A 48,758-nucleotide genomic window follows, 5' to 3' on the forward strand; every position below is an offset into this window, starting at 1 on the left:
CCATGAAGGCCCGGGGCGGCATGCCTTCCAGCGCGTCCTTCACGAGGGTGTAGTTCGTGCCCCAGACGACCACGACGGCGATCATCGCCAGGTCGGACGCGGACAGGAGGCGGGCAGGCGCAGCGACGGCGGGCGACGAGGTGCTCACGGCCGCGGGGCATAGGGCGTCACTGTTCCGGACGCAACGGCGACGTTTCCCCACGCCCGTGCTTGTCCGGCCGGCCCGCCCGTGTCGTAAATGCCCGCCCATGGACTTCCGCTATTCGGACGAGGTGCGACGCGCGAAGGACTCCGGGCAGCCGCTGGTGGCGCTGGAGACGAGCGTCGTCGCGCAGGGCCTGCCGTACCCCGACAACCTTGCCGCCGCTCGCGCGTGCGAAGAGGCCGTGCGCCGCGCCGGCGCCGTGCCCGCGCCCATCGCCGTGGTGGACGGCGAGGTGTGGGTCGGCCTGGAGGACGCCGCGATGCGACGGCTGGCCGAGGGCAAGGAGAAGCTGCTCAAGCTGGGCTCGCGCGACCTGGCCGTGGCGGTGGCCACCCGCGCCAGCGGTGGCACCACCGTGAGCGCCACCTGCGAGCTGGCCGCGGCGGCCGGCATCCGCGTCTTCTCCACCGGCGGCATCGGCGGCGTGCACCGGGGCGCGGCCGAGCACTGGGACATCTCCCAGGACATCGCCGCGCTGTCGCGCTACCCGGTCGCCGTGGTGTGCGCGGGCGCCAAGTCCGTGTTGGACCTGCCCAAGACGATGGAGCTGCTGGAGACGGCGGGCGTGCCCGTCATCGGCGTGGGCACGAACGAGCTGCCGTCGTTCTACAGCCGCGAGTCCGGCCTCACGCTGGAGCACCGCGCGGACGACCCGGAGGCCGCCGCGCGCATCGCCCATGCCCGCTTCGAGCTGCTGGGCCAGGGCGGCGTGCTCTACACCGTGCCGCCGCCGGAGGAGGCCGCGCTGGCGCGCAACGACGTGGAGCTGCACATCGCGTCGGCGCTCGCGGACGCGGACCGTCAGGGCGTGCGTGGCAAGGCCGTGACGCCGTTCCTCCTGGGGGAGATGGCGAAGCGCACCGGTGGCAAGAGCCTCAAGACGAACCTGGCGCTGCTCGTGAACAACGCGCGCTTCGCGGGGGCGCTGGCCGTGGCCTACGCACGCCTCGCGAAGCGCTGAGCTTCCCGCGACGGGTGCTTCTCAGGACTCGCGGTGCTGGAACCAGGACACCAGGTCCTCCAGCGCCGCGCGGTCCACGTCGTCGAAGGTGTTCTTGTGCTCGGAGTCGATGTCGAGCACGGCGAGCAGCTCGCGGTTGCGGCCGAACACCGGCACGACGATCTCCGACGCGGAGCGCCCGTCGCAGGTGATGTGGCCCGGGAAGGCGTGCACGTCCGGCACCACCACCGTCTCACCCTTGGCCGCGGACGTGCCGCACACGCCCTTGCCGAAGGTGATCTCCAGGCACCCGAGCGTCCCCTGGTAGGGGCCCACGCGCAGCAGCTTCCCGGGCGTCACCACCCGGTAGAAGCCCGTCCACAGGTGGCCGAAGGCGTGGTGCAGCAGGCAGCTCATCGTCGCCATGGCGCAGATGTCGTCGTCCACGCCTTCGAGGATGGCGACGGCGTGGGTCTTCAGCTCGGCATAGGCCTCGGTCTTCGGCTGACCGCGCAGGTCCAGGGTGACTTCCGCCATGATGGGGGTCCTCGGGAGGGATTTGCCGCCCTCTTCTAACAACCCTCGTGCCCGCAGGCACAGGAGGCCGTGTGGAACCGCTCGTCCTGGATTCGCGAACCCGTCTGCTCGTGCTCACCGGTGCCGGAGTCTCCGCGGAGAGCGGGGTGCCCACCTTCCGAGGCATGAACGGCCTGTGGGAGAACCACCCCGTGGAGGCAGTGGCCTCCCCCGAGGGCTTCGACGCCGACCCCGCGCTCGTGTGGCGCTTCTATTCGCAGCGCCGGGGGGGCGCGGCCGACGTGAAGCCCAACCCGGGCCATGACGCGCTGGTGCGGTGGGAGCAGCACCTGGGCGACCGCTTCCTCCTGGCCACCCAGAACGTGGACGGCCTGCACGAGCGCGCGGGCAGCCAGCGCGTGGTGGCCATGCACGGCCACCTCTTCCGGACGAAGTGCGCGGACTGCCGGCGCAAGCCCTTCGACGACGCCAGCGTGCACCCGTCGGGCACGGTGCCCCGGTGCGACGAGTGCAACGGCCGGCTGCGGCCCGACATCGTCTGGTTCGGCGAGTCGCTCGCCTCCGACGACCTGGAGCGCATCGGCGACTTCATTTCGCGCAAGGACGGTACCCGGCTTGTCTTCCTGGCCGCGGGCACGTCCGGCGCGGTGTGGCCGGCGGCGGGCCTGGTGGATCAGGTGCGCGCCGTGCGCGGCGACACGTGGCTCGTCAACTTCGAGTCCGCCGCCAACACGGAGCGCTTCCACCACTTCGTCCAGGGGCGCAGCGGCGAGGTGCTGCCCTCGCTCGCGACGCTCGGCTGAGCCTGCCTCACCGCGGACGGCCCGGCTGCCCGATGAGGTAGGTGATGATCATCCCCTGCGCGCGATGCACTCCGCTGATCCAGCTGTACCCGTTGGCGTCGAGCCCCGTGGTCAGCCTCTCCAGGTCCGCCGGAGCGTAGGTCCGCAGCGAGGACACCAGGCCATCCCAGAGGATGAGCAGGGGAAGGATGGGCACCAGGTAGGTCAAGACCAGGCGCCACCAGCGCACCGGGCGGATGAGGGGCGTGAAGCCCCACACGAGGGGCACGACGAGCAGGAGCTGGATGAGGAGGTACGGCAGCGAGCGCTGGGTGAGCTCGAAGGCGGCGAAGGGGACCGCGCGCTGGGAGGCGTCCGCGAGGAGGGCACGGGCCTGCTCCGGCGGGAAGTGGTGCAGCGCCTCGAAGAGGGTCCGCACCCCCGTCAGCTCCTCGGGGAGGCGCGTGGCGTCGACCGGGGTGTCGCGGTACTGCGCGCCGGCAGGCAGCTCCAGCCCCGGGGTGGGATGGAGGTCGGTGAGCACCACTTCCGCGCCGCTGTGCACCGCCCGCAGCGCCGGGAGCAGGGTGCGCCACGGGCCCCCCGAACCGGAGCAGAGGTCGACGACCCGGTCCGTGCCCGCCGTGCGGAGCAGCTCCGCCAGCAGCCGCGCCACGCTGTCGTAGGGCCGCACCCGGTCGAGCACGACGCGCAGGTAGTCGACCTCGCCACGGCGCAACGGCTCGGGCAGCCACGACTGGTCGAGGAATTCGAAGAGCTGGAGGCGGGGGAGCAGGGGCATCGCGAAGACAGTAAAGCCCCGCGCGGCCCCGCGAAACAAAGCACGGGCGCCCCTGGCTCTTTCATCCAGGGGCGCCGCGGAGGGTGGGCCTACGGTCCCCGGAGGGTGGTCAGCCCCTGGTCGGTGAGGACGAACAGCATGCGGGGCGTCACGGTGGGCTCGTAGACGAGCTGCAGGACGCGCTGCCCGGCCACCTGCCGCACGGGGGCCAGCGTCGTGCCGTCCGGCTCCAGCCGCCAGAGGCCCGCGCCATTCGTGCCGATGTAGAGCGCGCCATCGTCCGTCGCCTTGAGCGAGAGGATGCGATTGGTTGGCAGCCCCGCGAGCTTCTGCCAGTTCCCCGCCGAGCGTGACTTGGGCGTCATCGCCCAGACGCCGTACTCCGCGCTTCCCAGGTAGTAGCGACCCGAGGTGACCTGCTCGAAGGCGCGCCAGTAGTCATCCGTGGCCTGCCCGTTGATCAGCTCGTTGAAGCTCTTGAACTTCCAGGGCGTGGGCCCTTCCCAGGTGAACTCGCGGTCCCAGTCCTCCAGCTTGTTGCTGGGCGCGAGCACCCCGAGCATCTGCTCATTCGCGACGAGGACGTCTCCGTTCGGCGCGATGCCAAGCCCATACATATACGGGCATTGCAGCGATCCCCACTCCGAGCCGTCCTCATAGAGATACCAGCCCGGGTGACGGTGGCTGTTGTAGGTGAGCCCCTGGATGCGCGTCACGCCGTGGTTGGTCGTGATGTAGAGGTCGCCGCGATCCCGGCCGCGCGTCACGCGGGCACAGTTCAGGACGGAGCGGTCCTCCTCGTAGTGGAAGTCATTGGTGTTGTGGATGCCAATCTGCCTGCCGTCGTTCGACGCCTTGACGGTGCGCCAGATGTGCTCTTCCAGCGCGACCTTTCCGTCGGGCTGGAGGCGGACCGCATCGAGGTCCCCCTTCTGGTACTCGGCGTAGCGCTCGGGCGTGTAGCCCGCTTCGCCGGGGCCGGGGATGTACGAGCGTTGCTCGATCCCCGGTGCTCGCTTCATCTCGTTGGCGCGGTAGCCCACGTACGCGCGTCCGGCCTCACCGCCGCAGATGACCGTCGAGTCGGTCGCGAGCGAGTCCGGGCCGAACGGCTGACGCGCCTGCCCGACGCCGGAGGTCCACGTGGGCGCCTTGTCGCCGGGGCGCAGCACGCCGATGCGGTAGCCATCCAGGAGCCAGACGTTCAACCCTTCATCGATGCCAACGCTCTGCGGTCTGCCAACGCCAAACGCGCGCGTGTAGTCGAGCATCGCATCCACCGGCCACGGCCCCGCATTGGAAGGCTGGCCGGCGTCGGGCGTCGTCCCCGCGTCGGGCGTTCCGCCTGCGTCGGGCGTCGTCCCACCGTCTTTGTCAGGTGGGACGACGCCGGCATCGGGAGAGGAATCCGGAGGGGGGAGGGTGGGAACTTCATTTCCCTCGCCCCCCGCCGGCATCGGCTCCTCGCCCGGGTCGACTGTCGTGGGCTCGTCGTTGCAACCCCCTGACAGCAAAGCAATGACCGTGAGTCCCGCCCCCACCACACCTGCGCGTATGCCCATCCATGCCCCCATTCACGGAGGCTCCTTCGCAAGTCCCGGGCCGACGGCTCGGCGGTCCACGCTGCCGGTCAGGATCGACGCACGGGTTGGTTGACGCCCAGGCTGCGACGGGCTTCCCACTTCGGAGACACCGCGAGTTTGACAACCAGGTCCGCCACGCTCTTGCGCGACACCACCGAGCCCCTGAAGGGCTCGCCCTTGGGCGTGGTCTCGTAGTCAATCTCGTCCTTGTCGTTGAGCCAGGCGGGCCTCAAGATCACGTAATCGAGATCCGAGGCTTCGATGAGCTCCGCCGACTTCCGATAGGGATCCAGGATGCTGCCGTACTTCTCTCCCGGGACCTCGTCATGGATGCCCATGGAGCTGATCCAGATCAGACGCTTCAAGCCTGTCGCGTCCATGGCCTTCACGATGTTCCGGGCCTGCTTCTCCAGACTGCCAGCCAGGTTGGCGTAGACGACCTCCTGTCCCACCATGGCCTCCGTCAGTCTTTCGGCGTCCAGGACATCGCCCTCGACCACCCGGGCGCGAGCCGGGTCCACCTTCCCCAGCCTGCGAGCGTTGCGCAGGTAGAGCGTCAGCCGGGCATCGGTTCTCTGCAGGAACAGGTCAATCGCAACACGGGCAATCTGCCCGCCTGCTCCAAGAATCAAGACGTTGCTCATGTTCAGGACTCCTCTTCGCTAGGGGGCTTGGGGAAGGCCGAGCAGGCGCCGCAGCTCCGGCGCCGTCGTGTTTGCCCGGAAGCCCGGGCCCTCCCGCTGGAAGGTGCGGGCCGCTGCCAGGTCTCCCACCAGCACCGGATCGCAGCCGGCATCGCGCACCAATCGCACCGCGACCTGGCGGCCCAGCCCGCTGCTCGCCCCGTTCGCCTAGAAATAGGGCCCTGCTCCGCGCATGACTATGCGGAGCAAGGCCCATGGGCTTTTAAGCGGTGCTTTACAATCGACAGGGCGCGGAAGCTCACCCGTTCCCGGTGGACCGCTCCGAGGGACGGGCCAGCACGGGCATCGCGTCGGGACGGTCCCACAGGACGAAGTGGCTGCACCCGTCCAGCTCCACGACATCAAGCGTGGGCCGGGCGCGCCAGGCGCTCTCCCGCATGGACGAAGAGTCCAGGACCCGATCCTTTCCCGGGACGAGCACCGTGCCGCGCCGCACGTTGCGGAACAGGGACGCGTCGTGCTTCTGGCTCCAGGCGGTGATGTCCAGCAGGTTGGCCAGCATCGTCGACACCCGCCTGGGATTGGACGGGAAGGCCATGATGAGCTCGCGCTTGCGCGCATCCTCCAGCGGTCCCCAGGCGCCCCGGTTGTGCCGGGCGATGGGCGCGAGGCGCCACAAGGGAATGAAGAACGGCAGCCACCACAGCTGCGCACGCGTCAGGCTCTTGTAGGCGCGGGCCTGCGGAAGCACGGGCGCCTCCAGCACGACCTCCACGTTCTCGAACAGGTCCGGCCGCTGCCTCGCGGCCTCCAGGACCACGGCGCCTCCGCGCGAGTGTCCATGGACTCGCACGAGGTCCGTCTTCGGCAGGTGCTCCAGCGCCTGCACCAGCACGGCGGCATCATGGGAGATGGTGCCCTCCGGCTCGGCCGGCACCCGGGCCCAGGGCGCCGGCTGCTCCCGCGGGCCGGTGATGGGCAGGTGGTAGTCGCAGCTCGTCAGCAGGATGAGCTGGAGGTCGGGGGCACGGTAGTGATGCGTGAAGTAGCGCATGTCGGCCACGAAGCCGTGCATGCCAATGACCGTGGCGCGAGGCTGCTCGCAGCGCCGCTCGGCGATGACCGTCTTGCCGATCCGGTAGATGTGGCCGTCGAAGGGCTCGCTCGGGCAGGGCGTGCCCACGCGGCTCATCAACCACGCACGCAGGGCGAGCACGACGACGGCGACACCCGCAAGGACTCCAAGAGCCACGGACATACGGCGCATCATATGCCCGCGTCCCGCCTCCTGCTGACAGAACAGGAGGCGGGGCTGCGGCCAGGGCGCGGGTCCCGCGTGCGGTCAGCTGACGAACGCCTGCCCCGCACGACGGCGCCCGGGCCATGGTACAGCGAGGTGGACTGCGTCACCCTCCGCTTCCACGGAAGGACACACCGCATGAAAGTCATTCTCTTTGGCGCGACCGGGATGGTGGGGCAGGGCGTCCTGCGCGAGTGTCTGCTGGACCCGGAGGTGGAGCGCGTCCTCGCTGTCGGCCGCAAGGCGACGGGGCAGCAACACGCGAAGCTCCGCGAGCTGGTGCACAAGGACTTCACGGACTTCTCCTCCGTGGAGGAGGAGCTCACCGGCTACGACGCGTGCTTCTTCTGTCTGGGCGTCTCCTCGGCGGGCATGAAGGAGGAGGACTATCACCGCGTGACGTATGACTTCACGCTCGCGGCGGCGAAGACGCTGGTGAAGCGCAACCCGGGCATGACGTTCATCTACGTGTCGGGAACGGGCACCGACAGCACGGAGCAGGGCCGCAGCATGTGGGCGCGCGTGAAGGGGAAGACGGAGAACGCGCTGATGAAGCTGCCCTTCAAGGCCAGCTTCATGTTCCGCCCGGGCATCATCCAGCCCATGGATGGAATCAAGTCCCAGACGAAGGCGTACCGGGTGGGCTATGCGGTGATGGCGCCGCTCACCCCCGTGCTGAAAGCGCTCTTTCCGAAGCTGCTGACGAACACGCGGCAGGTCGGACGCGCGATGCTCCAGGCCGCGCGCCACGGTGCCCCGAAGCGCCTGCTCGAAAACCCGGACATCAACAGCCTCGCCGGTGGGACTTCCTGACCCCGGGCCCCTCGCAATCGAATGGGCTGAGCGGATCCTAGGAGTTCGGCTCCTGTGGCGCTTCGGTGCCTTGCTGTTGCTGTCCCTCGCGCTTCGGGGACGTGGCGTCCTCCTCTCCGCTCAGGTCGCTCTTGCGGAGCGTGCCGTCCAGAACGTCCCCGTGGCGCTTGCGAGGCGGGGGAGAGGGCTTGGGCTTGGTGTCCATGGCGGCCTCCTGAGGTGCGGTGGTGGTGCTGCTTTCCGCCAAGGTGGGGCTGGCTCCCGTCCCGCGCTTGGCCATGAAGGCTTGTCGCCATTCCAGCGCCTGCCCGCCTGTCTGCCCGACTGTCAGGAGCCCTCTCGGGGGGAAGCCGCTGAGGGCCTGCGTGCGTTGCTTCCCTCATGCCTTCGACTCGACCGTTGCGCCTCGCCCTGCTGTCCCTGTCCGTGGCCCTTCCGGCCTTCGCGGCAGCTCCCACCGTCTGGGGCGAAGGCGTGATGGTGAAGGTGCGGCCGGAGACCTCGGCCCGGAGCGCCACCGAGGTGCGCCTCACCGCGGCGCGCAATGAGTTCGTCTCCTTCCAGGTGGCGCTGCACGGAGGGGACGCGGGCCTCCAGGGCGTGCGCGCCCGACTGCCCGCATTGGAAGGCCCCGCGACGCTGACGGGGACGGACGTGACGCTGTACCGCGAGGCGCTCGTCACCACGACGAAGGCCTCGGTGGCGGGAGAGCCGGTGGGCCGTTGGCCGGACGGCCTGGTGCCGGACACGGACGAGGTCGCCGGGGAGCAGCGAAGTGCCTTCCCCTTCGACGTGCCCGCGGGCGAGGCGCGCGCTCTCTGGGTGGACGTGCATGTGCCCAAGGACGCGCCGCCGGGCGACTACAAGGGCACGGTGACGGTGGAGGCGGCCGGTGGCTTCCAGCGGCAGGTGACCGCGAGGCTGACGGTGGTGGACGCGGCGCTGCCGAGCACCTCCTCGCTGCCGACGGCGTTCCTGCTGTGGCCGCCGCACGTGTGCCGCGCGCACACGGGCAAGGAGGATTGCTCGCCGCAGGAGCTGCAGCCGCTGCTCGCGCGCTACCAGCAGATGGCGCTGGAGCACCGCTTCACGCTCTCCAGCCTCTTCCCGCGCAAGCCATGGCCGCCCGCGTGGAGCGACTTCGACGCGACGTGGGGCCCGTACCTGGACGGCACCGCGCCCACGCGGCTGCCCGGCGCGCGGATGACGAGCCTGGAGTACGTGGGCCCGCTCGACGCGGCGAACCTGACGGACTTCACCGCGCACATGAAGGCGAAGGGCTGGCTGGACCGGGCCTACGTGCAGCTGGGGGACGAGCCGCCCTACGGGACGAGCTTCGCGCAGGTGCACGCGAATGGGGACCTGGTGCGCCAGGCCGCGCCCGGGCTGCGCACGCTCCTGACGACGAACTCGCATGAGATGGGCAACAACGGCCTCGAAGGCCTGCTGGACACGGTGGTGCCGCTGGTGAACCACCTGGACGGCACGGACGCGACCTTCCAGGGCGACCAGCGGGATACGTACACGGGCTTCCTGAAGCGTCCCGGTACCGCGTTGTGGATGTATCAGAGCTGCATGAGCCACGGCTGTGCGTATGGGACCAACGCGACGGAGAACAAGCCGGGGGCGGGCTGGCCGTCGTACATGCTGGACCGCTCGGCGGCGAAGGCGCGCGCGATGGAGTGGGTGACGTTCCTGGAGGGCGCGACGGGGGAGCTGTACTACCAGTCGGTGGGCATGCTCTCCACGGCGTGGACGGACCAGTACCGCTTCAATGGCAATGGGGACGGGACGCTCTTCTACCCGGGCACTCCGGCTGCGATTGGCGGGACGACCGACGTGCCGGTGGCGTCCCTGCGACTGAAGCTCATCCGTCAGGGCCTGCAGGACTACGAGTGGCTCAAGGCGGTGAGTGACGCGGGCGACCCCGGCTTCGCGCGCAAGGTGGCGCGGGAGCTGATTCCGACCGCGTCACGCGTGCCGGACGATGGCGCCGCGTTCGATGCGGCGCGGCTGCGGCTCATCCACCGCTACCAGGAACTGACCGCCGGTGAGGCGCCGGCCCCCGATGCGGGCACACCGCAGGACGCGGGGCGCCCGATGGAGCTCCCGGACGCAGGCACACCGCCGGACGAGGGCACGGGGGGACCGCCCCAGCAGGCGCCCGCGCTCAATCCAGGCGTGGATCCAGAGACGGTGGGCAGGAGCGGTCCGACAGGCGGCTGCACCACGGGCGGAGGTGGCTCCGCGGCGGTGGCGGGGAGCCTGCTCTTCGCGGCCTGGATGCTCAGAAGCGCGCGGCGCAAGCAGTACGCCCGCGCCGGGTGAGCCCGCTATTCGTCGTCAGGGACCTGGCGCGACTCGGGACCGTGTGGTTGCGCCACGACGGTGATGGCGTTCTTGCCGTAGCCTTCACTGGTGCCGTACCGCCCCTGGAAGGACTCCGTCTGATGTCCCACGCGGTAGAGGTCCACGGTGGGGTAGGTGTTGCGCTTCGTCCCATCGGTCGAGCCCGCTGACTGCTCCACCGTGACGGTCTGCTGACCGTCACGGGCCACCACCGGGGCGGAGTGATAGGGAGACTTTCCCTTGGGGGTCGGACCCTGCCGGACGATGTCGTAGGCCTCGCCCACGGTGGGTGAGGCCTGGACTCCCACCCTGTTCGGATCCAACCGCCTGGCCTCCTTGGAGTGGGCGATGTTCTTCTCGTCGCTCTCGCCCAGGACCTTCTGGGTCACCTTCTCCTTGCTGGCGAGGGTGTACGTGCTCGTGGTCGGAACCGGCAGTTGGCGGCCATGCATGAACTCCTCCCCATTGTGCATGCAGTCCGGGATTCCCTTCTTGAACTGATGGCGCTCGAAGGTGTCGTCGTTCCTGCTGTACCGGGTCGGGCTCAGGTCGGAATGCTGGGTGATGTACTTCTGCTTGTCCGCGCTGGCCGGGACGCTCGTATTGACAAACAGGGAAGCGCGTTGTTTGGCACCTGGCTTCGATTGTTCGCCGTGGACCCCGTACTGCTTGTTGTCGGTGAGCTTGACCGAGTCCGGAAGTGTCTTGGCCGGGGGCAGCGGGGCCGCACGGGGCGGAGGAGGAGACGATGAACGGCGGCGGATCGGCATGGGGACACCTCGCTCCGCTTGGAATCAGCGGAATGGATGCCACTCCATGGCGCAGGACCTCAGGGCTTTCAAACCCAATTCAAGGTTCCGACATCCGCTGTTCAAGAATGAAGAGTGGATCATCCCGGCGGACAGGGATTGTCCCGCGCCATGGGGGATGGAGGGCGCCGTCAGGCCTTCCATTGGAAGCGGAGCAGGACCGGAGACCGTGGGCGGGCCAGTGGCCGCAGGCTTGCTCGTCGCCTTGACAGCCCCGGTGATACACGTTCGTATCGTCACGGGGGGGGACCTTGAATCCCCGCAAGGCGAGGTGTGGATGGCGACCATTCAAGCGTTCAGAAATGTTCTCAGGGACTTGCGGACGGCCACCCAGAATCTTCCACAGGAGACGGGCAAGACCCTGCTTATCTTTGGCGGAAGCAAGATCTACAACCGCGGTACCGCCCAGGTGCTTGGCAATCAACTCATTGCCCTGTGTCAGCAGTGCATCACGGCCCTTCAGGACGTCAACGTCACCCTGTTCAAGTTCCGCACGAAGGCCGAGGAGATCGAGGCCCTGCTGAACATCCCGGTGATCACCGCCAACAAGCTGCAGGTCCAGGACCTGAAGGATGCAGCCCTCCAACTCCAGGAGTATTGCCGGCAGACCCCCTCCATCGACAGGCTCGACATCACCTCCACCAAGGAACACTGGGATGGCCAGAAGGCCATCGACCTGGTCCTGGCGGAGCTCGCGAAGAACCCCGATGGCCTCCCTGAGGAGGAAGCGGCGGGACGGGCCCAGTTGATCATCAACAACGCCGGCAATTGGGCCGACCCCACGGATACAGGCTGGAATCCCAGCAAGCGCGCGAACATCGAGAATCCGCTGGACCGCGTGAAGGAGGCGAGCCGGGACTTTGTCTGGCTTGGCAAGGCCGGTGTCTCAGAAGATCCCGGCGCCCTGGGCGTGTGCCATGGCACGGCGGCGGGCATGCTCAACATCCTGGGACGCAAGCACCGCACCTACCAGGCGGGGGGCAAGGGCGCCGTGCTGCGCAAGGAGGCCCGCGATCTCGCGCTGAGGCTGTTGAATGACAACAGCAAGCTCTACCTTCTCTGGTTCCGATGCACGGCCCAGCGGGACGGACACTCCTTCATGCTGTGCATGAACCACTCCGGCTCCGTGACACGCGCTGAGTCGTGGGCGAGTCCTTCGGGGAATGGCTTGTTCGTGCCGCTTCAACAGGACAAGCAGGACCGGACGACAGACGAGCTGTCCAGCGTGGCCGCGGTCCAGGCGGTCCGGAAGATCTTCTCCTCCCAGCCCGATGTGCGCACGTCAGGGTATGAGACGCTCGCTCAAGCCTACTCGGACAGCGTGCTGTACGAGCTGCGCGACCATGATGAGCATGCCGCGAACCACGTCTGTGATGACTCCTGCCGTGCGGTCGACGCTGAAATCTCCATCGTCGTCACGGCCCGGCAGCTCACCAGCCCCAAGACCGTGAACAACCGGCTCGAAGTGCTCGCCAGCGTGTACGACGCCATCCAGCCCCCGTGACTCTGCGGGCGCTCGCGGGGGCTCAGGACCGCTTCTTCTCACGCGCCTGCCGGGACGTGTAGAGGCGGTGCAGGAAGTCGTAGAGGACCAGCTCCTGGGCGCGGGCGGCGGTGCGCAGCATCCGGTTGGTGTGCATGTGGACGAGGCTCGCGGCCACGCGCTCCAGGGGCTGGGTGAGCTGTCCCTGGTCCGCGGACGCGCGCAGCCGTGCCAGCACCGGCCCCTGCCGTTCGGAGCGGCGCCGCAGCACCGCGAGTCCCGGCGCCAATGGCCCCTCCGCGGGCCCTGGCTGCCAGAGCAGGGCCTCCAGTTCCTGCCGGTGCGTCCGGAACCGCTCGCCCAACCGCCGCTCGAAGGCGCCGTCCACGCTGAACTCCTGGCCGTAGCCCTGGCGCAGGCCGGCGAGCAGCCGGCAACGGCCCTCCAGGTCGAAGCCCAGGTCCGTGAGCAGCGAGTCAATGCCCCACAGCACGAGCCGCCAGCGCGCGTCCGCACCGTCGTCACCCGCGACGGTATCGAGCAGCTCCAGCGCCGCTTCGCTGTCCGCGTGGAACCACTGCTCCGCCAGGGGCAGGCCCGCGTCGCCGCCATAGCGCTCCAGCTCGCGCTCGTACGTGTCCACCTGCACACGGTGGACGAGGCCGTCCTGGCGCAGCGGGGCGAGCAGCGCGTGGAGCCGCTCCAGGACCTCCGTGTGCAGCCGGCGTGGGTCGCCCTGGAAGCGCACGCGCAGGTGCCAGTCCGGGTCGCCGTAGCGCAGGAAGAACCACTGCTTCGCCGCGCCGGAGGCCAGCGCTTCCCGCGCCAGGGGTGCCACGGCCTCCGCCAGCACGCGGTCCGCGAGCGCCGTGCCAGTGTAGAGCTTGACGTAGAGCCACTCGGAGCCCGGGGGGAAGGAGCGCTGCAGCCTCGGCGGCTTCGGCAGCGGTACGGTGGGCGCGGGCACCGCCGGGGCGCCGCGCACGAAGGGCACCACCACCTCGTGGACGAAGCGGCCCTCGGGGCCCTGGACGCAGAGGCCCTCGTCCGCGAGCAGCTCCACCAGCACCACGTCCGTCCGCTGCCGCACCAGGTGGACGAAGGTGTCCAGGCTGAGCACGTTGTCCAGGTCCACCGGCAGCACGTTGTCCTGATCCACCAGGCCCACGAGGCGCGGAAGCCCCAGCCGCTCGCGCAGCCGCCCGACTTCCCGGAAGCGCTCGGCGCCTTCACGTTCCCCCAGCGCGCGGAGCGTGGACGCCTGGAGCCGCCAGCGGGCGCGGTAGAGGATGAGCCTGCCCGCCGTCACCCGTGGAAGGAACGCGCTGCTCGCGAGCGGCCCCCAGTGCCAGCGCAGGCCGGGGGTCACTCCCTGTTGCTGGAGCGTGCCCAGGAAGGTGTAGGGGCGCAGGTGCGCCCGGCCGAAGTTGTGGACGTGGGTGACGCGGGGAAGGACCTCGCGCCCCAGGCTCGCGGAGCGCAGGACGATGCGGGAGCCCTGGACGGAGAGGTACAGGTCGGTGAGCGGAAGCTGCCGCTCGGGGGGCGCGCCCGACCGGCCCAGGTACACGAGCTCGTGGTCGCGCAGCACGGGGCGGCAGAGGATGTTGCCCACGCGCCCCTCCGGCAGGTGCACGACCTCCGCGAAGAGGGCCTCCGGACGCAGGGCCTCCTCCGCGCGCAGGTGCGCCGTCACGTGGCGCAGCAGCTCCGGGTCGCCGTGGCAGAAGCGGCCCAGGAGCGCCGCGCCCGACGGGCCGATCATCGACTCGAAGACGAACTGGAACCGCCCCGCGTCCACGTCCTCCTGCGAGGCCGCGAGCACGGTCCCCATGACGGAGAAGGCCTCCGGCAGCGGCCCGGAACGCGGGTTCGCGAGCGCCTCCACGTCGTCCGCGTCCAACTCCAGCGGGCCGCCCGAGCGCAGGACCTCCGACAGCCGGTAGTGCAGGTGGGCCTGCGCCTTGCCCCAGGGGATCTGCTCGTCGGCGCGCGACGCGGGGAAGGGGAGGTCGCGCAGGAGGGGAGAGGCCTCCGCGGACTCGGGGCTCGCCAGCTCGAAGCCGATGCCCACGTCCTCGTCCAGGGCCTCCAGCAGGGGCACCTCGCGCGCCTCGTAGCGCTGGACGAAGGCCTCGCGGAAGCGTCTCAGGGTGGCGGACTCCGAGGCCGGGCTGAGGCGGTGCAGCAGGGCCACGCCCTGGCTCATCGCGTCCACCACGGCGGGCCCCAGCGTCAGCGCTTCGGCGGGCTTGCGCAGGTCCACCTGGAAGAGGCGGCTCGGGTTCACGGGGGCGGGAAGCGCTTCCAGGCCGCGCGCGAGCGCACGGTAGCGGGAGGGCTCCGCGCCCGGAGGCGAGCCATCCAGCTCTGTCAGCACGCCCTGCACGTGCCCGAGGACGCGGTGGGGCCCGGCCATCGCCGGCACGGCTTCCAGGCGCGCGAGCAGCTCGCGCACCGGCTCCGGCCCCGTGACGAGCGGCGCCAGCTCCGGCACGAGGAGCTGGTGCGCCACGAGCATGTCCACGTACTCCGTGGCCTCCTCGCGGGACACGTCGGGATCCGCGTCCAGCAGGGACTGCACGAGCGCGGCGAGCGACGCCCCCGCGCGGGCCTGCTCCAGCGTGGCCTCCAGGTACGGCGTGGGCTCCACGCCGACGAGCTGGTAGCTGCGCGAGCCACCGTCGCGTCGGGACTCGGCGTAGCGCAGCCGGCCCGCGGCCCGGTACAGGCTGGAGTTGGGCCGGTAGCTCAAGGCCTCGCGCAGCGCGGGAAGCCCCGCGAGCCCGTCCGTCAGCGCGTCGACGTAGTCCATGTCCAACCGCGTATGGCGGCGGTACGTCTCCCGGGCCGGCAGGCGCAGCCGGGTCGCCGCGTTGAAGGTGCCCACGCTGTTTCCGGCGAAGAGGCCGAAGGGCGTGGCCCGCGCCGTCATGCGCTGCCAGTAGCGCACCAGGGTGCGCTCCAGCTTCTCTGCGTGAGGACTCCCGGGCGCGGCGGTCCACGCGGGCAGGTTCTCCTCCAGCGAGGGCGACGCGAGGAACAGCGCCTCCCGCACCTCCGGCCGGGCAATCACAGACGCGAGCCGTTCGCGCAGCAGCTCGCGGTCCCGGGCGAGCGCCGCTTCCAGCCCGGCGGTGGACGCCCCCCGCGCGCTGGGAGCGAGCAGGCCCTGGCCCCATGCCCGCAGCTCGTCGAAGGGCAGCAGCGGGGTGCGCAGGACGAAGAATCCGGAGGGCGCGAAGCCCGGTGGCGTCGTCATGGAGCGTCCAGGGAGGTGGGGCGAAGGGACATGAGCAGCAGGCGGTCCCATTCCGGCTCCACCGGAGAGATCGCCGCGAGGAGCGCGAGGGCGATGCCGGCGGCACCCGCGAGCAGGCCCGCGTGGTCCGTCCAACCCTCGGTGCCGTCGTCGAAGCGCTCCAGGATCCGGAAGCCGGCCACGCCCTGGCCGGGCTGGCGGTGAACGGAGAGCAGCTGGCGGAACCAGAAGCGGGCCGCGGTCTCGAAGGCGGGCTCGCCCGTCGTCTGGAACAGGCGGTTGTACAGGTGCGCGAGCCCGGCGGATCCATGGCAGAGCCCACCATCCAGCACGGACGCGACGTCCTGCCAGCGCGAGGCGGCTTCCCGGCAGAGCGCGAGGGCCTGGGTCTCCCACGCGGGGTTTCCCACCGCGCGCGCCAGCGTGTGCAGCCCGAGCGCCACGCCGGGATCGCCGTAGCACCATGCCGGACGGCGCGGCCAGGTGAGCGGTTCATGTCGCGCATCCACGCGCGAGGGGAAGCGCGCGGGGGCGGAGTCTTCTCCGCGCCGGGCCATGAACCACATCCATCCGCCTTCGAGCAGCTCGCGCGCGGCAGGCCTCGCGACGCCCGCTGCCACCGCGCCTCCCAGCACGACGAGCACGCCCGCCATGCCGTGCGCGACGCCCAGGTTGTAGCTCCCCTCGGGATGTTCTCCCCGGAGCCGGGCTTCGACGTGGAGGGCCTGCGTCTTCCAGCGCAGCCCCTCCGGCGTCCGCTCCGCCAGCTCCCCCAGCCGCGCGACCACCGCTTCCAGGCAGTGCCGTGCGCCGTCGCGGGGAAGGCGCTCCAGCGCGTACGCCCCCATGCCCACCAGCCCGCTCACCAGGTCGTAGCGGTGCGGCCAGGGCCGCGTCTGGAGGAAGTCCTCGAGCGCGGCGTCGAGCTCCGTGAGCGGATCCGCGTCGGGTGACTCGGAGGGAGGCTGCACGCGCTGCACGGCCCAGGCGATTCCCGGGAAGCCGTCATACAGGTCCGCGCCCAGCGTCTCCGTGGCGAGCGCCTCCGTGGCGCGCTCCAGCAGGGCGTCGGCCCTGGCGCGGTGCTGCGCGTCCGCTTGGAGGGGGACGCGTGCGAGCGCGTCGAACAACACCGCGCAGCCCGCGTCCCCGCGTGCCAGGGAGGCGAGGGGCAGGGAATGGGAGGGAATATTCGACAGCGCCTCCACCAGCGCCGCGAGCGCTTCCACGGCTGCCTCGTGCTCGACTCCGTGCAGCAAGGGTTTCCAGGGAGCAGCGCGTCGCATGTCGTCTTTCCAGGCCGAGGAGAGAGGAAATCCACAGCCCCACGGTTCTCGCTTGGATTGCTTGTCTGTCTGAAATGCAGGTGGTTGACTTGGCCTTGCAGTAAACGCCGTCAAGGACCGCAACGAAAGGGGCACGTCATGGACAAGCAGGACACCCAGAAGCCCAAGAAGTTGAGCCTGAAGCGCGAGACCGTCCGCCTGTTGTCCGGCGCGGGCACGGAGCAGACGGACCGCAAGGAACGGACCTCTCCCATCTGCACGGAGTACGGGACGAAGTGTGACATCTGACGGACCCCACGGGCCTTCGGGCCCGTGAGTCCTGCCGGGAGGGAGTGCTGCTCTCCCTCCCGGTCCCTGGCCCTTCAGATATCTTTCCAGGGAAACGACCCGGCCGTTCTCCTGTGACCGTATCCCTTGGCAGCGGGTCCCTGATAGGCGCGCGACGCAAGACGCCGTGCAGGGCCTTCCGGAGGCCAGATCATGAAGGATGGATCCGTCATTCAGGGACAGTCGGGTCGCCGTGCGCTGCTGCTGGTGTCGCTGGCGCTGGCACTCATGGTGGGGGCCGCCTGCCCACATACGGACCCTTCACCCCCTGACGACACCGAGGACGCTGGCCACGAGACGGACGCTGGCCACGAGACGGACGCGGGCGTCGAACCGCCCGATGCGGGAACCGTCGACGCCTCGGTGCCGGACGCGAGCGTCGCCTGCGCGCTGCCCGAGCCCGAGGATGCGGGGGCACCGTGGGCCCGCCGCTGCGAGTCCACGTTGCCGGTGGACACGTGCGCCTCGCTGGTGCTGCCTGCGGCCGGCCCGGTGCCTCCCGCCGACCGCTGGTGTGAGGACTCCGCGCGCATGCTGTGCGCGGCCGGGGTGGACGCCGGCACGGTGGAGCCCACGGCGGAGTCGGGCTGCTTCGAGCGGGAGCGGCGGAGCTGCGAGTCCCGCTTCCCACTCGCGGTCCGGGATGCGGGTTTCTTCACGTACTGGCCCGAAGCCGCGTCCGCGTGCCTGACGGGGGAAGTGAACCCGGCCTCCACGGCCTGCGGCTGCGCCTTCGTGCGCTCCTCGGTGGGCGGTGCCTGCGGCGTGGACGCCGACTGCCGCACGGGCTACTGCCTCAAGGATGAAAGCGATGCGGGCGTCTGCGTCGCCTGTCCGGAACGGCGCCCCGTGGGCAGCCCCTGCGGACAGCTGGGGGACGCACCGTGCGACGACCACGGCTACTGCTCGCAGGGATGCTGCGTGCCACGGCCCAACGTGGGGGAGGCTTGCAGGATTGGGTTTATCAAGCCCGTGCCCTGCGACACAGCCACGTCATCCAACTGCCGGCCCTTGTCCATCGAGGACACGTCAGGCATCGGCACCTGCCGTGCTTACAAGGAGATGGGTGAGCGGTGCGGACAGGCCCCCGGTTTGGGGTGCGAGGGCATTCCGATGTCGACCTGCGACCTGGGGACGTGTGTGTCTGGCCAGGTCTGCACCGTCATCAGCCCGGATGCCTCGGTTCCCCGGCAATGCCAGCCAGAGGGCGTGCGGTGCGATTTCCGGGGCAGGGGCTGTGGCCCCGGCCAGATCTGCTCCGCGCTCAACGAATGCATCGCGCCCGCTTCCCGCGGCGAAGGGGAGGCCTGCGGTGCCCCCCGTGAGTGCATGGAAGGCCTGCTGTGCGACAAGGGCGATGCCGGCCCTGGCGCCTCGGGCGTATGCATCACGGCGGGCCCGGGCGAGTGCCGCTATGACGTGGAATGCCCCTGGGCCGAGCGGTGCGTCGACGGGCAGTGTTCGGAGGGCAAGGCCCTGGGGGCCGCCTGTGACGATGCCAGGGCCTGCGCGAAATACCTCATCTGCGCGCGCGGGGAGGACGGAGGCACCTGTGCCCCGGAGCCGCGCCTCGGCGAGCGCTGCCGCTTCAGCAGTCCGGATGGAGGCCTCCCCAGGTGGACGTACTCCTGCCTCACGGGGCTTTGCAATAACCAGACGGGGCTCTGCGAGTAGCCGCGCCCGGCCCGGCCCGTCCGTCCTCGCCTACACCGCCGCTCCGTCAAAAGAAGCGGTGGAAGTGTCCGCTGCCGCATGGCCGGGGTCTTCACTCCGTGGCGCTCCCGTCCACGGAATGAGGAACGTGATGAACCAGAGGATCCTGCTGGCCGCGCTGGCGGCGGTGATGCTGAGCGGCTGCGGCGGCGATGACGACGAGAGCTGCGACCCCAGCAAGGCCGACGCCTGTGAGGGGGGCCTCGTGTGCGAGGAGGTGCAGGGCGGCAAGGCCCAGTGCTTCCCCGAGACGGCCATCACCGGCAAGGTGCTCAACGCGACGAGCCAGCAGCCCGTGGCGGGTGCGCGCCTGGTGGCGCTGGATGCCACGACGAGCGCCGCGGCCACGGCCGTGGTGACATCCGACGCGCAGGGCAACTACCGCATCCCCGTGAAGCTCACGCGCTCCACGGACGCGGCGGCGGACGTGAAGTCCTTCACCTACACCCTGCGCGTGGAGTCCAAAGGCTTCCTCGGCTTCCCCTCCGCCATCCGCCAGGCCATTCCCCTCACGGTGAACCGCGCGGATGACGCGAATGCGCCGGCGCAGAACGTGCGCGACGTGGCGCTGCTGCCGCTCACCCACGTCAACCCGGCCGAGCTGGGCTCCATCGCCGGCAAGGTGGCCGAGGGCACGGCGGGGCAGGGCGGCGTGCTGGTGGTGGCCGAAGGCGTCAATGGCACCTCGGGCGCCACGTCCACCGTCACCGACACGAGCGGCAGCTTCCAACTGCTCAACCTCCCGGCGGGCACCTACGACGTGAAGGCCTTCGTGCAGGGCAAGGGCTTCGCGCCCGTGACGGCCCTCTCGCTGGCGACGGCCGAGGACAAGATTGGCGTCAACCTGACCGCGGACGCGGCCCCGGCGCTCACCTCGCTTGCGGGTGGCGTGAACATCGTCAACGCCCCCGCGGGCGCCAATGAGACGTCCATCGTGCTCGCGCTGGCCTCCACCGGCGAGGTGCCGCGCGGCCTGAGCATCCAGACGTCCGGCCAGCGCTTCAGCCTCGCCGGCATCCCCGCGGGCACCTATGACATCCTCGCCTCGTACACGAATGACAGCCTGGTGTTGGACCCGGATCCGCAGCAGCTCCCCCGGCCCATCCGCATCACGCTGCCCAAGGATGCGTCCAGCGGCAGCCTGGACGTGGGCACCTTCAAGGTGACGGGCGACGTGGGCATCGTCTCGCCGGGCCGCGATGACGTGCCCAACGAGGCCGCCGTGGCCGCCGCGGGCCTCACCTTCCGCTGGGAGGACGACTCGAGCGAGAACTTCTACGGCCTGGAGCTCTTCGACGCCTACGGGACCCGCATCTGGGGCAGCGAGCCCTCCACCACGCTGATGCCCACCGTCCAGGCCGCGAAGAATGCCACCTCCAAGGCCTACGACGGCCCGGCCCTGACGGCGGGACAGACGTACCAGTGGCGCATCACCTCGTGGACCAACTGCACGAACAACTGCAACGGTGCCCTCTACAAACCCATCAGCCGCAGCGAGAACCTGCGCGGCATCTTCACCGTCGCGCCGTAAACGGGACGGATGCACAAGGGCCGGGTGCCTCCCACTTCATCGGAGGCACCTGGCTTGCGCGCCTCAACCCGCGCGTGCGATGGCCAGCTTCGCCGTGTATCGGCCGGTCGTGCCGCGCACCGGCTGGAGGGTCAGCACGCCCGTCCAGGGCCTGCCATCGCGGCCGCTGAACGTCCAATGATTGCTCAAGGGCGAGGCCGTGCCGGCGTCCGTGGGCTTGACGCGCGTCCATCGCCCCCCGGCTTCGAGCTCCTTGCTGACGTGCTCCATCACCTGCTGCGCGCTCAGGCGGGTGGTGCCCTCGAGCTCCAGCTCCCAGCGATCCGTTCCCCCCTCGGTCCGCGTGACATCCCACGCGCCAAGGGCCGCCACGTCCACCGTCGGAATCAGGCGATCCGCGAGCGCGGCGCGCACGAAGGGGGTACGAGGCCGCCATTCGTACTCCTCCCCGAGGGCGACCTGCTGCGCGAGCCCGAGTCCGCCCAGCTTCGCGACCACGTGCAGCGCGCCGTCGATGCCCGCGGAGAGCCCCGCGGCGGTGACAACCTTGCCGTTGTCGACGAAGCGCTGATCGTCGACGACCTTGATGCCGGGGAACGCGGCCTGCATCGACTGGAGGTTCCCGGCGGTGGTCGTCGCGGTGAGGCCCTCGAGCAGTCCCGCGCTCGCCAGGATGAAGGCGCCGTTGCAGACAGACAGGGTCTGACGGGCCCGGGCGCTCTGGTCGGTCACCCACTTCAGGGTCGCGCCGCTTCGCTGTGCATCCCCCACCCGTCCCCCGGGAACGACGACGACGTCCGCCTGCGGGGCATCGGCGAAGGAGTGCTTCGGAACGACGGTCATCCCCATCACCGTCGTCACCGGCTCCTTCGTCTCGGCCACCGTGTACACGTCGAAGTCAGCGGCGCCGAACACCTCGTAGGGCCCGGTGTAGTCGATGATCTGCACGCCGTTGAAGATCAGGATGGCGACCTTCTTGCGCATCTGGGCGGCCTTCTTCACGTCGTCCTGTGCGACCAGCTTCATGCCGCAGTGCGGACACACGCCCGGCTTGTCGAACACCTTCGCGTCACAGGCACTGCCGCACGGAGGACAGGCGTAGTGCGGGGCCTGCGAACCCGCCGGGGTGGCCGCCGAGGCCGCACCTGAGAGGAGGCCGAGGCAGAGCAGCAGGGGAGCGGCGCGGCGGGAGGGGCGACTCATCGGGAGCTCCGGGTAGCAGGGGGAGGGCGGTTGAAGCGCTCGCGGTACTGGCTGGGGGGAATCCCCACCGTGTGGAGGAAGGCCCGGCGCATGGCCTCGGGCGTTCCGAGCCCGCTCTTCGCGCAGACCCCGTCGAGCCCCTCCGAGGTTTCTTCGAGCAGGCGCCGCGCCGTCTCCACGCGGGTCGACGTGACGAAGCGCGCCGGGGGCATCCCCGCTTCCCGCGTGAACACCCGCGCGAAGTTGCGCGGGCTCATGGCCACGCGGCGCGCCAGGGCCTGGACCGAGAGGTCCTCGCGCGGGTGCTCCAGGATGTATGCCTGAAGCTCCCGCAGCGGCTCCTGCTCCGCGAGCTGGACGGCGAGCTGCGCGCTGAACTGTGCCTGCCCTCCCGGACGCCGCAGGAACATGACGAGGGCACGGGCCACCTCGAGCGCCACCGCCCGCCCATGGTCCTCCTCGACGAGCGCCAGCGCGAGGTCCATTCCCGCCGTGACGCCCGCGGCGGTGTAGAGCCCACCCTCCTGCACGAAGATGCGGTCGGGCTCCAGCTGGATGCCTGGGTACCGTTGAGCGAACTCCGCGCAATAGGCCCAGTGCGTGGTGGCACGACGACCTTCGAGCAGCCCCGACTCGGCGAGGAAGAACGCGCCGGTGCAGATGGAGGCGAGCCGCCGGACCCCGCGCGCCTGCTGTCGGATCCAACGCACGAGCGGCGGGTGCGCGGAGTAGCGCCGTGCCCCGATGCCTCCCGCGATGAGCAGCGTGTCGATGCCGCGCCCGACCTCGTCGAAGCGGTGATCCGCATGCAGCCGCAGCCCGGACGAAGCGGGGAACGCACCGCGCTTCAGCCCGATGATTTCAACGCTGTAGGCATCGTCCTCGCGAAGGCCCTTCTCCTTGAGCCAGCGGGACGTGCGCGCGAAGACCTCCAGTGGGCCCGTCACGTCGAGCATCTGGACGTCCGGATAGGCCAGCATCGCCACCCGGCGCGTCCTCGCGGGGAGCGGGCGGTCGCGGGTCACCTGGAGGGAGGGGCGTCGCGTCGGCATGGCGAGACCATGCGGCGCGGCGGCTCCGGAGACAATGCCAGCGTTCCCACGTTTTCTGCCAACCGCCATCCCGGACACCACAAGACTCCCCTCCCATGGAACATTCGTCGCCTTCGCGAAACGGATGAGGTGTCGAAGGTATGAGCGACAGCAAGGACGACGGCCGGAAGTCTCCCCCGGGTGAGGTTCGCCCCGAGCTCGCGGAGCTCCGTCAGCGCGTCGAGGCCACGATGGACGCGGGCCGCCCGGAGGCCGTGGCCCGGCGGCGCAAGACGGGGCAGCGCACGACGCGGGAGAACATCGCGGACCTGGTCGACCCGGGGAGCTTCTCGGAGTACGGAGGGCTCGCGCTCGCGGCGCAGCGGTCCACGCGCTCCCTGGAGGACCTGGTCCGCGCGAGCCCCGCGGATGGCCTCGTCTGTGGCTTCGGCACCGTCAACCGCGCCCTCTTCGACGACGAGCGCGCACGCACCCTGGTCCTGGCCTACGACTACACGGTCTTCGCCGGCACGCAGGGGCTCGTGGGCCACCGGAAGCTCGACCGCATGCTCGCGCTCGCGGCGCAGTGGCGCGTGCCGGTGGTCCTCTTCGCGGAGGGCGGTGGCGGGCGTCCGAACGACACGGACACGCACACCGTCTCGGGACTGGACACGCCCAGCTTCCTCGCCTTCGCGGCGCTCTCGGGGCTCGTCCCGAGGGTGGGCATCGCCTCCGGGCGGTGCTTCGCCGGGAACGCGGCCCTGCTGGGAGGCTGCGACGTCATCATCGCGACGGACGACAGCAACATCGGGATGGGCGGCCCGGTCATGATCCAGGGAGGAGGGCTGGGGACCTTCGCCCCGGAGGAGATTGGCCCCGCGGATGTCCAGACGCGCAACGGCGTCATCGACGTGCGCGTGCGCGATGAGGCCGAAGCGGTGGCCGTCGCGAAGCAGTACCTCTCTTACTTCCAGGGCCCGGTCGCCCCGGGCGGGTGCGCCCCGCAGGAGACGCTGCGCGAGGCGCTGCCCGCGAACCGGCGCCGTGCGTACAAGGTCCGGCCCGTCATCGAGACGCTGGCGGACACGGGGTCCGTGCTCGAGCTGCGGCGGGACTTCGGGCGCAGCCTGGTGACGGCACTCGTCCGCATCGAGGGGCAGCCCCTGGGGCTCATCGCGAACGACACGTTCCACCTGGGGGGCGCCATCGACGCGGATGCGGCGGACAAGGCGGCGCGCTTCTTCCAGCTCTGTGACGCGTTCGGGCTGCCGCTCGTCTCACTGTGTGACACGCCCGGGTTCATGGTGGGGCCGCCGGCCGAGGCGACCGCGCTGGTGCGTCACGTCTCGCGCATGTTCGTGGGGGCCGCCAGCCTCTGCGTCCCGTTCTTCACCGTCGTCCTGCGGCGGGGCTACGGACTTGGCGCGCAGGCGATGGCGGGGGGGCACTTCCACGCGCCGGTGTTCACCGTGTCGTGGCCCACGGGCGAGTTCGGAGGCATGAACCTGGAGGGAGCCGTGCGCATCGGGATGCGCAAGCAATTGGAGGCCATCGAGGATCCGGTGGCCCGGGAGGAGCTGGCCCAGGCAATGATTGCGGAGGCGCACCAGCGGGGCAAAGCCATCAACATGGCCTCGCTCCTGGAGCTCGACGCGGTCATCGACCCCGCGGAGACGCGCGCCTGGATCCTCCGGGGGCTGCGCTCCGTCCCTCGTCCGACGCGCGAGGGACGGCGCAGGTTCATCGACACCTGGTAGGACGCTCCGGGGACCGTCAGAGCATGTTCGTGGTCGACTGCGGGGGCTGCGCGGCGAAGACCTCCCGCAGACGGGTGGCGACCTTGGGCATCACATCCTCGAAGGCGAACTCGGCGGACTGCCGCAGGGCTCCCTCTCCCGCCATCGCCCCGCCGAGCCACGCGGTGCCACCCTTGCCCTGCCGGGGAGCGCCATCGAACAGGTCGCTCACCCGGATGGCGCCGTCGCTGCCACGGGCGCGCACCGTCAGCTTCAACTGCGACACGAAGCCGCCGCCGGTGACGTCGAAGAACTCGATCTCCGGAACGATGAGCGCATCCGCGTCACCCAGGTCTTCAGGGCCCGAAGCCTCCTGCACGGACTGGAAGACGGTGCCCATCATCTGCGGGAAGCTGCGCGTGAGCGCCTCGCCAATCTGGATGTTCCAGGTGTGCGCGGCGCCCAGGGCGAAGTAGCTGTCCGAGTCGATGCGTGCCTTCTGCTCGGGCGAGATGAAGTAGCGCGCGCGCAGCTTCAGCGGCGTCCCCTGGGCGGACATGGGCGCGGGACTCGGCCGCACCTGGTGGGTACAGCCGGCCAACGTGAGCAGCGCGAACAAAGGGAGAGCGAGTGTCCTGGACATGAAGACTTCATAGCCCACGCATCGCCGCTGCCCAATTCCTCGCAAGGGTGACGCCCGGGGCCTGTCTGGGTATCGGTCTACCCATGAGGTGTAAGGGCCTCCAAGGCCCCGGGATCCCCGGCGTCAGGCCGGCTTCGACAGCGCGGCGTCGATGGCCTGGACGAGGCGCGGATCCTCCGCCGTCACGTCCGGGGCGAAGCGGGCCGCGACGCGACCATCCCGGCCGATGAGGAACTTCTCGAAGTTCCACTGCACCTCCGGCTTCGGGTTGGCTTCGATGCCATAGCCCTTGAGCTTCTCGCGCATGGGCCCTTCGCCGGTGGCGTCGGGAAGCGCGCGGGTGAGCTCCTGGTAGAGCGGGTGCTTCTTCTCGCCGACCACCGAGACCTTCGAGAACAGCGGGAACTTCACGTCGTACTTCAGGGTGCAGAACTGCTGGATCTCCGCCTCGCTGCCCGGCTCCTGTCCCAGGAAGTCATTGGCGGGGAAGCCGAGCACCTCCAGGCCCTGCTCGTGCTTGCTCTCGTAGAGCTTCTCCAGGCCCTCGTACTGCGGGGTGAGCCCGCACTTGGAGGCGACGTTCACCACCAGCAGGACCTTGCCCTTGAACTGACCAAGCGTCCGCGCGGTGCCGTCGATGGAGGTGAGAGGAATGTCGTAGAGGTTCTGGCTCATGTGTTCGCTCGCCTGTGAGGGAGAAGGGTTTCCAGACGTCTGGCTTCATCGTCCCGCGGGGCGGGGCTGCCGCCCGGGATGCCCCTGCCAGTCGCGGTCCGACGTCCTACCCTATCCTCTTCCAGGGGGTCGCATGGATCGCCTTCTCACTCGCGCCGCGCGGCCCGTCCCGGTGCAGGGTGCCTGGCCCGTGAGCCGCACCGCGCCCCGGTGGCTCCAGTACACGCTGCCGGGCGCGTGGGTCGCGCTCGTCTTCGCCTGCCTGTCCTTCACTCCGTCCCTGCTGCCGCGCAGCGGGCCCTTCCAGGGCTTCGTCAGCGGGATGAGCGCGGCCATCGGCTATGGGTTGGGAGTCCTCGGCGCGTGGCTGTGGCGCGAGTTCGCCAACCGTCCTCCGCGCAATCCCCGTCCACACGCGTGGCGCGGCCTCTTCGTGACGGGCGGCGTGGCGCTGGCCGGAGCGCTCGTCCTGGGCTGGCACTGGCAGCGGGGCATCCGCGAGCTCATGGGCGTCCCCCATCCGGCCAGCGCCGGGTTCCTGCTCGCCCCGGTCGTCGCCGCGGCCGTCTTCGTCCTGCTCGTCGCCGCGGGGCGAGGCCTGCGGGCGGTGTACCGCAGGTTGGACGCGCGGCTCGCGCGGCACATCGGTCCTCGCGCGGCCCGGGCGACGAGCGGGCTGGCGGTGCTGGTGCTCACCGCCCTGGTGGCCAGCGGCGTGCTGTGGGACGGCTCCATCGCGCTGGCGGACCGCACGCTGGCCCTGCGGGACACGACGACCGACGAAGGCGTCCTCCGCCCCGGCAGTGCGCTGCGCTCGGGGGGCCCCGGGTCCAAGGTGAGCTGGGAATCGCTGGGGAGGGAAGGGCGCAACTTCGTGGCGAGGGGCCCGTCGGTGGACGCGCTCTCCGAGTTCAGCGGAGCAGCGGCGAAGGAGCCGATCCGCGTGTACGCCGGCTACGACTCCGCGCCGGACGCGGAGGCCCGGGCCGAGCTCGCGGTCGATGACCTGGAGCGCGCGGGCGGCTTCGAACGTGCGCAGCTGCTGGTGGTGACGACCACGGGCAGCGGCTGGGTGGTGCCCGAGGCCGTGGACGCCTTCGAGTACGTGACGGGCGGTGACTCCGCGATCGTGGCCACGCAGTACTCGCACCTGTGGTCGTGGCTCTCCGTGCTGGTCGACCAGGAGCGGGCGCGGGAGGCGGGCCGTGCCCTCTTCGATGCCGTGTATGAACGCTGGTCCAGACTTCCCGTGGGCGGGCGCCCGAAGCTGTTTGTCTTCGGAGAGAGCCTGGGCTCCTTCGGAGGGGAGACGGCGTTCAGCGGCGAGCGAGACCTGGCCAACCGCACGGACGGTGCGCTGTTCGTGGGGCCGCCGCACTTCAACACCCTGTATCGCGAGTTCACCGACCAGCGCGACCCTGGCAGCCCCGAGGTGGAACCCGTCTACCGACGCGGTCGCACCGTGCGCTTCAGCCGCCGGCCGGGAGAGGTCATCCCTCCCGCGTCCGAGCGGTGGGGCGACTCCCGGGTGCTGTACCTGCTCCACCCCTCCGACCCCATCATCTGGTGGAGCCCCGACCTCCTGCTGAAGCGACCGGACTGGCTGCGGGAGCCCCGGGGCGAAGACGTCCTGGGGGAGATGGTGTGGCTGCCCTTCGTGACGTTCTGGCAGGTGACGGCGGATCTCCCGCTGGGCATGGCGGTGCCACCCGGTTACGGCCACGTGTACACCGGCGAGCACGTGGATGCCTGGGTGGCGCTCCTGCGGCCCGAAGGCTGGACCGGGCAGAAGTCGGCGCGGCTGCGGGCGCTGCTGAAGCCGGCCCAGTGATTCCACCCGCGATGCTCGGGCCGCTGACTTCAGGCCGACCTTGTTTCACCGCCGCAGCTCGACGCCGCCTTTGTCTTTCTTGTCCGCGTCGTCGGAGCCGCTGATGCCCGCGAAGTACATGTTGACCGCGACTTCCTCGAGGACTTTGAAGATCTTCGCGGAGTCGAGGGGATACCTCTTCTTGCGTGCGAGGATGACGAAGCCCTCAAGTTGATCGAACACGTTCTTCTTGTTGCCGCTGAGTTGATAGCCGTAGTGCTTGTTGATGCGGTCTTTGGCGTCGGACGTCAATTGCGTGATCTGGACATCGTTGTAACCCAGGGCATCGGCGGGGTAGTCCTTCAGCAGGTCGTCACACATCGAGTTGATCTTCCGCTTGGCATCCCTGTCGTAGGCCAGGTCGTCCTCGCTGACGGACAGGACATGGACGAGCCGCTTCCTCGCGAGCGCGGCTGCCGAGGCCTCCTCGCGTTCCCTGCGCTCTCTTTCGAGCTGCTGTCGCTTCGCTTCCTTCTCGGCCTCCACCAGACGGGCCTGCTCTTCGGGGGCGGTGATCCGGAGCGCCACGATCGCTGCCCACACGGGAGCAAGATGGGTGTCCGTATCGGTGCTCGCCCACAAGCTCTTGAACGTCGCTTCCTGCCGGGCGGCATACATGCCCTGATACGCGGCGCGCACCGCATCCGCTCCCTTGGTCGCGGACTCCGCGGGGCTCCGGGTCGCCAGGATGATTTCAGTGATCGCACCGACAACGGCACGTCGATGGCGTGCGACGACATCGCCCGCGGTCAGTCCCGTCAAGGCTCCTGCGCTGACGCGGGTCGCGAGTGTCGCCATGAAGGTCTGCCCGACAGGCTTCAGGTATCTGTCGAGCGCGGTCGCCCACTCGCCTTGGGACTCGTGGAGGGCCGTGCTGAGGTCCAGGAGCGTATTCGCCGCGAGGGAGAGGGCCTCGTCCCAGGTGAAGTACCCGCTCAGCGCGGCTTCACCCCCTCGGAGGACGCCACTGAGACTCTGGGGGTTCGTGGTGTTTCCCATCTCCTCTTTCAGCCGCGCCCCGGCCCCCTTCTTGTCCCCGCCTGTTTGGAGTTGTTTCCAGATGTCACGATAGTCTTTGGCGCTCAGGCTCAATGGGGGCTCCCAGGGGATTCACGTCTGAAGCATGAACGCCCCCGTGCCTGTGGCTTGTCAAGAAACTCGGGCGTTCGCTCCGGGGCCCCCGCTCGCATGCGGGAGCCCCGAGGCGCGGGGTGCCTACTTCTTGAGTTTGAACAGCAGCACGTCGGAGCGCCGGGCCTGCGGCGTGTACCAGGTGCCGTCCAACTCGCATGGAATGCCGGCCACCCACCGGGACGCGCGGGTCGCTCTGTCCGAGTCGAAGTGAGCCAGAAAGCGTGGCGCTCACCCGCGCGATGTCAGCGAATCATCGCGCTACCTCCTCCGGCATGAGAGGTCGCGAGGCCACGGCCTCAATCTCCAGCAGCCATGCTGGGTCGTAGATCCCCGTGATGATGATGGTGAGGGTCGGCAGATGCTCACCCAGCACCTCGCGGCGCACCCGGGCGTTCACCTCGCGGTACTTCCGGTCGCTCAGATAGGTCGTGACCTTCACCAGGTCACGAGGCTCCATGCCGGCCTGGGCGAGCAGGTGGTCGATGTTGGCCCACACCTGTCGGGCCTGCGCCTCGATGCCCTCCGGGGCGCTCCCGTCCGGCGCGACCGGAATCTGGCCGCCGATGTACAGCGTGCGCGCGGGCCCCGTCACTTCGTAGGCGAGCGAATAGGCCCCTCCGGGAGCGATGGCGATGCCGCGGCTTCGGGGTGTGTCGGTACGCATGGATGACTCCTGATTCGCACGCCCTGACAGACACCCTGTGAGGACCAGGCAGAGGCATGTCGAGGCGAAGGTCCGTGGGTGCACAGGCAAGGCGGGCTCCTTGGGTTGACAGGCCAGGCATGTACCGCTACCTCGCAGCCGTTGGCTTTCACGTCCTTGCGCGGAGTGCCTGCTCCCATGCCGCACCTCACCAGCCTTGGCCGGGTGGTCACCGACTCGCTGCACGCGTGCCTCGTGGCGTGCGACGGCGTGGACGCCGGGAGTCGCGGCGAGGGACTGCTGTCGGGCGAGCGCATCTGGTTCGTGCTGCGGGGCCGCTTCCGCTTCCAGAGCGCCCGCGTGCGGTGCGCTGGAGACCCGGCCACGGTGCTCTTCACCCGCGACCGGGAGCCCCACCGCGTCCTCCACCACGACGGTGGGGATGTCTGCCTCACCGTCGCGGGGGCACTCGCCTCGACGCTCGTGGATGGAGCGAGGCCCAGGGTACCCCTCACCGTCGAGGGCTTCGTGCGGCTGCACAGCCTGGCCCGGCAACTGCGCCGGGACAGGGGGCCTGACCCGCTGGCGGTGGAGGAGCAACTTTGCACCATCCTCGACCCGGGCCCGGGCCGAGCTCCACGGCGAACAACTCCACGGCAGCGAAGGATGGCCGAGACGGTCGCCGAGCAACTCGCGCTTCGCTTCGATGAGCGGCTGTCTCTCACCACCCTGGCTGCTCCCTTCGGAGTCTCTGTGTTCTCGCTCTGCCGGGCGTTCAGCGCGGTGCACGGCGTGCCCGTGCACCGGATGCAGCAACGCCTGCGCCTGCGCCACGCATTGTCCTGGGTGCTCGACACGGCCGCACCGTTTGCCCAGGTGGCGGCGGAATGCGGCTTCGCCAGCCACGCGCACCTGTGCACGCAGTTCCGCCGTGAGTTCGGCCTCACTCCAAGCGCAGTACGAAGGCAAGCGGCCTTCCAGACCTGCTCTGAACAGAGTCGGCAAGGTATCGCTGACGAAATGGGGTTCATTCGTAGACAATCCCATTCGCCATGACTTCGACTGCCGCCAGACCTGCGTACACCGTCCAGACCGGGCACGCCCTGCTGCGCTGCTGGTCACCGGCGGATGCCGGCCCGGCGCTGCACGCCATTGAGTCCAGCCTTGCGCACCTGCTCCCCTGGATGCCCTGGGCAAAGCAATACCCGATGAACGTGGCGCAGCAGGCCGCCCACCTGCGCCGCATGCGCGGTCTCTTCGACCTGGGGCAGGACTTCGCCTACGGCGTGTTCTCTCGCGACGGCGCGGAGGTCCTGGGAGGGACGGGCCTTCATCCTCGCGTGGGCGAGGGGGCGCTTGAGGTTGGCTATTGGATCGCGGCCGGGCACACGGGCCGCGGCCTCGCCACCCAGGTAGCCGGAGCGCTCACCCGCGTCGCTTTCGAAGTGGAAGGGGTGCGCAGGGTGGAGATCCATTGCGACCCCCGCAATGTCCCGAGTGCCAGGGTGGCCCAGAGGCTGGGCTTCACCCACGAAGGCACCCTGCGCCAACGGCCCGTCGCGCCCCAGGGCACGTGCCGGGACACGATGATCTGGACCCTGCTCGCCGACGAGTATCCGCGCAGTCATGCCGCTGCGGTCATCGTCGAGGCCTTCGACCTGCTGGGGCAGAGCTGCTCTGACTCGACCTTCCCCATTCAGGGGAGGCGCACCAGGATTGGATGCCCGACACCCCTCCTGTTACGTTGGCCCCACCATGCGCACTCTCCGACGATTCAGGTGTGGTCTGCTTCTCGTCCTGATGGCTTCCCCGGCGCTGGCCAGGGACATGGAAGAAAAGCTCACGATTCGGACCCTCAAAGTGCCAGACCATCCAGGCCAGGAGGCGCCGTCCGTCTACGTTTCCGGGCAGGTGGTGACGGCGCTTCACTTCGAGAACGAGGTCGATCCTGCGAAGACGAGGTTCCTCGCCTGGGAGGGGCGTTTTGAGACCCCGCTCGTAGGCGGCAAGAAAGTGGTTCTGGAGCCGCTGCGTGACCTTGACGATGGCGAGGCGCTGCCCCTTCTCGTGACGCTCGTGGATGGAACGAAGTTCACGTTCCTTGTGAAGCCCAAGAGCCGTAAGGACTGGGGATGGATCGACTATCAGGTCAACGTGTTCAAGGACCATGACAGCTACAACGCGGTCCTCTCGTCCCTCTATGACGCCCTCAACCGCGAGCGTGAGTTGCGCGAGGAGAATGAGCGGTTCAAGAAGGAAGAGAACTCGGTCGATCACGCCTACGCCACGCTTCTCGCCAATGGGCAGGCGAAAAAGACGCCGTTTCGGCGTGCGAAGTTCTGGCGCTCGAAGAACGAGGACATGGACATGGTCGTCGAGGTCTTCTCGGGCCCCAGCAAGGCGGCGGTCGTGATTCATTTGATGAACACCTACGACAACGAGTCCTGGAAGCTCGAGGGTGCCTACCTGACCCGCGACTTCACCAGCGACACGACTCGACCCTTCGCGCTTCGCATGGATCGCCCCGTGATCGTTCCCGGTCAGTCGGGAAAGATCGCGGTCGTTGTGGACCAGAGCGCCTTCGAGATGGAGGACGGACGACTCACTGATCTGGCCCTCCAGATCTTCCGTGGAGACGGTCTCCTACAGGTGGCCGTTGCGATGGATCACACGCTGATTCGGCAGTAGAAGTGCCGTTCATGCTCACGACCAAAGCGCTGCTGCTCAGCTCCATCGTCCTACTTGGTACGTCTTCCGGCTGCACCACGACAGGAGGTGTGGCACTGCGTCCGGACGGCACCCCAGGTCCGCAGGAGTGCCCGGCGAAGGCGCTCGAAGTCATGCGGTATCTGAAGCTGCGTGTTGGGGATGCCGCGCTGGCGGAACTCGATGCGAACCAGATCGACGCGAGGCGCATCTCGCTTTACGACGGACCCATTGAGAGCATTCTTAAGGATGACCTTGGCACGCTTGAGGCGACGACCCGTCTGTACGGGCAGGTCTGGACAAGCGGGCCACAAGTTGTCATCCGCTGGTACGAGGCCCACCCTCCGGACAGTGACAAGGTTCCCATCTGCGCGGTGGCCCGCCTCAGCCGGGACCAGATGCGGAAACTGCCCGAGTCAAAGCCCGGAATGGCTATTCTCGACGGATCCGTTGCTGCGGCCTACATCGTCGATGCATTCCGGTGAGGTCTGAGCCTCAAGCCGCGGGGGGCGCCAGTTCCAAGCGAGAACCGGCACCTGGGACCCGCGAGCGCCACACCCATTCCCCACAACACCCCTATGACTGTCATCCGTCTCACGCTGACTCTCCCTCTGAGACTGCAAGGGGATGGCATCAGCAACAGGTGAGCCAGACCGGAGGGCTGCATCCGCTCCTGGCTGGAGGGCGAGCAACGGGGCGGCCTACGCCCGCGTATGCTCTCCCAATGAAGAGGAATCCGGAGTCGGGACCGCGAAGGATGCGTGGGCTCCTGTGGGGCGCGGTCCTCGTCGCGAGCATGGGCCTTGCCTGTCCGCACAAAGGGGGCCCGTACTATTCGCGTGAATACGGCCTCCACCATGAATGCGGCCTCTTCCGTTCCTGCGAAAAGCCCTTGCAGTGCATGGACGCGAGCTTCAACGGAGGCGAATACCATTCGTGTGAGCATCGCTGCGAGGCCGATGCGGAGTGTCGGCAGGGCTTTGGCTGCGGTCCACTCCGCGGTTCCACCGCGAAGGTCTGTCTGGAGCGGTTGCCGGACGCAACGCTGTTGCAGCCGTATTTCGACTCGTAAGCTCGAGGCCGCTTGGAGACAATCCCATTCGCCATGACTCCGACTGCCTCCAGACCTGCGTACACCGTCCAGACCGAGCACGCCCTCCTGCGCTGCTGGTCACCGGCGGATGCCGGCCCGGCACTCCGCGCCATCGAGTCGAGCCTTGCGCACCTGCTTCCCTGGATGCCCTGGGCGAAGCAATACCCGATGAACGTGGCGCAGCAGGCCGCCCACCTGCGCCGCATGCGCGGTCTCTTCGACCTGGGGCAGGACTTCGCCTACGGCGTGTTCTCTCGCGACGGCGCGGAGGTCCTGGGAGGGACGGGCCTTCATCCTCGCGTAGGGGAGGGTGCCCTTGAGATTGGATACTGGGTCGCGGCCGGGCACACGGGCCGCGGCCTCGCGACCGAGATCGCCGGGGCGCTCACCCGCGTTGCCTTTGAAGTGGAAGGGATGCGACGGGTGGAGATCCATTGCGACCCCCGCAATGTCCCGAGCGCCAGGGTGGCCCAGCGGCTGGGCTTCACCCACGAAGGCACCCTGCGCCAGCGGCTCGTCGCGCCCGACGGCACGCGCCGGGATACGATGATCTGGACCCTGCTCGCCGACGAGTATCCGCGCAGCCGTGCCGCCGCGGTCATCGTCGAGGCCTTCGACCTGCTGGGGCAGAAGCTCCTCTGAGCCGCAAGCCGCGGGGGGCGCCAGCTCCCAGCGAGAACCGGCACCCGGGCCCGCGAGTCGTGCCTACTCGTCGCTGACGCTGAACATCGTCTTGCCGGCCTTGTCATTGATGCAGGAGATCATCGCGTTCTGGTCCAACCCACCCGCGCGACGCCGCCCGCCCATCTTGTAGTGCGCTTCGAAACATCCCTCGAAGTGCTGCGTGACGCTGGCGAGACACTCGGCGTCCTGCTCGCAGGTCTGCTCGAGCTGCTCGCGCGTCTCCGTCCGCGCGGTGCTCTTGCCATAGAACTTGAAACCCAACAGGCCCGCAGCCACGACCAGGCCCAGCCCCAGCTTCTTCAGGTACCCCATCTTGGAACACTCCCGCTCGCGGATCACGACACCGGGGCGGCGGGAAACTACCCGCGCGGCGAAGAGAGTTTCCAGTCCCCCTCAGCACTTCGGGGTGACACCTCATGGGCGCGTCGGTGTTCCCTTCGCGCCAAAGCCGCTCACGAGGGGAAAACCATGTCGTTCATCGTTGTCTTCGCCCAGGCACCCGCCGAAGGACTGGGCTGGCTCAGCCGCAAGCTGCTCGGCGTGACGCTCACCTCCGCCGAGTGGGTGCTCTGGGTGCTGGTGTGTCTGTCCGTGCTCTCCATCGCCATCATGCTGGAGCGCGCCGTCTACTTCGCTCGCAACCGGCTCCCGGATTCTGAGACGCTGGCATTGCGCTTGGCGCGCGGGGAGCTGGAGGCGGTGCGCGTCGCCGTCCAGGGCAGGAAGGGCATGGAGGCCGCCGTCATCCGCGAAGGGCTCGCGTCCACGCCCCAGGGCGCGGCCACCGTGGAGCAGGTGATTGCGTCCACCCTGGCCCGCGAGCGTCCGCAGTATGAGCGGTTCCTGTCCGTCCTCGGCACGCTGGGCAACAACGCCCCGTTCATCGGCCTGTTCGGCACGGTGCTCGGCATCATCAAGGCGTTCAACGACCTGGGCTCGCTCACCGCGAAGGGCGGCGCCATGCAGCAGACGGTGATGGCTGGCATCTCCGAGGCGCTCGTCGCCACCGCCGTGGGCCTCGCGGTCGCCATCCCCGCCGTCGTCGCCTTCAACATCTTCAACCGCCAACTCAAGACACTCACCAGCCGCGCCCATGCGCTGGGCCACGCGCTGGTGGGCAACCTGCGCGCGGAGGTCCGCTAGTCATGGCCGGCAGCGCGCAGGACAACGACGAGGAGATCACCGGCATCAACGTCACCCCGCTGGTGGACGTGGTGCTGGTGCTGCTCATCATCTTCATGGTCACCGCGAACTTCATCGTCCGCGAGACGGTGGAGGTGGACCTGCCCCGCGCCGCCCATGGCGGTGAGACGGTGCAGGGCCTGGTGAACGTCGTGCTCGACAAGGACGGCAAGCTCTACTTCGACGGCGTCGAAGTGACGGAGGCCGACCTGTCCCGCCGCGTGGTGGAGGCCGTCAGCAAGGACAAGGACACGCGCGCCATCATCAGCGCGGACCAGACCATCGCCTATGGCCGCGTGATGCGCCTCATTGACGTGGTGAAGGGCCAGGGCATCGCGAAGTTCGCCCTCAACATCGAAAAGGACGTCGCGCCCACCGCGCCGCGGGGCTGACGCCAGACCATGAGTGAGCTTGTGCTCGAAGACAGGGCGTGGGTGGCGCCGAAGCGCGGAGGCAGTGGGCTGCTGGTCGGCTTCGGGGTCGGCTCGCTCACGCTGCACGGGCTGGCGCTGTGGGTGCTGCACACGCGGCCCGTCGAGCGGCCCGCCGTGCAGCGTCCGGTGGAGCTGGTGATGGTGGAGGTCCAGAAGCCGCCGCCCCCGGTGGTGAAGGAGGAACCGAAGCCCGAGCCGCCTCCACCTCCGAAGGTGCGCGTCAAGCCACCGCCCCTCAAGGTCGCCGCGGCGCTGAAGCCGCTGCCGCCGCCTCCGCTGGACGCGCCGCCTCCGCCCAACGAGACGCCACCGCCGGCCGCGAAGCCCACGCCGCTGGTGGTGGGCATGACGCTGTCCTCCACCACGGGTGCGGGCAGCTTCGCGGCGCCGGTGGGGAACACGCTCCATGGCCGCACCGCGGACAAGGCCCAGGCGCCGCAGGAGGTGAAGGCATACCGGGCGCCGAAGTACACGCCCATCTACCAGGTGGACTCCGAACCCACCGTGGCCTCCGAGGTGAAGATTCCCTACCCGGACGAGGCCCGCCGCGCCGGAGTCGAGGGCACGGTGACGCTCTCCATCACCATCGACCCCGAGGGCAGGGTGGTGGCCTCGAAGATCCTCAGCGGGCCCGGCTACGGGCTCAATGAGGCGGCGTGCGACGCCATCCGGCGCTTCCGCTTCAAGCCCGCCATCAAGGGCGGCGAGGCGGTCTCCACGGAGATGAAGTACGCCTACACGTTCCTCCTCGACTGACGCTCGCTCGCCGGCCTGGACCTGGCGGGTGATGATTCCTCACCCACCGAGAAGCGCCGGACCCCTTGCGTGAAGTCTTTGTTCCGCCCCTTCTTCCGCGGGAGCGGGAACCCCCGTCACCCCGTATGCTCGCCCACGCCATGTCCCCGAACCTGAAAGCCCGAAGCGCGCTCGCCGCGGCCTCGCTCCTGCTGGCGACCCCGGCGCTCGCGCAGGCACCGCAGACCGGCGCGCCTCCCGCGCAAGCCGCTCCCCCGTCGCAAGCCGAGGGCACTCCGCCCGCGCAGGCCCAGCCCGTGATGACGAAGCCTCCGGAGCTGGTGCAGCCGGTGGAGGCCCAGTACCCGCCCGACGCGCTCGCGCAGGGGCTCACCGCCTCCGTGCGCCTCATCATCACCATCGCCGCGGACGGCACCGTGGCGGACGTGCTGCCCACGGAGCCGGTGGGCCACGGCTTCGACGAGGCGGCCCTCGCGGCGGTGCGCCAGTTCCGCTTCTCGCCCGCGGAGGTGGACGGGGTGCCCGCGCCGGTGCAGGTGGAGTACGTCTACCACTTCACCCTCAACGCCCCGCCCGAAGAGGCCCCCGGACAGGAGCAGGTCCAGGCGGCGCCGAAGGCCACGCTCACCGGCCAGCTGATCTCCCGCGGCAGCCGCTCGCGAGTGGCCGGTGCCACCGTGCGCTGCGGTGACGACCCGGAGGCGCCCGAGGCCACCTCGGACGCAGATGGCCGCTTCACCCTGGAGGTGCCGCCCGGGGAGTGCGCGGTGCGCGTGGTGGCGCAGGGCTTCCAGCTGTACCAGACGAAGGAGCAGCTCAAGGAGAACGAGACGACGGAGGTGAACTTCTTCCTCGCTCCCGCCGCTGGCGCGCTGGAGACGGTGGTGCGCTCCGAGCGACCGAAGAAGGAGGTGGTCCGCCGGACCATCACGCGCCAGGAGGCGCAGCGGACGCCGGGCACCTTCGGAGACCCCATTCGCGTCATCCAGGCGCTGCCGGGCGTGGCGCGCGCGCCCTTCATCTCCGGCGAGCTGCTGGTGCGCGGCTCCAACCCCGGCCAGACGGCGACGATGATGGACGGGGTCAGCATCCCCATCCTCTTCCACCTGCTCGGTGGCCCCTCGGTGGTGAACGCCGAGTTCATCGACCAGCTCGACTTCTACCCGGGCGGCTACGGCAGCCAGTACGGCCGCGCGGTGGGCGGCATCGTCGAGGTCGGCACGCGCAAGGGCGCCGCCGACACGTTCCACGGCTCGGTGAAGGTGGACGTGCTGGACGCGGGCTTCTTCCTGGAGGCGCCCATCACGGACGGCATCAGCGTGGCCGCCGCGGCGCGGCGCTCGTACATCGACACGCTGCTGCCCGTCTTCCTCCCCAAGAGCGAGGGCAGCACGCTGTCCGTGGTGCCGCGCTACTGGGACTACCAGCTGCGCGTGGACTTCGGCGCGAAGCGCGGCGCGAACGCGGACGTGGAGGCCGGCGGCGCGCGCAGCACCGGCTACGTCATGGCCTTCGGCAGTGACGACCAGCTCCGGGTGGTGTCCTCGGGCCCGAAGACGGAGCGGGACCTGTCGGTGGACACGCAGACCCTCTTCCACCGCATCAAGGGTGACTGGACGTACCGCAAGGGCAACCTCACCTCCGTCTTCACGCCGTACGTGGGCTACGACGCCAACAGCTTCAAGTTCGGCGCCGCGAAGCAGGACGGCGTGGGCTACACGCTGGGCGCGCGCGAGGTGCTGGGCCTGGAGCTGTCCTCCGCGCTCACCGTGCGCACCGGCATGGACCTCATGTACGAGCACCAGTCCTTCGACGTGGAGTTCCCCGCCCCGGAGAACTTCGAGTACGTGGCCTTCCCCGGCGCCGAATCCGTGGGCGAGCTGCTGGTGGAGAAGATCGGCCTGGGCGCCTTCGACGGCGCGCTCTTCGTGGAGGCGGACCTGAAGGTGGGGAAGTTCACCTTCACCCCCGGCGTGCGCGGCAACCTCCAGAGCGCGGGCGACACCCAGAACCTGGCGTTGGATCCGCGGCTGTGGGTGCGCTTCGCGGCCACCGAGCGCACCACCCTCAAGGGCTCGCTCGGCCTCTACAGCCAGCCGCCGGAGACGTTCCGCTTCATCGACCTGCCGTACGGCAACCCGGACCTCGTCTACCAGCGTGCGTTCCAGAGCAGCCTCGGTGTGGACCACCGCTTGACGGACGTGCTCAACGTGGACGTGACGGGCTTCTTCAACCGCCGCTTCAACAACATCGTGGCGCCCGGGCAGATCATCGCGCGCACGGGTGGGGGCGTCGTCCAACTGCCGTACTCCAACGAGGGCATCGGCCGCGCCCTGGGCCTGGAGGTGATGGTGAAGAAGGACCGCGCCTCCGCGAAGGACAAGTGGTCCGGCTGGCTGTCGTACACCTTCAGCCGGTCCCTGGACGGGCGCGCGGGCCCCAAGCCCGACGGCGGTGGAGGCTTCGGTGGGGGCTTCGGCGACGACACCGATGCGACGTATGGCCTCAGTCCCTTTGACCAGACGCACATCCTCACGCTGGTGAGCAGCTACGTGCTGGGCAATGGCTGGGAGCTGGGCGGGCGCTTCCGCTACACCACGGGCCGTCCGACGACGCCGCTCAACCACACGTATGACCTGTACCAGGTGGACCGCAACCGCTTCAACGGCACGTATGGTCCGTACGCCTCGGCGCGCACGGCCGGCTTCCACCAGCTCGACGTGCGGCTGGACAAGAGCTGGCAGTTCCAGCGCTGGACGCTGGGGGCCTACGTCGACGTGCAGAACCTCTACAACGCGGAGAACGTCGAGTTTGTCTTCAACGACTACCGGCAGCGCCGGGAGTACGAGGTGCCCGGCATCCCCATCCTTCCCGTGGTGGGCGTGAAAGGAAGCTTCTGACATGAAGGCCCTGATCAACTACGGAAGCCTGCTCCTGCTGGCGATGGGTGCCGTGGCCTGTATCGACCCCGAGGATCAGCCCTCGCGCGTGCATGACTTCCGGGTGCTCGGCGTCTCCACGGAGCGGCCGGAGCTGATGGCGTCCACGTGCGAGCGCACGCCGGAGGCCCTGGACGCGCTCGCGGCGGAGGTGACGTATCGCGCGCTGCTGGTGGACCCCTCCGGTGGGGGGCGTTCCATCCAGTACACGCTGTGGGCGTGCGCGGATCCGGAGGACCGCACGTGTGCGAACGAGGCGGACCGCGCGCTGCTCGCGGAGGGCACCACGGGAGAGGGCGAGCTGACGCTGGCCATCCATCCCGGCGCGGCCAGGGTGGGGGAGGACCGGCTGCTGCTGGAGCGCGTGCAGGAGGCGGACCCCTACAAGGGGCTGGGCGGCATCCGCATGCCGCTCGTGCTGCGCGCGGTGGCGGGCGACGAGGAGGTGTACGCGCAGAAGCTGATGGTCTTCTGGTGCCCGGTGGTGGAGGGCATGAAGGCCAACGAGCAGCCGGTGATCCCGGGCCTGCGGGTGGACGACGCGCCCTGGCTGGACGGCGAGCCGCTGGAGCTGAGCGGCCCGGGTCCCTTCGTGGTGACGTCCGACGACGTGTCGGCCCTGGAGGAGACGTACGTGGTGCCGGGCCTGCGGCTGCAGGCCGTCACCCTCAAGGAGGCGTGGGAGATCTCCTGGCACACCACGCTGGGTGAGTTCAGTCCGCAGGAGACGGGCGGCGCGGACTTCGGTGGCCAGCAGGGCCGTCACCGCACGGAGTGGGAGCCGGCCGAAGGCGCCACGGCGCAGGACGTGACGTTCTGGGCCGTGGTGCGCGACGGGCGCGGCGGCAGCTCCTGGTTGGTGCGTCGGGCGCGCTGGAGTCCCTGAGTCGCGGTTCCGCCCCCGGGCTCGCGCGCAGCCAAGCCCGGGGGCATCGTCCGTATCCCTTCGTGGAGCCCCCGCCCGTCCGGGCCACCGGGGCATCGCCGCCGCGACAGAGCCAGCACCTCTCCTTCGGCCACGGCATCCACTTCTGCCTGGGCGCGAAGCTCGCGCGGATGGAGGCCCGGCTCGCGCTGGAGGCGCTCGTCCCACGCATCCGCGCCCTGCGGCTCCGCTCCCAGGACATCGAGTGGCTCCCGGGGCTCACCAGCCACGGGCCCCGGACGCTCCCGGTAGAGCTCCTCCCGGCCTGAGTTTGAAGGCGGCGTCCCTGTCTTCATGTCGCCCCGCCGGATGTCAGGCGCGCGCGCCCATGTTCGTGTATGTAGTACACGAAGCTTCCCGGGCTGGTCCCGGGAGCAGGAAGCCAGGGAGCGGGTCATGTCGCTAAAAGGGGTCGCGCAGGAGACGGTGGGAATCGTGGAGCGGGGCGAGTACGTGGCGCCATCCGGGCGGCCCGTCCTGTTCCGGGAGTCGGTGGAGCGCGCCCTGCGCGGGACGGTGCTGTACCGGCCCGGTGACTTCGCGGGGCTGCCCCGGCCCGAGCCTCGTGCGGCAGGCGCAAGGCCTCGCATCGAGGTCACGCCCGAGAAGACGGGCGCCGCGTCGCGCCGGCTGGTGGAGGCGGAAGGGGTGGCGGGTGTGGTCGCGCTCAACTTCGCGTCCGCGAAGAATCCGGGCGGTGGCTTCCTGGGTGGGGCGAAGGCGCAGGAGGAGGATCTGGCGCGTTGCTCGGCGCTCTACGCGAGCCTGATCACCCAACGCGACTACTACGACGCCAACCGCGCGGACCGGTCGCCGCTGTACACGGACCACGTCATCTACTCGCCGGAGGTGCCGTTCTTCCGCGACGAGGGGCTCAACCTGCTGGAGACGCCCTTCCGCGTGTCCCTCATCACCGCGCCCGCGCCCAACGCCGGCTCGGCCGAGCGGAACGCGCCGCACCTGGTGCCCCGCCTGCGCGAGGTGCTGCACGCGCGGGCCGTCAAGGTGCTCCAGGTGGCGGCGCACCACGGGCACCGCACGCTGGTGCTGGGCGCGTGGGGCTGCGGCGCCTTCCGCAACAACCCGCATGACGCGGCGGACGCCTTCGCCAGCGCCCTGGATGCGTTCCCCGGCGTCTTCGAGCGGGTGGTGTTCGCGGTGTGGGAGCGGGGAGGGGACGGGCCCAATTCGCGGGCCTTCCGCGAGCGGTTCGCCTGACGCGAGGCGGATTTAATCCGGCTTAATCCACCCCCGGCGGCGTTCCGCGCGACAACCCCCATGACTGTTGTTCGCAGAGGGGGAAGTACGCATGCCGAACGTGATTGGGGCCTTTCAGCAGATCATCCGGACCGCGAAGGCGCAGGCCAGTGGAACCGTCAGCGCTCCGCAGCAGGGGCCGGCCGCCCTTCCTCCTCCGCCGAAGACGGCCGGCGGGAGCGCGCCCACCGACAGCTTCGGTGGGCGCACGCCGACCGTCCCCCAGCGCAACCCGCTGTTCCCGCCGGACGTCCCGACGCCCTTCACCTTCACGTCGCCGTTCCCGAAGCCCGCCGCCTCCACGACCGCGAGCACCCCGGGGCCGGTCCTGCCGGGGCCGAAGGGCATCTCCGGCGGCGTGACCCTGGAGCTCGAAAAGAAGGGCGAGGTGGGCCCCTTCTCGGTGTCGGTGACCGGGTACGCCCAGGTGGACGCGACCTGGTCCCAGGCCGCGGGCACGACGACCTTCACCGTGGAGGCGGAAGCCGGCGTGGAAGGGAGCATCGGCATCGACGCGAAGGTCGTCGAGGCCGGCGTCAACGGCGCCGCGGGCGTGCGAGGCAGCTACGAGGTGACGCTGCCGACCGCGGCCGCCGCGGGCATCACGTCGGCCGAGCAGCTCAACCCCGCGCTTCCCCAGAGCCTGCCGGTGGGGGCCACCGTGACGATGACGGGGGAGACCTTCCTGTCGGCGGGCGTGGAGGTGACGCTCCGGAAGTCCCTGGGCTTCTCCGACCTCTCGGTGGACCCCTCGAAGGAACTCTCGGCGGAGTTCTCCGCGGGCTTCAGCGATGAGCGGTCGCATGGCATGGCCATCGCCGTCAGCAAGCTGGATGAATCGACGGTCCGCGTGACGGTCGGTCCCACCGACGCGGTGTCGCACACCATCGAGGCCAGCTTCGGCCTGCTCGGCTTCAAGGCGGGGCTGTCCGACTCGGCGCGCGTGGAAGGCCAGCTGACCTCGAAGCAGGTGGACTTCGACATCTCCACGCCCGAGGGCCAGGCCGCCTACAACCGCTTCCTCGCGACAGGGGAGCTGCCGAAGAACGACCCGGCGAGCGGCACCTCGAACGCGGCGACCGTGGAGATTGTCACCGGGGAGATGACCCGTGAGGTCACCTTCGGCATCAACCTGGGGGAGGCCACCCTGGAGAGCGACGAATACATCTTCACCCACTACGAAGACGGCCGGGAGTCGTTCGAGTACACGGGCCAGAAGGGGCCCGCCACCGTCACCCTCAGCGGCGACCCGAACGTCCCTGCGTCACAGACCTACGTGGCCACGCTCGTCTGGGTGGGCTCCGGAGACGCGGAGAGCATGAAGCAGAGCTTCCCGGGCGCCACGGGGGCCGGCGACACGGCGACCTTCACCTTCACGCCCGACGAGGCGAAGCAGCTCCAGCAGCTCGCGAAGGACCGGATGCAGGCCTTTCGGGAGAAGCGTCCGGGCTTCACGGACCCGCCCGAGCCGTGGGTGCAGCAGATGGCCCAGGCGACGACGCCCGAGAAGGCCTTCCTCGTGCTGATGACGCCCACGGCGAACAACGACTCCGGCAGTGTCATGGCGCGGGTGGCGGAACTCGGCACGTTGCAGGTCGACCTCGGCACGGGCAGCGCGGTGCTGCCCGGCCAGTACGCCGTCACCCAGCAGTGAGGTGGGGAGCGCCTGGCCCCTGGAGCCGCCACGTCGCGCACGGTGTCCAGGCGGCCGTGCGACACAAATCCAGACGTGAAACACGGTAAGAAATGAAAGCCGCGCACTCCCGGGCCAGCAGGCGTCCGGGGGTGTCTCAGACCCTGTTTGCATTTGTGTCACGGGCACCGGAGCATCCCCTCTACATGGGGCTCTCCCGCGTCTTCTCCTTCGTACCCACGGTGTCCGTCGTTCCCTCCAGGTCCTCGGCGAGCATGCGTCCGGGCCCAGGCGGGTGCTCGCGCCTCGCGGGACTGGGCACCGCGCTGCTCTTCGTCTTGTTGATGTCGGCTCCCGCGGCGCACGCGGCGCCGGTGCTGGTGCAGGCCCCCGTGCCCGCGGTGGACGGGTGGCGCTTCCGCTGGGGTGACTCGCCGCTCGGGCCCGATGGCGTCCCCACCTGGGCGAAGGCGACGGGCACGGAAGAGGGCTGGCAGCCGACGGAAGCCCTGAAGGAGCCGCCGGGCCGCGACACGAACACGCTGCTCTGGCTGAGCATCCCCATCCCCGAGGGGAAGTGGCTGGAGCCGGCGCTCTACCTCGGAGGCGTCGCCAATGCCTTCGAGGTGTACGCCGGCGGCGAGCGCATCCACGCGAGCGGGGTGGTGAACCCCTCTGGCCGCGAGCGCATGGACGACGGCATGTTCTGGCACCTGGTGCCCCTGCCGCCCGAGGTGAAGGGCCAGCGCATCCTGCTGCGCATCCAGGGGACCGGGCCCACCATCGGCGTGACGCGCGATGCGCAGGTGGGCTCGCGCCACGAGCTGCTCGCCGCGGTGGCGCGCACGGGGCAGGCGCCGTTCGTCATTGGAATGCTGCTGCTCGCCATCGCCGGGGTGACCGTGGGCGCCGCCGTGCTGCGCCGCCAGCAGCGGATGCTGGTGGCCCTGACCGTCTTCTCCGGGGGCTCCGGCGCGCTGCTGCTCGGCATGAGCGGCGTGTTCGCCGCGCTCTGGAACCTGCGCGTCGCCAGCAACCAGCTCCTGCTGCTGGGCGCCTACTGCATTCTTCCGGGCCTCGCGTGGTTCATGTCGGACACGGTGGGCGAGGGGCGGATGCGCTGGTTCCGCATCGGCGCGGCGGTGGTCTCCGTGCTGGCCGCCATCCAGGGCGCCCTCGCCCTCGTGGACCTGAGCCTGGCCCAGGCGATCCTGCCGCTCATGACCCTCTATTCGCTCCCCGGGATCATGATCTGCGTCGGCGTCGCGGCCGTCGAGGCCTGGCGCGGGAACTCCGACGCCCGCATCTTCGTCGTCGGCCTGGGCATCCTCTTCTTCTTCTGCGTCCTCAGCACGCTCCCCATGTTCGGCCTGGCGGAGGCGGCGGACAGCCAGCTGCACTGGGGCTTCTTCGCGCTCACGCTGTCGCTCGTGGGCATCGTGGGAAGCCGCTCGTCACGGGTGGTGAATGCACTCGCGCAGCACACGCGCAGGCTGGAGGAGCGGCGCCAGGAGGTGCGCCAGCTCGCCGACAACATGGGCAGCGGCGCCGGAGAGCTGGCCGCGGTGGTGCAGCAGCTGCGCGCCACGAGCGAGGAGCAGACCACTGGCATCAGCCGCCAGGCGACGGCGCTCCAGCAGCTGGAGCACACGGTGGAGGAGATCCGCCAGAGTTCGCACGTGACGGCCGACAAGGCCCGCCGGATGGCCGCCTCCGCGGAGACGGCCGAACAGGTGGGGCGCGACGGCGGCGAGGCCCTGGAGCGCACGCTGACGGACCTCTCCGCCATCCGCACCGAGGTGTCGGAGATGGCCCGCCACATCCTCGCGCTCGATGCGCGCACGCGGGAGATCGCCAGCATCGTGGACGCGGTGAAGGCGCTGGCGGACCAGTCCAACATGCTGGCCATCAACGCGGCCATCGAGGCGGTGCGCAGCGGTGACAGTGGCAAGGGCTTCGGCGTGGTGGCGCGGGAGATGCGCAGCCTCGCGGACCAGTCCATCCAGGCCACCCAGCGCATCCGCGACGTGCTCGACGGCGTGAGCGCGAGCATGCGCGAGGCCGCGAAGGTGAGTGAGCAGGGCGAGCAGCGGGTGATCGGCAGCCTTGAAGCGGTGCGCAGCTCCGGCGTGCAGCTCCAGAAGCTGGCCTCCATCATCAAGGACACCAGCTCGAGCGTGCGCCAGATCACGGCCGCCGTGGCCCAGCAGGACACGGGCACGCACCAGATTGCCCAGGCCATCCAGGAGCTGTCCGCCCAGATGCAGCGCACGCTGAAGGTGGTGGACGAGACGCAGAACGTCACCCACTCCGTGCAGTCGCTGGCCCAGCGCCTGTCGGGCGTCGCCGACCACGCCCTCCACTCCGGCTCGCTGGACGCGCAGGCGGCGCCGGCCCGGTAGCGACGGGCGGCGCCTGACGTGGGCCTGTGGGCGCGGGGGGAAGGCTCAGCGCACCTCGAAGTCGTAGATGCGCGTCGCCGGGTCACCGTTCTGGGTCGGCGTGGTCACGTTGAGCTTGATGTAGCGCGCCGACGTGGCGCTGATGGCGTGGGTCGACGTGCTGGCGGTGTTGGTGGTCACCGTCACCGGGGTGCTCCAGCTCGTGCCGTTGCTGGAGGTCTGGATGGTGAAGGCCCGGGTGTTCCAGGTGCTCGCTTCGCCGCCCGCGCCGGCATGCTTGACGACGAAGCTGCTGACCGTCTGCGCCGAGCCGAGATCCACCTGCAGCCAGCCAGGAGCGGCCAGCGAGCAGAACTTGTCGGTGGTGCCGCCGGAGACGCTCCCGTTGACCGCCTTGGCCGGCGTCTCGCTGCTGTTGCAGGCGGTGGAGCCGGTCGCCGGCTTGTTGAGCGCCAGGTTGATGTTGCCGGCACCGACTGAGACCGTCTGGGTCTTGGTGTGGCTGGCGCCGCCGTTGTCGGTCACGGTCAGGCTGACGTTGAAGTTGCCGGCGCTGGCATAGACATGGCTGGGATTGGTCGCGGTCGAGCTGCTGCCGTCGCCGAAGTTCCAGCTGCGCGAGGCGATGCTGCCGTCGCTGTCCGTGGAGGCGTCGCTGAAGGTTGCGGTCAGTCCGCTCACGGTGACGCCGAAGTTGGCCACCGGCGGGGTGTTGCCGCTGACCGCGGTGTTGATCGCCGCCGCGTACTGCGCGCTCGTGCCCTGCGACACGCACTTCTGGATGTCGTCGTACAGCCAGAGGAAGCCGCCGCCGATGCCGGCCGAGCTCTTCCAGTTGCTCATCTTGCTCTGCACCGTGGCCGGACTGTCGCCGCTGGTGCAGCCGGTGCCATGGCGCGTCCACAGGCCCGGGTCGACGGTCATGCCCATCGCGGTGTTCCAGGTCGCCGGATTGTTGCCGGCGCCGCCGTCGTACACCTGGAGGTAGATGTTATCGACCGCGCTGCCGAGGTTGTCCTTGAGGCTCCTCCAGAAGGTCTGATTGGTGTAGGGCGCGAAGGTGATCTTGAAGCCCAGGCCGATGAGCATCTGCCCGAACTGGGTGGTCGGGGCGAGGTCGTAGGCGCTCTCGTCGTCGAAGTTGACCGCGGTGGCGCCGGTGGCCGTCTTCAGCGCCTGGAAGTTGCGGTACAGGATGCTGGTGGTGCCGGTGCCGCAGACCAGGGTGCTGCCGCAGCCCGCGGCGGTGCCGTTGACCAGCTTGGCCATGCGCTCGAAGTCGGGAACGCTCCAGGCGCCGGTCGACACCTCGATGCGATTGACCGACGTGGGCGCAGTCTTGAGCGTGGCCAGCCGCGTCGGCCAGGCCGGGTCGCCGATATAGGCGCCGTTCCTGACCACCGGGATGTCGTTGTAGACGAGGTCGCCGTTGTCCTCGATGTGGAAGCTCCACAGGATGACCGTGGTGAAGCCAGAGCTGCGCAGGTCATCCATCACCGCGGTGCCGCCGGAATAGAACGGGCCGCCGCCGTAGACCGCTGAATCGGCCTGGGCCGTCGGCGTGAATGCGGCCAGGGCGAGGGCGGCGAGCGCCGGCCAGGCTCGGCGGGCGGGAAGGAGGCAGGACGCGAGCTGCTTCGACTTCGGCATGGTGTGATCCCCTGTCGCCGGCCTCGGCGACAGGCAGGCATTGCAAGCGCCGAAATCGGGATGCCGATATTACCTGGATAGGCTCGAATAGATCGAAATCCTGCGGCGCTCCGGCGAACAGCCACCGTCAGCGGCACCCCCAGCCCCAAGGGATGGATGGCGGACCAGGTCACCAGGTATTGCTTCTCCAGGGCGTGGAGACACGACCGCCGGGCCCCCCTTGAAGGAGGACCCGGCGGCGGAATGCGACGCTTCAGCCGGGACTACCGGCCGGTGCGCTCGTCCACGGTGAGGCAGGGCTCCATCTTCTCGGGGGCGACGAGGAAGAGCTCCTCGCGGCCCAGGTCCTGGGAGAGGCCCGGCGCGGCGAAGCCAATCTGGCCACCGCCGTCATACGCGAGGGCCAGCCAGTCGTTCTGCGACGCGGGGAACACGTTGTTCGGGGCGCCGGAGCGGTTGAAGTCCCGGGCGTAGGACGCGGCGTCGATGGTCGTATTGTTGTTGAAGTCCAGGTTGACGCTCGCGTTACCAGTGACCTGGACGTCGTTGAAGCGAAGCCCGCTGATCTTCGCCAGGTCCGCTTCGGTGGTCGGGGCGACGGGCGAGAACGCGGCGCCCTCGTTGACGGCCGCCTCGCTGAAGGAAGCGACGCGCACGCGCGAGTAGTCGAGCACGTTGTTCAAGCCGCCAATGCCAAAGCCATAGAACTGGTACTCGTAGTTCATGATGCTCAGGTAGTTGGGCTTGTAGTTGCTGTCATCGTTCCCGCCGTGGCGCAGGCCGATGTTGTGCCCCAGCTCGTGCATGACGGTGCCGGCCAGCTGCAGCTCCGTGCCACCCCCGATGAAGCCCAGCGTCACGATGAAGTCATGCGCGGGGATGCCGCGCGAGATGCCGCTGGAGTTGCCGCCGCTGTAGCGGTTCGCGAACAGCATGTAGTGGAAGTACGGCGCGCGGCTCGCGGCGAAGTACTTCCCCTTGATGACGTCGAAGTCCGTCCACACGGGGTTCAGGTCCGAGTCCGCGTCCGCGGCGGCGATCTGCTGGTCCACCACGATGTGCAGCGTGATGCCCGTGGTTCCATCCGGGTTCGACACCGGCGCGTTGGCGAAGGCCGTGATGACGCGGTTGCGCATCGCCTGGGTCGGCGCGAGCCCCGGGTAGTAGTCCGCCTCGATGAAGATGTCCTTCTTGCGCGGGTTCGAACCGAGCCCGGCCAGGTCGATGCCGCCGATGCCGTACGCCTCCGCGTAGTCGCTGAGCCGGTCACCGTCCGTGTCGGCGAGGTTGGGATTGGTGCCCAGCACCGTCTCCACGATGTCACAGATGCCGTCACCGTCCGTGTCCAGGGAGCTGATCAGGCATCCAGGGGGGACCGGAAGGAGGGCCACCGCTTCCACGCCCTGCTGGGTGCTGGCCACCTCCGTCTCCGGAGGCGGGGTGCCGCCACACCCGTTCAAACCCAGGAGCGCGACGGAAGCGGACAGCAGGGTCTTGTGAAGCCTGGACATGGGGATTCCTTTTGCTTGCAAAGGATTGGCTTCGCGCCAATCGCCACCTTCTTTGCATTCATCAGGATTTTCCGGCTGTTCTAATTTTGCTGACTTGACCTGATTAAGGCAGGAATTGAACGAAGTCCTGAAGCCTTGGCGGTTTTTGCCTGGAGGGCTGTAATCCGAGGCGTGTCCCCTCATCTTCAAAAAGGCGCCGGGCTGCACTAGAAGAGGCTCCAGGTCCCTGGAGTCCCCGCGCATGCTGCCGCCCACCGCCCCCCGACGTCGTCGCGAGCCCCAGGA

General features: G+C 69.5%; 41 protein-coding genes and 1 pseudogene. 24 read left to right on the plus strand and 18 right to left on the minus strand.

Annotated elements, in window-relative coordinates:
* Nucleotides 1-248: 248 nt before the first annotated feature.
* Nucleotides 249-1,166, plus strand: a complete 918-nt coding sequence (locus tag D7V97_RS05705) for a pseudouridine-5'-phosphate glycosidase (protein WP_120609572.1) — start codon at nt 249-251, stop codon at nt 1,164-1,166.
* Between the two features lie 21 nt (nt 1,167-1,187).
* Here the strand turns inward: D7V97_RS05705 and D7V97_RS05710 are convergent, their stop codons facing one another.
* Nucleotides 1,188-1,682, minus strand: a complete 495-nt coding sequence (locus D7V97_RS05710) for a GAF domain-containing protein (RefSeq protein WP_120609573.1) — start codon at nt 1,680-1,682, stop codon at nt 1,188-1,190.
* A 71-nt stretch (nt 1,683-1,753) separates the two neighbouring features.
* On the opposite strand from D7V97_RS05710, the gene D7V97_RS05715 reads away from it, so the two are divergent.
* Nucleotides 1,754-2,485 carry an NAD-dependent deacylase gene (locus tag D7V97_RS05715; protein ID WP_120609574.1) on the plus strand — a complete coding sequence of 244 codons (732 nt, stop codon included), beginning with the start codon at nt 1,754-1,756 and terminating at the stop codon, nt 2,483-2,485.
* A gap of 7 nt (nt 2,486-2,492) precedes the next feature.
* Here D7V97_RS05715 and D7V97_RS05720 read toward each other — a convergent pair whose 3' ends face one another.
* From D7V97_RS05720 to D7V97_RS05740, 4 genes are all read right to left on the minus strand, one after another.
* Nucleotides 2,493-3,266 (minus strand): hypothetical protein, encoded by a 774-nt coding sequence (locus D7V97_RS05720; RefSeq protein WP_120609575.1) that lies wholly within the window; start codon nt 3,264-3,266, stop codon nt 2,493-2,495.
* 89 nt (nt 3,267-3,355) lie between these two features.
* The gene (locus tag D7V97_RS05725; protein ID WP_233582533.1) at nt 3,356-4,474 is read right to left on the minus strand and encodes a two-component regulator propeller domain-containing protein; all 1,119 of its coding nucleotides are present in this window, start codon (nt 4,472-4,474) and stop codon (nt 3,356-3,358) included.
* A 422-nt stretch (nt 4,475-4,896) separates the two neighbouring features.
* Nucleotides 4,897-5,493, minus strand: coding sequence for an NAD(P)H-binding protein (locus D7V97_RS05730; RefSeq protein WP_120609577.1), 597 nt, complete (start codon nt 5,491-5,493; stop codon nt 4,897-4,899).
* A gap of 298 nt (nt 5,494-5,791) precedes the next feature.
* On the minus strand, nt 5,792-6,751 hold the full coding sequence (locus tag D7V97_RS05740) for an alpha/beta fold hydrolase (protein ID WP_120609578.1): 960 nt from the start codon (nt 6,749-6,751) through the stop codon (nt 5,792-5,794).
* Nucleotides 6,752-6,931: 180 nt separating this feature from the next.
* Between D7V97_RS05740 and D7V97_RS05745 the strand changes: the two genes are divergently transcribed.
* Nucleotides 6,932-7,606, plus strand: coding sequence for an NAD(P)H-binding protein (locus D7V97_RS05745; RefSeq protein WP_120609579.1), 675 nt, complete (start codon nt 6,932-6,934; stop codon nt 7,604-7,606).
* 37 nt (nt 7,607-7,643) lie between these two features.
* On the opposite strand, the gene D7V97_RS44535 is transcribed toward D7V97_RS05745, so the two are convergent.
* A complete protein-coding gene (locus tag D7V97_RS44535; protein WP_158623285.1) occupies nt 7,644-7,811 on the minus strand; it encodes a hypothetical protein in 168 nt (55 codons plus the stop codon).
* Nucleotides 7,812-7,987: 176 nt separating this feature from the next.
* Between D7V97_RS44535 and D7V97_RS05755 the strand changes: the two genes are divergently transcribed.
* Nucleotides 7,988-9,934 (plus strand): DUF4091 domain-containing protein, encoded by a 1,947-nt coding sequence (locus tag D7V97_RS05755; RefSeq protein WP_120609581.1) that lies wholly within the window; start codon nt 7,988-7,990, stop codon nt 9,932-9,934.
* 5 nt (nt 9,935-9,939) lie between these two features.
* On the opposite strand, the gene D7V97_RS05760 is transcribed toward D7V97_RS05755, so the two are convergent.
* Complete coding sequence (locus D7V97_RS05760) at nt 9,940-10,725, minus strand: hypothetical protein (RefSeq protein WP_120609582.1); 786 nt, start codon at nt 10,723-10,725, stop codon at nt 9,940-9,942.
* 316 nt (nt 10,726-11,041) lie between these two features.
* Here D7V97_RS05760 and D7V97_RS05765 point away from each other — a divergent pair, with 316 nt between their 5' ends.
* Entirely contained in the window at nt 11,042-12,268 is a 1,227-nt protein-coding gene (locus D7V97_RS05765) for a hypothetical protein (protein ID WP_147444703.1), read from the plus strand.
* Between the two features lie 22 nt (nt 12,269-12,290).
* Here D7V97_RS05765 and D7V97_RS05770 read toward each other — a convergent pair whose 3' ends face one another.
* Together D7V97_RS05770 and D7V97_RS05775 are read right to left on the minus strand one after the other, a co-directional pair.
* A complete protein-coding gene (locus tag D7V97_RS05770; protein ID WP_120609584.1) occupies nt 12,291-15,509 on the minus strand; it encodes a lantibiotic dehydratase in 3,219 nt (1,072 codons plus the stop codon).
* The gene (locus D7V97_RS05775; RefSeq protein ID WP_158623286.1) at nt 15,506-16,738 is read right to left on the minus strand and encodes a lanthionine synthetase C family protein; all 1,233 of its coding nucleotides are present in this window, start codon (nt 16,736-16,738) and stop codon (nt 15,506-15,508) included. Before D7V97_RS05775 ends, D7V97_RS05770 begins: the two co-directional genes overlap by 4 nt.
* 195 nt (nt 16,739-16,933) lie before the next feature.
* On the opposite strand from D7V97_RS05775, the gene D7V97_RS44540 reads away from it, so the two are divergent.
* The 3 genes from D7V97_RS44540 (at nt 16,934) to D7V97_RS44550 (ending at nt 20,366) form a co-directional block, all read left to right on the plus strand.
* A complete protein-coding gene (locus D7V97_RS44540) occupies nt 16,934-17,083 on the plus strand; it encodes a hypothetical protein (RefSeq protein ID WP_158623287.1) in 150 nt (49 codons plus the stop codon).
* A gap of 192 nt (nt 17,084-17,275) precedes the next feature.
* Nucleotides 17,276-18,796 (plus strand): hypothetical protein, encoded by a 1,521-nt coding sequence (locus D7V97_RS44545; RefSeq protein ID WP_158623288.1) that lies wholly within the window; start codon nt 17,276-17,278, stop codon nt 18,794-18,796.
* 130 nt (nt 18,797-18,926) lie between these two features.
* Nucleotides 18,927-20,366 (plus strand): carboxypeptidase-like regulatory domain-containing protein, encoded by a 1,440-nt coding sequence (locus D7V97_RS44550; RefSeq protein WP_158623289.1) that lies wholly within the window; start codon nt 18,927-18,929, stop codon nt 20,364-20,366.
* Between the two features lie 63 nt (nt 20,367-20,429).
* Here the strand turns inward: D7V97_RS44550 and D7V97_RS05790 are convergent, their stop codons facing one another.
* Together D7V97_RS05790 and D7V97_RS05795 are read right to left on the minus strand one after the other, a co-directional pair.
* A complete protein-coding gene (locus D7V97_RS05790; RefSeq protein ID WP_120609588.1) occupies nt 20,430-21,569 on the minus strand; it encodes a DJ-1/PfpI family protein in 1,140 nt (379 codons plus the stop codon).
* Nucleotides 21,566-22,621, minus strand: a complete 1,056-nt coding sequence (locus D7V97_RS05795; protein WP_120609589.1) for a GlxA family transcriptional regulator — start codon at nt 22,619-22,621, stop codon at nt 21,566-21,568. The genes D7V97_RS05790 and D7V97_RS05795 overlap by 4 nt, the downstream gene beginning before the upstream one ends.
* Before the next feature lie 140 nt (nt 22,622-22,761).
* Here D7V97_RS05795 and D7V97_RS05800 point away from each other — a divergent pair, with 140 nt between their 5' ends.
* A complete protein-coding gene (locus tag D7V97_RS05800) occupies nt 22,762-24,357 on the plus strand; it encodes an acyl-CoA carboxylase subunit beta (RefSeq protein ID WP_120609590.1) in 1,596 nt (531 codons plus the stop codon).
* A gap of 16 nt (nt 24,358-24,373) precedes the next feature.
* Here D7V97_RS05800 and D7V97_RS05805 read toward each other — a convergent pair whose 3' ends face one another.
* Together D7V97_RS05805 and D7V97_RS05810 are read right to left on the minus strand one after the other, a co-directional pair.
* Nucleotides 24,374-24,895, minus strand: a complete 522-nt coding sequence (locus D7V97_RS05805; RefSeq protein ID WP_147444704.1) for a hypothetical protein — start codon at nt 24,893-24,895, stop codon at nt 24,374-24,376.
* Nucleotides 24,896-25,102: 207 nt separating this feature from the next.
* Nucleotides 25,103-25,654, minus strand: a complete 552-nt coding sequence (locus tag D7V97_RS05810) for a glutathione peroxidase (protein ID WP_120609592.1) — start codon at nt 25,652-25,654, stop codon at nt 25,103-25,105.
* 133 nt (nt 25,655-25,787) lie between these two features.
* Between D7V97_RS05810 and D7V97_RS05815 the strand changes: the two genes are divergently transcribed.
* Entirely contained in the window at nt 25,788-27,485 is a 1,698-nt protein-coding gene (locus D7V97_RS05815) for an alpha/beta-hydrolase family protein (RefSeq protein WP_120609593.1), read from the plus strand.
* 45 nt (nt 27,486-27,530) lie between these two features.
* On the opposite strand, the gene D7V97_RS05820 is transcribed toward D7V97_RS05815, so the two are convergent.
* Both D7V97_RS05820 and D7V97_RS05825 read right to left on the minus strand, forming a co-directional pair.
* Nucleotides 27,531-28,616, minus strand: a complete 1,086-nt coding sequence (locus D7V97_RS05820; RefSeq protein WP_147444705.1) for a hypothetical protein — start codon at nt 28,614-28,616, stop codon at nt 27,531-27,533.
* Nucleotides 28,617-28,908: 292 nt separating this feature from the next.
* On the minus strand, nt 28,909-29,322 hold the full coding sequence (locus tag D7V97_RS05825) for a RidA family protein (RefSeq protein ID WP_120609595.1): 414 nt from the start codon (nt 29,320-29,322) through the stop codon (nt 28,909-28,911).
* A 177-nt stretch (nt 29,323-29,499) separates the two neighbouring features.
* Between D7V97_RS05825 and D7V97_RS05830 the strand changes: the two genes are divergently transcribed.
* From D7V97_RS05830 to D7V97_RS05855, 5 genes and pseudogenes are all read left to right on the plus strand, one after another.
* Nucleotides 29,500-30,357 (plus strand): AraC family transcriptional regulator, encoded by an 858-nt coding sequence (locus D7V97_RS05830; RefSeq protein ID WP_120609596.1) that lies wholly within the window; start codon nt 29,500-29,502, stop codon nt 30,355-30,357.
* Nucleotides 30,354-30,770: pseudogene (locus tag D7V97_RS05835) on the plus strand (GNAT family N-acetyltransferase); the annotation flags it as partial. The gene D7V97_RS05830 and the pseudogene D7V97_RS05835, both read left to right, overlap by 4 nt.
* A gap of 331 nt (nt 30,771-31,101) precedes the next feature.
* Nucleotides 31,102-31,989: a DUF2381 family protein gene (locus tag D7V97_RS05840; protein ID WP_120609597.1), complete on the plus strand. Its 888-nt coding sequence runs from the start codon at nt 31,102-31,104 to the stop codon at nt 31,987-31,989.
* 11 nt (nt 31,990-32,000) lie between these two features.
* On the plus strand, nt 32,001-32,492 hold the full coding sequence (locus tag D7V97_RS05845) for a serine/threonine protein kinase (protein WP_120609598.1): 492 nt from the start codon (nt 32,001-32,003) through the stop codon (nt 32,490-32,492).
* A gap of 620 nt (nt 32,493-33,112) precedes the next feature.
* Nucleotides 33,113-33,742, plus strand: coding sequence for a GNAT family N-acetyltransferase (locus D7V97_RS05855; protein ID WP_120609600.1), 630 nt, complete (start codon nt 33,113-33,115; stop codon nt 33,740-33,742).
* Nucleotides 33,743-33,805: 63 nt separating this feature from the next.
* On the opposite strand, the gene D7V97_RS05860 is transcribed toward D7V97_RS05855, so the two are convergent.
* Nucleotides 33,806-34,096 (minus strand): hypothetical protein, encoded by a 291-nt coding sequence (locus D7V97_RS05860; protein ID WP_120609601.1) that lies wholly within the window; start codon nt 34,094-34,096, stop codon nt 33,806-33,808.
* A gap of 156 nt (nt 34,097-34,252) precedes the next feature.
* On the opposite strand from D7V97_RS05860, the gene D7V97_RS05865 reads away from it, so the two are divergent.
* The 9 genes from D7V97_RS05865 to D7V97_RS05905 all read left to right on the plus strand — a co-directional run bounded on the left by D7V97_RS05865 (nt 34,253) and on the right by D7V97_RS05905 (nt 45,312).
* Nucleotides 34,253-34,927, plus strand: coding sequence for a MotA/TolQ/ExbB proton channel family protein (locus tag D7V97_RS05865; RefSeq protein WP_120609602.1), 675 nt, complete (start codon nt 34,253-34,255; stop codon nt 34,925-34,927).
* A gap of 2 nt (nt 34,928-34,929) precedes the next feature.
* The gene (locus tag D7V97_RS05870; protein ID WP_120609603.1) at nt 34,930-35,358 is read left to right on the plus strand and encodes a biopolymer transporter ExbD; all 429 of its coding nucleotides are present in this window, start codon (nt 34,930-34,932) and stop codon (nt 35,356-35,358) included.
* Nucleotides 35,359-35,367: 9 nt separating this feature from the next.
* Nucleotides 35,368-36,156 carry an energy transducer TonB gene (locus D7V97_RS05875; protein WP_120609604.1) on the plus strand — a complete coding sequence of 263 codons (789 nt, stop codon included), beginning with the start codon at nt 35,368-35,370 and terminating at the stop codon, nt 36,154-36,156.
* Between the two features lie 140 nt (nt 36,157-36,296).
* Complete coding sequence (locus D7V97_RS05880) at nt 36,297-39,056, plus strand: TonB family protein (protein WP_233582535.1); 2,760 nt, start codon at nt 36,297-36,299, stop codon at nt 39,054-39,056.
* A gap of 1 nt (nt 39,057) precedes the next feature.
* Nucleotides 39,058-39,981, plus strand: a complete 924-nt coding sequence (locus tag D7V97_RS05885; RefSeq protein ID WP_120609606.1) for a hypothetical protein — start codon at nt 39,058-39,060, stop codon at nt 39,979-39,981.
* 62 nt (nt 39,982-40,043) lie between these two features.
* Nucleotides 40,044-40,289, plus strand: a complete 246-nt coding sequence (locus D7V97_RS46740) for a cytochrome P450 (RefSeq protein WP_368668878.1) — start codon at nt 40,044-40,046, stop codon at nt 40,287-40,289.
* Between the two features lie 127 nt (nt 40,290-40,416).
* A complete protein-coding gene (locus D7V97_RS05895; RefSeq protein WP_120609607.1) occupies nt 40,417-41,238 on the plus strand; it encodes a TIGR02452 family protein in 822 nt (273 codons plus the stop codon).
* Between the two features lie 91 nt (nt 41,239-41,329).
* Nucleotides 41,330-42,931, plus strand: coding sequence for a hypothetical protein (locus D7V97_RS05900; protein ID WP_120609608.1), 1,602 nt, complete (start codon nt 41,330-41,332; stop codon nt 42,929-42,931).
* 185 nt (nt 42,932-43,116) lie between these two features.
* Nucleotides 43,117-45,312: a methyl-accepting chemotaxis protein gene (locus D7V97_RS05905; RefSeq protein ID WP_120609609.1), complete on the plus strand. Its 2,196-nt coding sequence runs from the start codon at nt 43,117-43,119 to the stop codon at nt 45,310-45,312.
* Between the two features lie 45 nt (nt 45,313-45,357).
* Here the strand turns inward: D7V97_RS05905 and D7V97_RS05910 are convergent, their stop codons facing one another.
* Nucleotides 45,358-46,962 carry a PKD domain-containing protein gene (locus D7V97_RS05910; RefSeq protein ID WP_120609610.1) on the minus strand — a complete coding sequence of 535 codons (1,605 nt, stop codon included), beginning with the start codon at nt 46,960-46,962 and terminating at the stop codon, nt 45,358-45,360.
* A 263-nt stretch (nt 46,963-47,225) separates the two neighbouring features.
* Nucleotides 47,226-48,473: a hypothetical protein gene (locus D7V97_RS05915; RefSeq protein ID WP_120609611.1), complete on the minus strand. Its 1,248-nt coding sequence runs from the start codon at nt 48,471-48,473 to the stop codon at nt 47,226-47,228.
* Nucleotides 48,474-48,758 lie beyond the last annotated feature (285 nt).

This window comes from Corallococcus sp. CA053C, from assembly GCF_003611675.1.
Classification (GTDB): domain Bacteria; phylum Myxococcota; class Myxococcia; order Myxococcales; family Myxococcaceae; genus Corallococcus.

Excerpts from the sequence above, each read along its gene's own strand:
- D7V97_RS44550 (WP_158623289.1), top strand. The coding sequence starts at position 18,927 with ATGAACCAGAGGATCCTGCTGGCCGCGCTGGCGGCGGTGATGCTGAGC.
- D7V97_RS05860 (WP_120609601.1), bottom strand. The coding sequence starts at position 34,096 with ATGGGGTACCTGAAGAAGCTGGGGCTGGGCCTGGTCGTGGCTGCGGGC.
- D7V97_RS05895 (WP_120609607.1), top strand. The coding sequence starts at position 40,417 with ATGTCGCTAAAAGGGGTCGCGCAGGAGACGGTGGGAATCGTGGAGCGG.
- D7V97_RS05705 (WP_120609572.1), top strand. The coding sequence starts at position 249 with ATGGACTTCCGCTATTCGGACGAGGTGCGACGCGCGAAGGACTCCGGG.
- D7V97_RS05870 (WP_120609603.1), top strand. The coding sequence starts at position 34,930 with ATGGCCGGCAGCGCGCAGGACAACGACGAGGAGATCACCGGCATCAAC.
- D7V97_RS05755 (WP_120609581.1), top strand. The coding sequence starts at position 7,988 with ATGCCTTCGACTCGACCGTTGCGCCTCGCCCTGCTGTCCCTGTCCGTG.
- D7V97_RS05900 (WP_120609608.1), top strand. The coding sequence starts at position 41,330 with ATGCCGAACGTGATTGGGGCCTTTCAGCAGATCATCCGGACCGCGAAG.
- D7V97_RS05760 (WP_120609582.1), bottom strand. The coding sequence starts at position 10,725 with ATGCCGATCCGCCGCCGTTCATCGTCTCCTCCTCCGCCCCGTGCGGCC.
- D7V97_RS05845 (WP_120609598.1), top strand. The coding sequence starts at position 32,001 with ATGCTCACGACCAAAGCGCTGCTGCTCAGCTCCATCGTCCTACTTGGT.
- D7V97_RS44545 (WP_158623288.1), top strand. The coding sequence starts at position 17,276 with ATGAAGGATGGATCCGTCATTCAGGGACAGTCGGGTCGCCGTGCGCTG.
- D7V97_RS05720 (WP_120609575.1), bottom strand. The coding sequence starts at position 3,266 with ATGCCCCTGCTCCCCCGCCTCCAGCTCTTCGAATTCCTCGACCAGTCG.
- D7V97_RS05885 (WP_120609606.1), top strand. The coding sequence starts at position 39,058 with ATGAAGGCCCTGATCAACTACGGAAGCCTGCTCCTGCTGGCGATGGGT.
- D7V97_RS05770 (WP_120609584.1), bottom strand. The coding sequence starts at position 15,509 with ATGACGACGCCACCGGGCTTCGCGCCCTCCGGATTCTTCGTCCTGCGC.
- D7V97_RS05730 (WP_120609577.1), bottom strand. The coding sequence starts at position 5,493 with ATGAGCAACGTCTTGATTCTTGGAGCAGGCGGGCAGATTGCCCGTGTT.
- D7V97_RS05830 (WP_120609596.1), top strand. The coding sequence starts at position 29,500 with ATGCCGCACCTCACCAGCCTTGGCCGGGTGGTCACCGACTCGCTGCAC.
- D7V97_RS05825 (WP_120609595.1), bottom strand. The coding sequence starts at position 29,322 with ATGCGTACCGACACACCCCGAAGCCGCGGCATCGCCATCGCTCCCGGA.
- D7V97_RS05805 (WP_147444704.1), bottom strand. The coding sequence starts at position 24,895 with ATGTCCGCCCAGGGGACGCCGCTGAAGCTGCGCGCGCGCTACTTCATC.
- D7V97_RS05765 (WP_147444703.1), top strand. The coding sequence starts at position 11,042 with ATGGCGACCATTCAAGCGTTCAGAAATGTTCTCAGGGACTTGCGGACG.
- D7V97_RS05790 (WP_120609588.1), bottom strand. The coding sequence starts at position 21,569 with ATGAGTCGCCCCTCCCGCCGCGCCGCTCCCCTGCTGCTCTGCCTCGGC.
- D7V97_RS44540 (WP_158623287.1), top strand. The coding sequence starts at position 16,934 with ATGGACAAGCAGGACACCCAGAAGCCCAAGAAGTTGAGCCTGAAGCGC.
- D7V97_RS05815 (WP_120609593.1), top strand. The coding sequence starts at position 25,788 with ATGGATCGCCTTCTCACTCGCGCCGCGCGGCCCGTCCCGGTGCAGGGT.
- D7V97_RS05915 (WP_120609611.1), bottom strand. The coding sequence starts at position 48,473 with ATGTCCAGGCTTCACAAGACCCTGCTGTCCGCTTCCGTCGCGCTCCTG.
- D7V97_RS05905 (WP_120609609.1), top strand. The coding sequence starts at position 43,117 with ATGGGGCTCTCCCGCGTCTTCTCCTTCGTACCCACGGTGTCCGTCGTT.
- D7V97_RS05840 (WP_120609597.1), top strand. The coding sequence starts at position 31,102 with ATGGCTTCCCCGGCGCTGGCCAGGGACATGGAAGAAAAGCTCACGATT.
- D7V97_RS05910 (WP_120609610.1), bottom strand. The coding sequence starts at position 46,962 with ATGCCGAAGTCGAAGCAGCTCGCGTCCTGCCTCCTTCCCGCCCGCCGA.
- D7V97_RS44535 (WP_158623285.1), bottom strand. The coding sequence starts at position 7,811 with ATGGACACCAAGCCCAAGCCCTCTCCCCCGCCTCGCAAGCGCCACGGG.
- D7V97_RS05880 (WP_233582535.1), top strand. The coding sequence starts at position 36,297 with ATGTCCCCGAACCTGAAAGCCCGAAGCGCGCTCGCCGCGGCCTCGCTC.
- D7V97_RS05875 (WP_120609604.1), top strand. The coding sequence starts at position 35,368 with ATGAGTGAGCTTGTGCTCGAAGACAGGGCGTGGGTGGCGCCGAAGCGC.
- D7V97_RS05800 (WP_120609590.1), top strand. The coding sequence starts at position 22,762 with ATGAGCGACAGCAAGGACGACGGCCGGAAGTCTCCCCCGGGTGAGGTT.
- D7V97_RS05855 (WP_120609600.1), top strand. The coding sequence starts at position 33,113 with ATGACTCCGACTGCCTCCAGACCTGCGTACACCGTCCAGACCGAGCAC.
- D7V97_RS05795 (WP_120609589.1), bottom strand. The coding sequence starts at position 22,621 with ATGCCGACGCGACGCCCCTCCCTCCAGGTGACCCGCGACCGCCCGCTC.
- D7V97_RS05865 (WP_120609602.1), top strand. The coding sequence starts at position 34,253 with ATGTCGTTCATCGTTGTCTTCGCCCAGGCACCCGCCGAAGGACTGGGC.
- D7V97_RS05740 (WP_120609578.1), bottom strand. The coding sequence starts at position 6,751 with ATGTCCGTGGCTCTTGGAGTCCTTGCGGGTGTCGCCGTCGTCGTGCTC.
- D7V97_RS05810 (WP_120609592.1), bottom strand. The coding sequence starts at position 25,654 with ATGAGCCAGAACCTCTACGACATTCCTCTCACCTCCATCGACGGCACC.
- D7V97_RS05745 (WP_120609579.1), top strand. The coding sequence starts at position 6,932 with ATGAAAGTCATTCTCTTTGGCGCGACCGGGATGGTGGGGCAGGGCGTC.
- D7V97_RS05710 (WP_120609573.1), bottom strand. The coding sequence starts at position 1,682 with ATGGCGGAAGTCACCCTGGACCTGCGCGGTCAGCCGAAGACCGAGGCC.